Genomic DNA, 57,671 nt, shown 5'->3' on the forward strand with positions numbered 1-57,671 from the left:
GCACAGGAACGCCAAGAAACATTGCAGAAACAACTGTTAGAATTCCAATCGGGTAATTCTTTAATCAAAGAAGAAGTTACCAGAGAAGACATTGCAGAAGTTGTAGCAAAATGGACAGGAATTCCGGTAATGAAAATGCTTCAGACGGAAAGAGAAAAACTATTGCATTTAGAAGATGAATTGCACAAACGCGTAGTGGGTCAGGAAGAAGCTATAGAAGCCGTAAGTGATGCTGTACGCAGAAGCCGTGCCGGTTTGCAGGATATGAAAAAACCTGTTGGATCGTTCTTATTCTTAGGAACAACAGGAGTTGGTAAAACGGAGTTGGCAAAGGCTTTGGCAGAATATCTTTTTGATGACGAAAATGCCATGACGCGTATTGATATGAGTGAGTACCAAGAACGCCACAGTGTGAGCCGTTTGGTTGGTGCACCTCCAGGATATGTAGGTTATGATGAAGGAGGTCAGTTGACCGAAGCCGTTCGCAGAAAACCTTATTCTGTTGTACTTTTAGATGAGATCGAAAAAGCGCATCCAGATACCTTCAATATTTTATTGCAGGTTTTAGATGAAGGACGATTAACAGATAACAAAGGTCGTCTGGCTGATTTCAGAAATACGATTATTATTATGACCTCAAATATGGGAAGTAACATTATTCAGGAGAAATTTGAAAATCTAAAAGGCGGAGTAGAAGCAGCGACAGAAGCCGCTAAAAACGAAGTTCTAGGATTGTTAAAACAAACAGTTCGACCTGAGTTTATCAATCGTATCGACGAAATTGTAATGTTTACACCGCTTACAGTTGAGAATATTTCAAGAATCGTAAGTTTGCAGTTAAAAAGCGTTACCAAAATGCTAGCGTTGCAAGGCATTACAATGGACGCAACTCCAGAAGCTATTGCTTACTTGGCAGACAAAGGTTACGATCCTCATTTTGGAGCAAGACCTGTGAAACGTGTGGTTCAGCGAGAAGTGTTGAATCAATTGTCAAAAGAAATTTTGGCAGGAAATATAACAACAGACAGCATCATTTTATTAGATGCTTTCGATGGCAATTTGGTCTTTAGAAACCAGACAGCTAAATAACTTTTTTATGCTACTCCTAAAAAGGCATCAGTTTTTTACTGATGCCTTTTTTTTTTAGATTTTTGTTTTTTTAATACTATTTTACTGTAGTAAAAATTATATATTTGGAGTAAACTATTAAATCATTTATATGAAAAGAAGCCAAAGAAAATTTTTAAAATTGATTATTGTGACCATTTTATTTACTGCTAATTTATACGCACAAGAAAGTATTGTTGTTGCCGGTGGTAAGGGCACAGGAATTGGTGGAGCCTCAAGTTATTCGGTGGGACAGATTGCTGCTATACAATTAAAAGGTAGTGGTGGGTCTGCTCAAGAAGGTATTCAGCAAGCTTATGAAATCGCGACTTTAGGAAATGATGAGTTCGATGAAATTAGTTTAGTTATGACTGCTTTTCCTAATCCGGTTGTTGATGAACTAAACCTTATTGTACTAAATAATAAATTTGATGACTTGTCTTATGATTTATTTGATATAAACGGAAGAGTAATATCAGAAAACAATAATATAAGCGCATCCGAAACAAAAGTTTCAATGCAGGGATTAGTAAAAGGAGTTTATTTTCTCGCAATAAATAACAATTCGAAAAAGATAAAAACATTTAAAATTATTAAAAAATAAAATCAAAAACAGTAGAAATATATATGAAAAAAATTACTCTCGTATTACTATTATTAAGTTCTTTTACAATTTTATTTGCACAAGCTCCACAAAAAATGAGTTATCAGTCTGTGATTCGTAAAACAGATGGAACATTGCTAGCAAATACTTTAGTTGGCATTAAAACTAGTATTTTATTAGGTTCAGCAACAGGAACCGCTTCTTACACAGAAACTCAAACTACAACAACAAACGCCAATGGATTGGCAACAATAGAAATTGGAGGAGGAACTCCAGTTGTAGGTACATTTTCGGGAATTAACTGGGGGGCAGGATCACATTTTGTAAAAACAGAAATTGATCCAGCCGGAGGAACTAATTACACGATTAGTGGTACAAGCCAGCTCTTAAGTGTCCCTTATGCTTTGTATGCGGGAAGCAGTGCAAGTAAAGGAAAAACAACTATAATCATTACCGGTGATATAACGGATGCTGAGGCCGCTGCACAAATACAATCTGAGTTTGGACCTTACACAGAAAATATTTATATTATGGGTACAACAAATCTGACTACTATTGATTTGAGTATGGCAAAAAAAATTATAGACCTCAATGTAAGTGATAATTTAAAATTGACAACTATAAATTTTAGTAATCTCAGCGAAATTTATAAGGATTTAAAAATAATGGGAAATGAAAAATTAGGTTCAGTTTTGTTTCCTGTTTTGAAAATAAGCTATTCAGGTGATACAAATATTTCAAGAAATTCTTCTTTAACATCTATTTCTTTTCCTTTGCTAGCAAAATCAATAGAACTTTATTTTACAAACAATCCTGTTCTTACTTCTATAGATGTACCTTTATTGACTTTTGTTAATAATAATGAGGGCGTTACTTTTAGAAATAATGCTCTTTCCAGTACTCAAATTAATTTAATTTTAAGCAGATTAAAAAATTTAACTTCTAAAGGAAATTATATCCAATTAGACAGGCAAACTCCGGCAGCTCCTCCTACAGGCCAAGGAATTGCGGATAAAGCATTTTTGATAAACAGGGGAGATATTCTAACAACAGATTAATTTGTAGAAAATATTTTTAGATGTATTGAAACATCAGTCAAAAGGCTGGTGTTTTTTTTACCGTGAATTCTGAAACTTTTAATCTAATTCATATAACATAATATTTTCAAAAAAGATCCAATTTTAAATAAATAAAAAACAGCAAATTATTAATTAAAATTAAAAAATCATGAATAATATTTTTAGAGGATTGTTAGCAGGTTATGGCGCAAAAAAATTAGGCGGAGGCTGTTTCAGTACAATACTAATTTTTGTAATAATTTGGGTTTTATTAGGTCAATGCCATTAGAATTAAATCTAATTTTCAGCTAAGAAATTAAGAGAAAAAGTGTTAGATTCGCACAACTAAAATTTAAAAAGAATAAACAGAATGGCATCAGGTTTCTTTGTACTATTGGATGATATCGCAGCAATTATGGATGATGTTGCAGTAATGAGTAAAGTTGCAGCAAAAAAAACAGCTGGAATTTTAGGAGACGATTTGGCTGTAAATGCCGAAAAAGCTTCTGGATTTGCATCTTCTAGAGAACTTCCTGTACTTTGGGCAATCAGCAAAGGATCGCTTTTGAACAAAATCATTATTTTGCCAATTGCGTTTTTATTAAGTGCTTTTTTGCCAGTAGCTATTATTGTAATTCTGGTTTTGGGTGGACTTTTCTTAGCATATGAAGGTGCTGAAAAAATTTACGAGTTTATTTTCCCTCATTCACACGAAGAATCAGAAGGAATTACAGAAGAAACTTTTACTGAAGAGCAAATTTTAGAAGCCGAAAAAGGCAAAATAAAATCTGCAATTGTAACCGATTTTATTTTATCTGTCGAGATTGTCATCATTGCATTAGGAACTGTCATCGATGAACCATTAACGCAACAAATAATTGTTACTTCAATAATCGCAATAATTGCTACAATAGGAGTTTACGGAATTGTAGCGCTTATTGTTAGAATGGATGAAGCAGGTTATAAGCTCATAAAATATAGTAAAAGCGAAAAAAGTCCATCAAGATTGATTGGGAATTTATTGGTAAAAGCGTTACCGTTAGTTATAAAAGCGTTAACTGTAATTGGTACAATTGCGTTGCTTTTAGTAGCTGGAGGGATATTTGTGCATTATATTCCATTTTTTCACCATTTGTCCGAAGAAATTAAAATTCCTGCAATTATCAAAGAGTTTGTAGTAGGATTAGCTCTTGGATTAATTGTGTTAATTTTTGTAAACCTTTTCAAAAAGCTTTTTAAAAAGAAAACAGCGTAATATAAAATCGAAATAGATATCAAAAAAAACATCAGTTCACGCTGGTGTTTTTTTTGTTTTAGGAGCAGAGGAATTCATTTTCAAAAGAAGTTTAGTCCCGTTATCCGCTGTATCTTTTCCCCGCTAAAGAAGCGGGAAAAAGGATGCCGCTTCTACCGGGGCTATGCGAGAAATTTAAATTTTCATAAGAAATATTGGTATTTTTTAAAAATATTTTCACCGAATAAGCTTTTGATTTACAATTGTTTGAGATTTTAATAAAACTTTTTAACATTTTGCCAAAGCAACCTTTGCAACTATGCCACATCTTCATAGTAATTAACAATTAATTATTATTTTATATGAAAAGGTTTAGATTAAAATCAGTTTTAGTAGTATTATTTTTATCAACTGTATTAATTTCATGCAGCAATGACGATGACAAGGCAGAAACAACAGTCAAAACAAAAACAGCATTTGTAACTGAAATTAAAGGTCCAGCAACTGGAAAAGTAAATGACGAATTGAGTTACGATGTAACTTTTACAGTAGAGAACGCTTGTGGCGAATTTGATAAAATTGCTGAAACTACAATTGGTGAAGCAAAAGGATTGCAAGTAATTGCAAAATACCCATCAGAAGTTTGTACGCAGCAAATTCCAGATCCTAAAAAGACAGTTTACAAATTCAAAGCAACTGCAAAAGGAACTGTTGAAATCAAATTCAGAAAATCAGAAACTGAATTCTTGACTCAAAAGGTAGTAATCGAATAAGCAACCTTTCTTAGTTGATATTTTTTTAGGTTGATAAGCCATTTTGCAAAAGTTTAATTTTAAACTGCTGTGAAATGGTTTTTTAAATTTTGATATTGCAGAGTTTGTGGCATTGTTATATAAAAGTTATAGACTTTGCCATTCCTTTAAAAAGTACTATTTTTGCACTCTAAATTTTATGTCATGCCGAAAAGAAAATATAAAATATCAGTAATTCAGTTAAACTTGAATGATGTTGCTGAAAATAATCTTAAAAAATGCATCAGCTGGGTAAGAGATGCTGCAGGCTTAGGTGCTGAAGTTATCTTGCTTCCTGAATTATATAGCAGTCATTATTTCTGCCAAAGTGAAGATGTAGATAATTTTGCATTAGCAGAACCATTATACAGTACTTCATTTATTGCTTTCAGCGAATTGGCAAAGGAATTAGGAGTTGTAATCATTGTTCCTTTCTTCGAAAAAAGAATGGCTGGAATCTACCATAACAGTGCTTATATCATCGATACAGATGGTACAGAAGCTGGTTTATATCGTAAAATGCACATTCCAGACGATCCGCATTTTTATGAAAAATTCTATTTTACGCCAGGTGATTTAGGTTTTCAGGCAATCGAAACTAAAAAAGGAACTGTTGGAACTTTAATCTGCTGGGATCAATGGTATCCAGAAGCTGCTCGTATTACAGCGCTTAAAGGAGCAGAAGTTTTATTCTATCCAACAGCAATTGGATGGCATCCAAAAGAAAAAGAGCAATACGGAGAAAACCAATATGGAGCGTGGATGAATGTGATGAAAGGTCATGCAGTAGCAAATGGTGTTTTCGTTGCGGCGGCAAACCGAATTGGTCTTGAAAAATATCTTGAAGGAACTGAAGGAATTCAATTTTGGGGAGCTTCATTTATCGCTGGACCACAAGGAGAAATTTTAGCTCAAGCTTCACATGATAAAGAGGAAATCTTAATTGCTGAAGTTGATTTAGATCTTCAGGAAAATGTTCGTCAGAATTGGCCATTCTTTAGAGACAGAAGAATTGATGCTTTTGGAGATATTACAAAAAGAGCAATTGATAAATAATTAAATTTATCTTGATATAAAAAAAGGCGGTTTCAATATTTGAAACCGCCTTTTCTGTTTTTATTTAGAATCCTTATTTCACTTGGAAAGTAACTCTTCTCACGATTTGACGCGCTTCTTTAGAGTTTTTGTTAACCGAAGTATCTTCTCCGTTAGCAATAACATTCAATCTTGAAGCATCGATTCCAGCATTAGTTGCTACTTTTTTCACAGCTTCAGCTCTTTTTCTTGACAATTCAGTGTTGTAGTTTGAACTTCCAATTTCATCAGCATAACCAATAATATCTGCTGATTTTCCAGGATTGTTTTTCAAATATTTCACTAAGAAATCAACTCCAGATAATGATGCATTTGTAGGCTTAGCCGAATTAAAGTCGAAGTAAACATTTACATAACCACCGTTGATTAATTCTTCAACAGTATTGTTTGTAAGAGTTCCACTTCCAGCACCTTTCTTTTCATAAGTTTTATCTAAGTAGCTTTCTAGCTCATCAGGCACACCATTTTGATTAGTATCAATAGATTGACCTTTTGTGTTAACAGCAACACCTGCAATACTATTTGGCTCTAAATCATATAAATCAGCGACACCATCTTTATCAGTATCTAAAAGCCCTGTTTCAACTAAGTCCACTCTTTTTTCCAATTCACTAATTCTATCTTCCTCGCCAACCCAGTCAGCATGTTTTTCATTTTTACCTAAGTAAACCGTCAAACCAACAGAAGCATTAAGTAGAACTCCGTCTAATGAACCGGTAGTTGTGTTTCCCATTCCGTCAAAATTCCAGTTTTGTCTTCCGTTTACAATTCCAGTAAGATCACCTGTTAAAGCAACTCTATTGCTTAACTTGACTTGCCCTGTTAAACCCAAAATTCCGTGGCCCATATAATCCTGGCCTCCTGGACCAGTTTCAGTACTAATTTGCGAAACACCAAAACCTCCGTGTGCTAAAACCCCAATAGTATTTGTCCAAGTTTCAAAATTTAAAGCGCGCCCAATGTTTACTACTCCTTGAACACTCGCTCTAACATATCTGCTTTCAAAATCTGGAGTGTCATCACGCTCTGTAAATTGATCGTAACCAACATCTAATTTTACACCAAACTTTGGACTAAACATATATCGAACACCCAAATCAGCATGAAACGGATTTAATGTTGCAGTAGAATAACCAGGGGTAATTGCTCGCATTGGTTTGTTAACTCCGCCGTTTAGTTCAATAGACCATTTATTGTACTCTTGTTGGTCAACAGCTGGTGCGGTAGTGGTTGTCATATTTTGGGCGCTCACAGAAAACGCGGCTATTAAAAAGGACAGGGAAAATAATTTCTTTTTCATGATATTCAAATTTAGGTTGGTTTTTATTTTAAACTCATGACAAAATTATGCGGTGGGTTTTAGAATGTGTTCTATTTGCTCTTACATAATTCCCACGTTTTGGCTTTTTATTATGTAAAATCGTTAATGAAATCAAAATTATAAGCATAAAAAAAGGACAAAATTTATATTTTGTCCTTTCTTCCTTTTTAAAGTAAAATCTATTTTAAGTCTGGCTGATAGATTTTTATGCTTCCGTCACCTTCGCTGCTTACTACTAATAAACTTCTTTTAGTAGGGCTTTTTGAAGCTGGAATAAATAATACTCCCTCTGGAGCATCACCCGTTTTTACAGTCTGTAAATATTGAGGTGAAGTAGGATTTGTAACATCATAAGTCATAAAAGCATCTGATCTTTCAAGTCCTACAAACAAAATATTTTGATTTCCCATTTTAGCAACTACGACAGCTTCTGGTTCAGAACCTTTGTCATCGCTTCGTTTGTCGTCATAAGTTCCTAATTCGTTTGTTTTTTTGTCAACATCATTTTTGCTGTCAAAAACAATTTTCCCTGTATTTCCGTTCCAAATAGAGAAAGATCTTGCGCCAAAACTCACCATTTCGTCTAAATCGCCGTCACCGTCAGTATCGCCCATATCAGCAACAAGATTTAATCTGCCTAAACTAGGATCTAGTTTTAAAGCTGCAGCATCTGGGAAAATTGTTGCATCAAGTTTAAAGCTTTTCATTCTCTTAATGTCTGTATTAGCTGTATATTCTCTTGCGTCACCTTCATTTGCAGTAACAAAATAAGGAACGTTGTTTGCAGAGAAATGACTGATTGCATCCGGCATATACATTCCTTTCACTTTCCAAGGATTAAAAGCAATTTTGTCATCAAGATCGCTCACATCGATAGCATTTTCTGCAGTGTTGTAATCTTTTAAACCTAAAGGATAAATTGCTGTAATCGTTTTAGAAGTTAAATCTACTTTTGCAACGCCGTTATTTTCCTGTAAAGTTACCCAAGCAGTTTTTGAATCATCAGAAATAGTAATGTATTCTGGTTCAATATCCTGAGCAAAACTTTTAGCTACTTTAGAAATTCTGAATCCGTCTTTGGCTAAAGTTGCTGCTTGACCAGCAAATGAAGCAAAATCTAAAGTTGTAACATTGTATGTGCTAGTTTCAATAATAGAAATTGTCCCGTTTGGATCTTGTGAATAATCGGTATTTGGTTCACCTTCATTAGCAGTCATAATATATTTTCCGTCAGCAGAAAAAGTAATCATATCAGGCAAAGCTCCAACAGTTACTTGTTTTATTAAACTATAATCTGATGTATTGAAAACAACTACTTTTCCGTTTCCTTGTTTGTTAACAGTTGATTCTAAGGCAACAGCTAATTTTCCGTCAAAAACCGAAACGCTATTTGCGGCGCCTTCGTAAGCAACTAAATCAATTTTTCCAATCTTAGTTGGTTTTGTTGGGTCGGTAATATCAATAACATCAATTTGATTTACACCGCTGTTATTTACTGTAAAAAGTCTTTTTGTTTTTTCGCAGTAAGCCGAAATTTCAGCAGCTGCTTCTCCGCCAATAGTAATCGAACCAATTTCTTTAAAAGTTCCTGGATTTTCATTTACAGTAACTTCTGGTTCTCCGTTTGAATTTTCGTCGTTATTACAACTTGTCATGATAAGTAAAGCTGTTAATAACGAGATAGTTAATTTTTTCATTTTAATAGTTTTTAGTTCTGCCAAAAGTAAATAGGAGAACTTTTTTATATATTAAGCCTTCATTATTTAATCTTTAACTTAATTTTTGCAAGATATTTTTTGTGAAATAACAGAGGATTTTCTAGCAGATGTTTCAAAATCCTAACGAATGCTTATCTTTGTACACTTTCAAAATATAGAACGTTTTTATGTCAACAAATAATAGAAGATTTCCAGCAGAATGGGAAAAACAACAAGGAATTGTATTGTGTTTTCCGCATAATGGCAATGATTGGCCAGGAAAATATGAAGCTGTTCAATGGGCTTTTGTAGAATTTATAAAAAAAGTAGCCACTTTTGAAACGGTTTTTTTGGTCGTAGCCGATGAAAAACTAAAAGAAAAAGTTGCGGATATGCTTGAAAGAGCTCGTGTAAATATTAAAAACGTTTCTTATATCATTCACAAAACCAACAGAAGCTGGATGCGTGATTCAGGACCAATTATTGTAAAAAATGGTTCAAAAAGAGAAACTTTAAATTTCAACTTCAACGGTTGGGCAAAATATAAGAACTATCAATTAGATAAATTTGTTCCAGCCAAAGTGGCTGATTTTATTGATGTTCCACTAACTCAGGTTACTTATAAGGGAAAACCAGTAATTGTTGAAGGTGGCGCAATTGACGTAAATGGAAAAGGGACTTTATTGACTTCTGAAGAATGTTTGATGCACCCAACAATTCAGGTTAGAAATCAAGGTTTTACAAAAGAAGATTACGAAGCCGTTTTTAAAGAATATCTTGGAGTTACAAACGTAATTTGGCTTGGAGACGGAATAGAAGGTGATGATACACACGGTCACATCGATGATTTATGCCGATTTGTAAATGAAGATACAATCGTGACCATTGTAGAAACAGATAAAAACGATTCAAATTATAAACCTCTTCAGGATAACTTGAAACGTTTGCAAAACGCAAAATTAGAAAACGGAAAATCGCCTGTTATTGTAGCATTACCAATGCCAAAACGTGTTGATTTTGAAGATTTAAGATTACCCGCAAGTTATGCTAATTTCTTAATTCTGAATAACTGCGTTTTAGTTCCAACATTCAACGATAGCAACGATCGCGTAGCTTTAAATATATTATCAGAATGTTTTCCAGACAGAGAAGTAATTGGAATTAGTTGTATTGATTTCATCTGGGGATTCGGAACTTTGCATTGCTTAAGCCAGCAGATTCCCGCTTAATGAATGAAACCATATAAGTAGTCATATAAGAAAATTTAAGATTATGTTTTAAATGAACTTAAATTACTTATATGGTTAAAAAAACTTTGCGACTCTGCGTCTTTGCGAGATTAAAACATAAACAATAAGCATAAAAAAAAACCTTGGCTCTCACCAAGGTTTTTCTATTTCTATATCTCTTCAGATATTGCATCTGCTCTTCATTGTCTGATAAATGGAGGTAAAAGCTGACTCGAGACTTCTCCAAACCCAATTCTAACTTCTGCATTTTCGCAGAAACCTCTAATGATTACAGTATCGTTATCTTCAATAAATTTACGTTCACTTCCATCTTTTAATTTCAGCGGATTTTTCCCTCCCCAAGTCAATTCTAACATAGAACCAAAACTATCCGGAGTTGGACCTGAAATAGTTCCTGAACCCATCATGTCACCAGAATTTACGCGACATCCGTTTGAAGTATGATGCGCCAATTGCTGCGCCATTGACCAGTATAAATATTTGAAATTTGATTGCGAAACAATAGTTTCTTCAGCCTCTTCAGGTTTTATCGAAACTTCTAAATGAATATCAAAAGCTTTTTTTCCTTTAGTCTGTAAATAAGGAAGCGGTGATGGATCTTGTTTTGGTCCTTTTGTTCTAAAAGGCTCCAAAGCATCCATAGTTACAATCCAAGGAGAAATTGATGTTGCAAAGTTTTTAGCTAAAAATGGTCCAAGAGGCACATATTCCCATTTCTGAATATCGCGCGCGCTCCAGTCATTCAATAAAACCATACCGAAAATATAATCTTCTGCTTCATACGTTGGGATATTTTCTCCCATAATATTTACATCAGTCGTAATAAAAGCGGTTTCAAGTTCAAAATCTACTAAACGAGAAGGTCCAAAAACTGGGTAATCGCCGCCTGCAGGCATTGTTTGTCCCATTGGTCTGTGAACCGGAATTCCAGACGGAACGATTGTGGAACTTCTTCCATGATATCCAACTGGAATATGAAGCCAGTTTGGCAATAAAGCATTTTCTGGATCACGGAACATTTTACCTACGTTTGTAGCGTGTTCTTTGCTTGAATAAAAATCGGTATAATCGCCAATTAAAACAGGCAATTGCATCTCGACATCGTCAATATTAAAAATAACAATATCGCGGTCTTTTGTTGAATCTCTAAGCTGTGGATTGGTTTCGTCGAAAATATCAGCGATACGATTTCGGACTAATCGCCATGTTTTTTTTCCGTCAGAAATAAAATCATTCAGCGTGTCCTGCATAAACATATCATCGGTTAAATCTATTCCCTCAAAATAGTTTAACTGTTGTAAAGCCCCTAAATCTATAGCAAAATCACCAATTCTAGTTCCTACTGTAACGACATTTTCTTTAGTAAGAAATACACCGAAAGGAATATTTTGAATAGGGAAGTCGCTATTTTGTGGCACTTCTAACCATGATTTTCTTTTGGTATCGTTGGCGGTTATCGGCATGTTAGATGTTAATTATTTGTTGAAAAATTACATGTCAAATATATCATAATCTAACTGTATGACAAACGTTTTTTTGTATTTTTGCATCAAATTAACGAAAAACGAAAAAATGCAACGCGACGAACAAATTTTTGATCTTATCCAAGAGGAAAAAGAAAGACAAATTCACGGACTAGAACTTATTGCTTCTGAGAATTTTGTAAGTGACGAAGTAATGGAGGCAGCTGGTTCTGTTTTAACTAATAAATATGCTGAAGGTTATCCTGGCAAAAGATATTACGGAGGCTGCGAAGTAGTTGACGTTATTGAGCAGATTGCAATTGACAGAGCTAAAGAATTATTTGGTGCTGAATACGCAAACGTACAGCCACACTCAGGTTCTCAGGCAAATACTGCTGTTTATCACGCTTGTTTGAATCCTGGTGATACTATTTTAGGTTTCGATTTATCTCACGGTGGTCACTTGACGCACGGTTCTCCTGTAAACTTTTCAGGACGTTTGTACCGTCCAGTTTTTTACGGCGTAGATGCTGAAACTGGCCGTTTAGATTATGATAAAATTCAAGAAATTGCAACTAAAGAACAGCCAAAATTAATCATCGCTGGAGCTTCGGCTTATTCTCGTGATATGGATTTTGCTCGTTTCAGACAAATTGCTGATAGTGTAGGAGCAATCTTATTTGCTGATATTTCTCACCCAGCAGGTCTTATTGCAAAAGGTTTATTAAGTGATCCAATTCCACATTGTCATATTGTTTCTACAACAACTCACAAAACATTAAGAGGGCCACGTGGTGGTTTGATCTTAATGGGGAAAGATTTTGAAAATCCACAAGGGTTGAAAACTCCAAAAGGAGAAATCAGAATGATGTCTTCATTATTAGATCTTGCTGTTTTTCCAGGAAATCAAGGTGGACCTTTAATGCACATTATCGCTGCTAAAGCGGTTGCTTTTGGTGAAGCTCTTAAAGATGAGTTCTTTACTTATGCAATGCAATTACAAAAAAATGCAAATGCAATGGCTGATGCTTTCGTAAAAAGAGGTTACAATATTATCTCTGGCGGAACTGATAACCACATGATGCTTATCGACTTAAGAAATAAAAATATTTCTGGTAAAGAAGCTGAAAATGCATTAGTAAAAGCTGAAATTACAGTAAACAAAAACATGGTTCCTTTTGATGACAAATCTCCATTTATCACGTCTGGAATTCGTGTTGGAACAGCTGCAATCACAACTCGTGGTTTAGTTGAAAAAGATATGGAAACTATCGTAGCTTTAATCGATAAAGTTCTTACTGATCACACAAATGAAGATCTTATCGAAGAAGTTGCTGAAGAAGTAAACGAATTAATGAGCGAAAGACCGATTTTTGCTTACTAAAAAATAGTTTCAAGTTTAAAGTTTCAAGTTTAAAGTTTTGGACCGTTCAAAAGACAGTTTAGAACTTTAAACTTTTTTCGTTCCTAAAAGGACCTGAAACCTGAAACCTGAAACTTGAAACAAAATAAACAAAAGACTATGGGCGTACTAAGATTACAATTGCCAACCGACCCAAGATGGGTAAATATTGTTGAGAAAAATATTGAAGAAATCTTGACGGATCACGCTTGGTGCGAGCAAAAAGCAGCAACAAACGCGATTACAATTATTACAAATAATTCAGAACATCAGGATTTAGTTCAGGATTTATTGGCTTTAGCCAAAGAAGAAATCGATCATTTTGAGCAGGTTCACAATATCATCATTAAACGCGGATTAAAATTAGGACGTGAACGTAAAGATGATTATGTAAATGAACTGTATCAATATATGAAAAGAAGCGGTGACGGAAGCCGAGTTTCTGGTCTTGTAGAAAGATTATTATTTTCGGCTATGATTGAAGCTAGAAGCTGTGAACGTTTTAAAGTTCTTTCAGAAAATATAAAAGACGAAGAATTAGCTGTTTTCTATAGAGAATTAATGGAAAGCGAAGCTGGACATTACACGACGTTTATTACGTATGCTAGAAAATACGGGAAAGGAATCGATGTTGAAAAACGCTGGAGAGAATGGTTAGAGTTTGAAGAATCAATCATAACCAATTACGGAAAAGGAGAAACTATTCACGGATAGTTTTTTAGTGTTCAGTGTTCAGGTTTTTTTAGTGTTCAGTCACGGTCGCAGTGGCAGTTTTCAGTTTTTGCGTTTGTCACGTTGAGCGAAGTCGAAACGCGCTCCAATTGGAAACTTTGTCAATCTCCGTGATATCTTTGTGAATCTCTGCGAAACTAAAAAAAGCACTTTTGATCAGCGCTTTCGCGAAAGCAAATTAGTATCAGAATTGTTCAAAAGTTCAAGTTTTTGTTAATCTAATATCTGAAATCTAAAATCAGAAATTCTTACATTTGAGAGTAACCAAAATCTCGAACTATGAGAATAGAAATGGACCTAAAATTAGGGTTTAAAGATGTAATGTTTAGACCAAAACGATCAACACTTAAAAGCAGATCGGAAGTTTCTCTAGAACAAAACTTTAAATTTTTACATAGCACAGCATCTTGGACAGGAATCCCAATTATGGGTGCCAATATGGATACGGTTGGGACTTTTGAAATGGCTCAGGTTTTGGCAAAAGAAAAGCTTTTTACAGCCATCCATAAACATTATTCTGTGGAAGAATGGAATGATTTTCTGCAAAATGCAACTCCTGATTTTTACGATTATATTGCCGTAAGCACAGGAACTGGAAAAGAAGATTTTGAAAAGATTGGAAAAATAATCGATGCAAATCCTTTATTGAAGTTTATTTGTATTGATGTTGCAAATGGTTATTCAGAACACTTTGTTCAGTTTTTAAAGAAAACACGCAAACAATATCCTGATAAAATCATTATTGCCGGAAACGTAGTTACTGGAGAAATGACCGAAGAACTTTTATTAGCTGGCGCTGATATTGTGAAAGTTGGAATCGGACCGGGTTCTGTATGTACAACGCGCGTTAAAACAGGCGTTGGTTATCCACAATTATCTGCCATTATAGAATGTGCCGATGCAGCACACGGTTTAGGCGGGCATATTATCAGTGATGGTGGCTGTACAACTCCAGGCGATGTTGCCAAAGCTTTTGGAGCTGGAGCTGATTTTGTTATGCTCGGCGGAATGCTTGCAGGTCACACAGAAAGTGGTGGTGAACTAATCGAAGTAAAAGGCGAAAAATTCAAACAATTTTACGGAATGAGTTCTAAAACAGCCATGGATAAACACGCTGGAGGCGTTGCTGATTACAGAGCAAGCGAAGGAAAAACAGTTCAAGTTCCGTTTAAAGGAGACGTAATTTATACAGTTTTAGATATTTTAGGCGGCATTAGAAGTACCTGCACTTATGTTGGAGCTTCAAGATTAAAAGAATTGACTAAACGAACAACTTTCATCCGTGTAAGCGAGCAGGAAAATCAAGTTTTTAAAAAATAAATATGATTAAGATTACCGAAGCATTTGTTGAAGATATTGCTAAAATTCAAGAAATCGCACATATAACTTGGCCAATAACATATGGCGAAATTTTGACTACAGAACAATTAGATTATATGTTGGATCTAATTTATTCTAATGAAGCTTTATCAAAACAAATTCAGAATAAAGAGCAATTGTTTTATTTAATCTCAGATTTAGATTCAGTAATTGGTTTTATCGGAATTGAGTACAATTATAAAAATGAAGCTGTAACCAAAATCCATAAAATTTACCTTTTGCCTGAAAGCCAAGGAAAAGGTTATGGCAAAATAGTTTTTGAATCAATTGAAAAAATGGCTTCAGAAAATAACTCAAAAGAACTTTTATTAAATGTAAACCGATTTAATAGCGCTTTGAATTTCTATAAAAAACTTGGTTTTGAAATTCAAGAAACTGTTGATATTGAAATTGGGAATGGTTATTTAATGGAGGATTATGTGATGGGAAAAAGTATTAAAAAGTAGTTTTTATCTTGTTAAAATAATTTACTTTTGCTTTTTAATTTGGATAAAAGCATGGTAGAGGTATTTTTCGGCATAATAATCAGTATTGTTACAGGTGTGATTTCATCGTATCTATTTTTAATGTATTTTTTAAATAGAAAAAGAGTCAAAATAGGAATTTCTTCATATATAAGTAAAGTTACTTTCGAAGAACAGACGAATTACTTTTTTAAATTAGTTAATAAAACAAATTCTGAAATATTCGATATTCGAATTGAGCCTACTTTTTATAAGCAAGTTGGAGGTGTTGGAGGAATGAATATTCAAGGGAAAGATATTCTCTTAAAAGATAATTTCATTTCCTACATACCATGTAAGAGAAAGAGTGATACTAACAGTTTGCATGCAATGCGGGTTAGAACGGTGGAAGATATTGAAATGAATTGGAGTGATGCTTCATCTTATATAAGACTTACAGTTATTGCAAAGCATTCATTGTCTGGTTTTACGGATATTTTTGTAAAAGATTTTTATTCTAAAGATGCCATTACAACCAAGAAATTCAAATCAGGGGATGACTTGGGAGTTGTATAATATTTAACTTTAATAAGTTGCAAACCGTATTAATATTCTGTAATATTGTTATATAATTAATTTTTAAATTATTTATTATGAAAAGAGATGTAATAGTTGGATAGTTTCCAAAGCAAGAATATAATAAGAGCCAGTTTTTGACTGGCTTTTTTATTTCATTTAATTCACAACTACATCATGCTTAAACAATAACCCTTTTACTTCCTTCAAAGAAAAAATTGCTTTCTTCAATTTAGTTTTAGACGGATCAATAGTATAATTATAACTCGTTTTAAAATCGGCTTTATTGGCGATGGCTTTGTCGAATTCAGATCGGTATAAATCGCAGTTGTCAAAAATAACATTTGTTAGATCTGCAGCCATAAAATCTACAGCGATTAAACTGCAATTAGTAAACGGCGTTCCTTTTATTTTTAAAGTATAAAATTTGGAGAAATCAAGAACGCAATCGTTAAAACGAACGTCAAAAATCAGTTTGTCACACATCGCGAAATTCACTTCTTTAATTTCGCAATTATTAAACGTTACGGTTCTAAAGGCGACATAATTAATCTTTGCTTCGCTGAAAATGCAATTGTTAAAAACGCAATCTATAAAGGAAACGGCCAAAAAAGTACAGGCTGAAAAATTACAATTATTAAAAACGCAACATTCAAAATCCTTAAAATTGAGATCGTCTTTGGCGTAAATAATTGTATTGTATTCTTTATCAAGAAAATATTCGCTTTCCTTTTTCAACTTAATTTTGATAATTGTTTGAGGCTGAAAAGGTAATAATTTGTGACAAAATATTGGATCTAAATCATAAAACATTTTAAAAACCTATGGGCTTTCGTATAAAAATAATGTAGCTTTACTGTTATTTTTTTAGCTAAAAACATATCAATTTTATTATATGGAATCAACAAGGAAAGAGCATGATTTTTTAGGAGAATTAGAAATTCCCAATCATTTATACTACGGAATCCAGACTTTTAGGGCGGTAGAAAACTTTAATATTACAGGAATTCCAATTTCAAAAGAACCTTTGTTTATAAAAGCTTTAGGTTATGTAAAAAAAGCGGCCGCTTTGGCCAACAAAGATTGCAATGCAATCGATCCTAAAATTGCCGACGCGATTTGCTACGGAAGTGATCAGGTTATTTCTGGCAAATTTGATAAGGAATTTGTTAGTGATTTAATTCAAGGTGGAGCAGGAACTTCTGTAAACATGAATGCCAATGAAGTAATCGCAAATATCGGACTTGAATATCTTGGACACAAAAAAGGCGAATACAATTTTCTTCATCCAAATAACCATGTAAATTGTTCCCAGTCAACAAATGATGCATATCCATCGGCATTTAGAATTGCATTGTATCTAAAAATGGAAAGCTTTATTAAAACCTTTGCAGGCTTAGAGGTTGCTTTTGCTAAAAAAGGCGAGGAATTCAAAGAAGTTCTAAAAATGGGAAGAACCCAGCTTCAAGATGCTGTACCAATGACTTTAGGGCAAGAATTTAAAGCGTATGCCACAACAATTGGTGAAGATATTCAGCGTTTGAAAAATGCTCAGGAATTACTTTTGGAAATTAATATGGGCGCAACTGCCATTGGAACAAAAGTAAATGCTCCTGAAGGTTATCCTGAAATTTGCGTAGCTTATTTAGCAAAGGAAGTCGGAATTCCTTTGACGCTTTCACCTGATTTAATTGAAGCAACAGTTGATACAGGTGCATATGTTCAGATTATGGGAACTTTAAAACGTTCGGCAGTTAAAATTTCTAAAATTTGCAACGATTTACGTTTGTTGAGTTCTGGGCCAAGAACAGGTTTAAACGAAATCAATCTTCCAGCACGTCAGCCCGGTTCATCGATTATGCCGGGGAAAGTAAATCCGGTAATTCCAGAAGTAGTGAATCAAACATGTTTTTATGTTATTGGTCAGGATTTGACGGTTACAATGGCGGCAGAAGCGGGACAATTACAATTGAATGTTATGGAACCAGTTATTGCTTTTGCCATGTTTACTTCACTGGATTATCTTTCAAATGCAATTCAGACATTAATCGATAAATGTATTAACGGAATCACGGCAAATGTAGATCATTGCTATAATATGGTGATGAACAGCATTGGAATCGTAACGCAGTTAAACCCAATTATTGGTTACGAAGAAAGCGCAAGTATTGCGGGAGAAGCTTTGAAAACAAATAAAAGTGTGCATCAAATTGCCGTTTTAGAAAGAAAGCTAATTACTCAAGAAAAATGGGATGAAATCTATTCGTTAGAAAATTTGATCCATCCAAAATTTATCACAAAATAGGTTTCTTGTAAAAAAATATTATCACAAGCCGTCGTTTATTTGACGGCTTTTTTTTATTTCAATTTTATTGATGTGTAAGTCTAAAATGTTGAAAATAAGCTATATATTTACATATGAATTGATTATTGCTTCAAAAAATTAAAACTTTCACATGGTAAGATTTTTAAAAAATAATTATTTTCAGAATACAATTAAAATCTTTGGGTTGCTCTTTTTTATTCAATTTAATTTGAATGCTCAAACCGAAATCGATAGTTCCAAAATTTGTCCTCCTAAAACAATATTAGAAATCTTCAAAAAAAAAGATTCTATTTATGTTGTAAAACCTATAAAAAACAGCTTTTTTTTAATTATTCCGGCAATAGGTTCTCAGCCAGCAACGGGTTTCTTTTATGGCGCGGTTGCACAATATACTTTTAAAGGAAAAGAAAAAGCAGATAAATATTCCATTGCAAATGTTGGGATTACATACACTACAAAAAAACAATGGCTTGTAAACATCAAGAATAATATTTTGCTCAAAAACAATAAAATATTCTTGAGCGGTGATTATCGTTTGTATATATTTTCACAGCCCAATTATGGCTTAGGAACAAATATTATTCCACCGCGACGCAATCAGGAACCTGGTTTCAGCATTGATTCTATTGCAGAACCTATGGATTATAATTATTTTAAATTTCATCAATCGGTCTCGTTTCAAGTCCGTCCAAATTTTTATGTGGGAGGTGGTGTCAATATCGATTGGTATTCTAGTATAGTTGATAAAAATCTTGATGTTGCCAATGGAAATTTCACTTACCATTATAATTACAATCAGAAATATGGATTTGATGAAACGGAATATTTTTTAAATGGTGTAAGTCTTAATTTGGTTTACGATTCTAGGGATAATCAAGTAAATGCAACGCATGGATGGTTTGCAAATATAAATTATCGTTTTAATCCGGAAATATTTGATAATCAAGAAGTAAGTAATGTTTTGTATGCCGAGTATCGAAATTTTATTCCGGTTTCTCAAAAAGATAAACGATACATTCTGGCGCTTTGGACTTTCGGGCAATTTGTAACCAAAGGAAAAGTTCCTTATTTGAATTTACCTGCAATTGGCTGGGATCAGCGCAGTCGAAGCGGGGAGGGATATACGCAGGGATTGTTTAGAGGAACAAATTTGGTTTATCTCGCAACCGAATTTAGATTTCCGCTTACTTGCAATCAAATGTTCAGCGGAACCGTTTTTACAAACTTTGTAACTACAAGTAATCCAGATACCAATACAAAGCTCTTTCAATATGTTCAGCCTGCTTTTGGTTTCGGACTTCGTATTTTAATCGATAAAGCAACAAGAACCAATCTTATTGCCGATTTGGCTTGGGGAAATAATTCAAAAGGCTTTTATTTGAATGCGGGCGAAACTTTCTAAATAGTTTCAAACTGTTATTTTAATGGCAAAAAGTTGTTGTTTACAACAGGTTTCGTGCAATTCTTTTTTTTCAACACATAGATTTTTCAACACATAGAAACATAGGTTTTAATTTTAAAAAAAAAAGAGTTTGGAAAAAATCTAGATTTTCACACATAGCTCTATGTTTGTTAATGTAAGTGAAACGCCTTTATGACGTTTTAAAAACTATGTTTCTATGTGTTTAAATAAATTGCGCCCAACGAGTTGTTCATAATTAAATCATAATTTTTAACTATTCTGATTTACATTTTTAATGTCAATCCTTATTTTTGTTGTATATCCAAATTTAAATGAAGTTACTAATAGTCGAAGACGAACCAAATCTTTTGTCGATTTTACGCAAGGGATTTGCTGAAAACAACAACGAAGTAAGTGTAGCACTCGATGGCAAAACAGCTATTGAAATGATTCATAATTACCATTTTGATGTTGTAGTTTTAGATGTAATGCTTCCGGATATCAACGGAATCGAAATTTGCCGAAGACTGCGCGCTAGCAAAAACTTCGTGCCTATTTTGCTTCTAACCGCTTTAGGTACTTCAGAAAATATTGTTACTGGACTAAATGCAGGCGCAGATGATTATTTGGTCAAACCTTTCAAATTTGGCGAACTTGATGCCAGAGTAAATGCTTTACATAGAAGAGCCAATCAGGATACCGAAAAAATCGATAAAATTATTATTGGTGACTTAGAAATTGACGGAAAAGCCAAAGCAGTAAAGAGAGACGGAGAACAGATCGTGCTAACAGCTAAAGAATTTAAATTACTCTATTATTTAGCCAGAAATGCCGGCAGAATTGTTTCTCGTGACCAAATTCTAGATAATGTCTGGGATATTAATTTTGATATGAATACTAATGTTGTAGACGTTTATATCAATTATTTGCGAAAGAAAATTGATAAACCTTATAAAACCAAACTAATTCATACGATGAAAGGTTTAGGTTATGTTATACAGCTATAAAATGGATATAAGAAAAAAAATTACGTTCAATTATGTAGCTTTATCGACCTTTAGTACGTTATTGTTATGCATTATTGTTTTTGTTTTATTTAGAGAAAATAACCGTTATCACTTTTTAAAAAGGTTAGAAGATCGTGCTAAAATCGTGGCTTCGATTCATTTTCAAAAAGATCCTGAAAAAATAAAATACTACAGCAATCTTAAAAAAAATGGACTGGAAGAACTTATTGAAGAAGAAGAATATGTTCTAAAAATAAACAGTGCCAACAGTTTTGATTATAATACAAAGCTGAATCTGCCTAATGAGTTTTATTCCAATATTCTAAGCACTGGAAAAGATTATTTTGAAGTCAACAGCAAGTATTATTTAGGTCAGGTTTTTACAGAAAGCAACCAAAAATATATTGTTATTGTTGGTGCCAGAGATCGAAGAGGAAAAACAACAAGTATTTATATTATAAAAATATTGCTTTTTGGCGGTATTGGATTTGTGCTTTTGGCTTTCTTTTTAGGCCGATTTTTAGCTAAGCGAGTTATTGATCCTGTCGCAAGAATTACTAAGGAAGTGAACCGAATAAGTGCATCAAATCTTCATAACAGATTGCCTGAAGTCAAAAATTCAGATGAAATTTCAGATCTAACGCATACTTTTAATGATATGTTAGACCGATTGGAAACTTCGTTTGAAATTCAGGCCAATTTCATTAATAACGCTTCGCACGAATTAAAAACACCAATCACGACAATTATTGCCGAGTCGGAAATTATGCTTTTAAAAGAGCGTCAGGTTTCGGAATATATTGAATCGTTGCAGAATATTTATAGTCAAGCATCAAGATTAGGAAATTTGACCGAAAGCCTGTTGAAATTGACTCAAACTGGTTACGACGGAAAAAAACAAGTTTTGGATATCGCAAGAATTGATGAACTTTTACTGGATGTAAAATCCGATTTGGATAAAATTTATCCAGACAATCGTGTGAGCATCAAACTTAATTTTGCGCCAAAAGACTCGAATTTGCTTTTAATTCCGTGTAATAAACCGCTTCTAGAATTGGCAATAAACAATATTATTACAAACGGAGTAAAATATTCAGATAATAATGAGGTGTTTGTAACGCTTTCTGCTAATAAGGAATCAATTAAAATTGCTATCAATGATATCGGGATCGGAATTCCTCCAGAAGATATTCCGCATCTGTATGAACCTTTCTTCCGAGGAAAAATTGCAACCAAATATATTGGTTATGGTTTAGGGCTTCCTTTGGCTTCTAAAATCATTCGCATGCACGACGGAGAAATTCAAGTGCAGTCAGAACAAAATAAAGGAACAATTGTAACCATTGTTTTCAACAAATCAAACATCAAGAAAAACAACATTAAAAATTCTAATATTGAATCTTAGAAAATTCTAATTTTAGATTAAGACCCGTCTAATTTTCAGGAAGTTATTTTGCATGTATAAACTAAACGATTATACATATGAAAAATATCCTTATACCCACCACTTTAAAAGACGATACAATTTGCGCAGTAAAAGCAGCAGTGAATCAAGCTAAAGATTCGGCTTGTGAAATTATTTTGCTGATGGCGGCCGAAACTCCAGATTCGTTTTCTTCTTCGTTTTATTTGCGCGAAATGAAAACAGGACTTACAATAAGCCAAGAAGAAGTTCTGGAAACTTGCCGATATATTGTAGAACACACGCCAAACTGCAAAATAAAAGTGCATAATCAATACGGACTTTCATCTCCAATTTTCAAACGTGTTATTGATCATTTCTCTGTAAAATTGGTTATTCTGACTAATTCTTATAAAAACGAAACCAAACGTATTTATCAATATTTAATTCAATTGGCTGGAAATCAAAAATGTCCAATTCTGCATTTAGGAAATGAGAATTTAAAAGAAGATTTCACAAAAGCGCTTTATATTGAAAATGGCAGAGCCAATATGCATGTTAAAGATGTACAGCAATTTTTGAATGAAAATTTTTCATACGAAATTGTAAGTCAGACTTCTAAAATTGATGACGATTACGATAATCTTGCTCCTTATTTATCTGAAGCGATTTCTAAATATGACATTGATTTGTTAGTAGAAACCAGAAAAGGAGAAAAAATCAAATTCAAAAAAAATAAAAAAGAAAACATCAATGAAAAACTAGGACTTCCAATCCTTTCATTGTATGAAGAAATGGCGTAAAAAAGTGATTAGTTCTTAGTAATTAGTGAATAGTGATAAAACATGACTTTAAATATTATTTATTCAACCTACAAGACTAATCACTGAGGACTAATTACCAGTCACCAGAAAATAGAAAATATTTATTTAATTAAAACCGAAAATATGTTATTAAAGAAAAGAATACCAATGAAGTACGTTCTCGGGAAAATTAAAGTAGAAATTGTACTTGTGTTAGCTTACACGATTTTATTTGAGATTTTTCACTATTATTTCATCAACTTGCCGGTCGATATTCCTATAGCAATCCCAACAATGATTGGAACAATTATATCACTATTGTTGGCTTTTAAGTCAAATCAGGCATATGACAGATGGTGGGAAGCACGAATTGTTTGGGGTGGAATTGTAAACGATTCCAGAACATTGATTCGTCAGGTTTTGACTTTTTATAAAGATCCAGATTTCTCAGTTGAAGCAAGCGAATTCAAAGAAAATTTTGCAAAAAGACAAATTGCTTGGTGTTATAGTTTAGGTCAATCACTTAGAAATAGAGATGCCATAAAACCAATAGAAGGCTTTATGAGTGAGGAAGAAATTAGATACATTAAAAATCATCAAAACATTCCGAATGCGATTTTAATGTTGCATGGGCGCGACTTGCGAAACGCTAAAAACGACAAGCGATTTAATATGTATCAGCAAGTTGAAATAGACAATACTGTAACGCGATTATGTGATGGAATGGGTAAATGTGAAAGAATTAAAAATACCATTTTCCCAACGACTTACAGTATGTACATCAGATTGATGTTGTGGTTGTTTATTATGTTATTGCCATTTGGATTGACAAGTGTATTAAGCTGGTTTGCAATTCCGTTGATTACGGCAATTGGTGCAGTGTTCTTTTTAATTGAAAGAATGGCGATTCATTTGCAGGATCCGTTCGAAAACAGGGCTACAGATACTCCAGTTACAGCAATTGCAAATACGATTGAAAAAAATATCAAGCAAATGCTGAATGAATACCAAAGCGAATTTGATATTCTGAAAGAATTTGATTTAAACGAAGAACCTAAAAAGGCGGAAAAAGATGCCTACTATGTTTTATAAAGAATAATTGACTTGGTTTCTCAATTTGTTGCCAGGCAGCGCTTTAATTAGTGGCGCTGTCTGGTTTTTTTTATGATTTAAAAGAAAATACTTGCATGGTTTTGTCATTCCTCGTTCCTCGGAATGACAAACTAAATACTAAGTTTTGCTAATCTTCCCAAAGTCTGAATAGCAGTTCTTAATTCATTTGTCCAAGGAAGCCCAAAACTCAAACGCATACAATTTGAAAATTGATCCTGAAAAGAGAAAATCCTTCCCGGCGCTATGCTGATATTGTGTTTCATAGCCAAATGATAAAAAGCAGCAGTATCAATTTTTTTATCCAATTCAACCCAAAGAAAAAAACCACCTTGAGGCTGACTTACTTTTGTTCCCGCCGGAAAAGATTCTAAAACAGTATTGATATAGTTATTGCAATTCTGATTTAATATCTGACGAATTTTTCTGAGATGATTTTCATATCGGCCGTTTTTCAAAAAATCTCCCACAACTTCATGCGTAATTGTAGTCGTTGAAATGGTATGATACAATTTTGTACGCAGAATTTCTTTTTTGAATTTTCCGGGAGAAACCCAACCCACGCGATAACCAGGCGCTAGACTTTTAGAAACCGAACTACAACAAAGTACAATACCGCTTTCGTCATAGGTTTTACAATTTGTTGGTCGGCTTGCGCCAAAGTATAAATCGCCGTGAATATCATCTTCAATTAATGGAACATTATAAAAATCCATTAAACGTACAATTTCTTTTTTATGTTCGGCTGGCATCATACTTCCAGACGGATTGCTGAAGTTGCTCATTAAAACACAAGCTTTTACTTTGTTAGTTTTAAGTGTTTTTTTGACTGCTTCTAACTCAATTCCTGTCGTCATATTGGTCGGCAATTCCATAACATACAAACCTAAAGATCTTGCCAGCTGTAAAATCCCAAAATAAATCGGACTTTCAGTAATAATAGTATCTCCCGGTTTTGTCAAAGTCAGCAAACAATCAGAAATCGCAGAAATACAGCCCGGAGTCGTAATAATATCATCTTCAGTCAATGAACCACCCCAAGTAAAAGACCAGCGCGCAATTTCTTTTCGTAAGTTGCTGTTGCCCTGAATTTCCTCATAACTTGTACCGCTATTAGGTAATTGACGCATCGCCTGAACCATTCCTTTATTCAATTTAGCGATTGGAAGAAGCTCATTAGACGGAAAACCAAGTGAAAGCATCGTAACATCTTTCACGCTCATATCGCCATAAACCAAATCAACTAAATCTTCGCGATCGATATTTTCTACTTTTAAAATGGGTTTACTTGCAGAAGGCTCCGCTATAACTCTGGCAGAAATATTACTCACATAATACCCAGATTGCGGACGCGATTCGATAAGTGATCTGCTCTCTACTTCATAATATGCTTTGCTCACAGTGCTCATGCTATAACCCGTTTCGGCACAGACTTCTCTTATCGACGGCAATTTGTCGCCAACGTTTAAGAGTCCAGATTTTATCTGTTTTTCAATAACATCTGCAAACTGTAAATACAAGTAATTGGAACTTTTCATAAAATAAACTGTTATGGTGCAATTTACAAAAACTGTATCTGTATTGCTGTATTATTTTTAAGAAATTTGTCTCAGTTAAAAGAACAAAACAAAATCATGAAAACTACAAAATATTATACTGCCGCTATTACCGCTTATACTGTATGGGGATTTTTTAGTTTGGTTTTAAGGCCAATTCATGATTATCAATCAATAGATATATTATTTTTCAGAGTTTTCAGTTGCAGTATTTTGATGCTTCTGATTGCTTTTCTTTTTAGAAGAAGTAAAATCAAAGAAACTGTGGGGGTTTTTAAAGCATTGTCTTCTTCTGAAAAGAAAAAAGCAATTCTGCTGAACATTGGCGGAAGCTTTTTTTTAATGGCAAACTGGTTCACTTTTATTTATGTAATGAATCATGTGAGTGTAAAAGCGACTTCGCTGGCTTATTTGGTTTGTCCAATTTTAACGACTTTGCTTGCCTATTTTTTATTGAAAGAAAAACTGGCTAAAACACAATGGCTTGCAGTTGGTTTAAGCATTTTAGGTTGTCTCCTTTTGTCTTATGCTGATATTATGGATATGTTTTTCAGCATCATCATCGGACTTACATATGCTTCTTACTTGGTGAGTCAGCGTATCAATAAAGGGTTTGATAAGTTTATCGTGCTTACGTTTCATATTACATTGGCTGCATTGGTTTTATTGCCTTTTTATCCCGCATACAGCGGACCAGTACCAACAGAATTTAAGTTTTATTTCTGTATTGAAACCATTGCGATAGCGTTTACTATAATTCCGCTATTTCTAAATTTATATGCACTTTCTGGACTTCCTTCTTCAACCGTTGGAATGCTTTTAAATATAAACCCTATGATTGCTTTTATGCTTGCCGCTTTTGTTTTTAACGAGCAAATCAGCACTTTGCAAATTGCAGCTTACAGCATCATTTTTATAGCGGTGTTAGTTTTTAATTCACATCATATTTTTGCGATAAAACAAAAATATATCCTGTCATCTAAAGATTCTCAATAAAGTGATTTTACATTTTTTATTGGTTTAGAAAGTAAAATTACGAGAATCTTAACAGGGTTTTAAAACAGGAATGATTATTTTTCATTCCTGTTTTTTTTATGAAAAAAATAGGCCACAGATTACACAGATTGAACGGATTAATTTCTTAATGCTGAAAAAAGCCACGAATTCAGGAATTTTTTTATAATTAATTTGTGAATTTGTAATTATAAAAAATCCTGTCAATCCTTTTAATCTGTGGCAAAAAGCTAAACAAACCGAATCGCATAATTTTATGAAAGCAGCCAAACTTCAAGCCTTTACTCCGTTATTTTATTTAGTGTGGTCTGATGATCTTCTGACGCAGAAAGAATTTTCGACACTAAAAGAATTTATAAATTCCTTAAATGTTTTATCTGAAGAAGAAAAAGAATTTCTTCTTTCAAAAGTGGATATTTCAAATCCGCCTTCGCGAAATGAACTCACACAATGGAAATTGGATATTGAAAAAAGTATTCAGGATAAATCGTCAATAAAATCCATTTTTGATATTGCGCTGGCACTTTCTGGAAAAGATCTTGACATTTCAGTTTTAGAATCTGATTTCAAAAAACTGGAAAATGATCTTGGAATTTTAGGTGAAGAAGCACTTCAAAACTTCAAAACAAAAGCCGATTCGTTTACTGCAAATTCACAAACGACAAGCAATTTTGATATTCAGAAAATAACAGAATTTCTGGACGGAAAAGAAGCGCCAATCATCAAAAGAGTAAAATCAATTATTTCCCGACCTGAATTTGCCTATGAAACTTCAACGGATATTAATGTTTTTCGCCAGACTGTTTACAATTGGTGTAAAATTTTAGCCGAAGAAAATTTAGGAAATATGGCCTATCCGAAGGAATATGGCGGAGGAGGAAATGTAGAAGATTATTTTGCAATTATGGAAACACTGAGTTATCACGATTTGAGTTTAGTGATAAAATTCGGCGTTCAATTTGGACTTTGGGGAATGAGCGTTCAGTCTCTTGGAACCGAAAAACATTATGCTAAATATTTAAAAGATATTGGTTCACTAAAACTTCCGGGCTGTTTTGCGATGACCGAAACACATCACGGATCAAATGTAAAAGGTTTAGAAACAACGGCAACTTATAATCATAACGATAAGACTTTTACAATTCATACACCAAATAAAAATGCTCAGAAAGAATATATTGGCAACGCAGCAGTTCACGGTCAAAAGGCAACTGTTTTCGCTAAACTAATTATAGACGATCACGATTATGGCGTAAATGCTTTTGTTGTCCCGTTGCGTGATACAAATGGAAATAATGTAAAAGGTGTTACAATTGGAGATTGTGGCCATAAAATGGGTTTAAACGGTGTTGATAACGGAACAATAAGTTTTGATAATGTCGTAATTCCGAAGGATGATATGTTGGATCGTTTTGCTTCTGTAAATGAAAAAGGCGAATTCGAAAGTCCAATTCCGAGTGATAATCGCCGATTTTTTACGATGTTGGGGACTTTGGTAGGAGGAAGAATCGGGATTCCGAGATCAGCTTTGGCAGCAGCCAAATCAGGATTGACGATTGCCATTCGTTACAGCGATCAAAGAAGACAATTTGGACCAGAAGGAGGCTCAGAAGTTCCGATTTTGAATTACAGAATGCATCAGCGAAGATTATTGCCGAATTTAGCTAAAACATACGCAGTTCATTTTGCGCTTCAATATCTTACCAATCGATTTTTGAAAAGAACAGAAGCAGAAATGCAAGAAATTGAAGCTTTAGCCGCCGGATTAAAATCATATTCGACTTGGAGCACTAGAGATATTTTACAAGAGTGCCGTGAAGCTTGTGGTGGAAAAGGATATTTGTCTGAAAACCGAATCGACGCTTTAAAAAATGATACCGAAATTTACACCACTTTTGAAGGCGATAATACCGTTTTAATGCAGTTAGTAGCTAAAAATCGTTTGTCAGAATTCAGAAAATCGTTTGGCGAAATGGGTTCACTTGGAATCATAAATTACGTTTATGAAAACGCAAAAACAGCCATTACAGAAAAAAATCCAATTGCAACACGAAGAGCCGATGACGAACATTTACTGGACAGCGAATTTTATCTGCAAGCTTTTATACACAGAGAAAAAACAATATTAGCTTCGGCCGCAAGACGTATCAAGAAATTAGTAGACGGAGGATTAGAAGCTTACGATGCTTTTAATGTCGTGCAACATCAAATGATCGATGTGGCTCAGGCGTATTTAGAACGTATTGTTTTAGAGCAATTTCAAGAAGCCTTAAAAGCGATTTCAGATGAAAATTCAAAACAAATATTAACCAAATTATATCAGTTATTTGCGCTTTCGCAGATAGAAAAAAACAAAGCGTGGTATCTTGAAGACGGTTACATGGAAGCGGTTAAAACAAAAGCGATCCGTAAAATAGTCAATCAGTTATGCTGGGATATTCGCCCAGATGCTGTGGCGTTGGTTAATGCTTTTGATATTCCAGAAAGTTGTTTGGGAGCAACAATTGCAACATTATAATTTTTTTTGCCACGAATTACACGAATTTCCACGAATTATAATTATTTAAGATAGCGCAGAAATTAATGAAAATTCGTGTAATTCGTGGCAAATAAAAAAAAACTTAGAACCTTAGCACCTTAGAATCTTAGTATCTCATTATATTTGCTTTTCTAAAAACTATCGACCACCAAATTGAAAAACCTTTTACTGCTTTGCGCTTTTTTGCTTAGCCTTCCAACATTTGCTATGGATGGCGAGGATGTTATTTTGGATAAATTAAATGATGCGTTAAAAAACAAACAGCATTATGTTAAGCTAAAAGAAGAACGAATTTTAAACTTCAAGAAAATAAAATCGGAGAGCTTAACGCTGGAACAGGAATACAACTACAATAAAACTTTATATTTAGAATATCAGAAATTCAATTCAGATTCGGCTATTCGTTATGTAAAGAAGAATATTAAAATTGCCGAACAGCTTGAGGATAAAGAACTTTTAAATCTGGCACAGCTGGAATTGGTTACACTTTATTCATCTTCAGGAAAATACCGCGAATCTGAAGCTATTATTAAAAGCATCAACAAAAATAAACTAGCTGTAGGTTTATTGCCAAATTACTATATCGCTTATCGTGAATTTTTTGAACATTATGCTGCAAACAGTTATAATGAAGAATACCGCCAGCAAATTGGAAAATACCGTGATTCACTTTTATTGGTTTTAAAGCCAAATACTTTAGATTATAAAATAACGAAGTTTACGCAGGATATTTTTCATCAGAAATATGAAAATACACAGAAAAAGTTAGAGAATTTGCTCCAAACCACGACAGAAGATAATCCGCAATATGCCATTATTACGTATTTGTTGGGGAAGATTAATGAAGCAACTCATAATCTAGAACTTCGAAAAAAATATTACGCACTTTCAGCCACATCAGATCTTAAAAATGCCAATAAAGACAATGCTTCTCTACAAGAATTGGCTTCAGTTTTTTATGAAATCGGAGATGTTGATATGGCTTATAAACTTACACAATCAGCAATTGAAGACGCATTGTATTGCAATATTCAGTTCAGAACGCTTTTAATGTCTGAAGTATATTCAATTATCAATACCGTTTATTTAGAAAAAGAAGCCAAGCGAAAAACAGAATTACAGGTTTACTTGCTCTGCATCAGTTTGTTGTCGGTATTTTTAATAGTGGCAATAATTTACGTTTACAAACAAATGAAAAAGGTTTCAAGAATTCGTGGAGAACTCTATGAAACGAGTCAAAAGTTAGCCGAATTAAACAGAGATATTACAGAAACGAACGAACAATTGCAGGAAACAAACTCGCAATTATCTGAATCTAATCACGTTAAAGAGGAATATATTGCTCATTTTTTCAGTCTTTGTTCGACTTATATCAACAAATTAGAGAATTACCGCATTATTTTAAATAAAAAAGCTGCTGCCAAACAGTTTGATGAGATTTATAAAATTCTGAAATCAACAACTTTAGTTGATAACGAATTGGAAGAATTATATAAAAACTTCGATATTATCTTTTTGAATTTATATCCAACCTTCGTTAAAGACTTTAATGCGTTGTTAATTCCTGAAGAACAAATTGTTTTAAAACAAGGAGAATTACTGAATACTGAGTTAAGAATTTTTGCTTTAATCCGACTTGGAATTACAGATAGTGTCAAGATTGCGGCTTTTCTTCGTTACTCATTAAGCACAATTTACAATTACAGAACCAGAGCTCGTAATAAAGCTGCAGTTTCGAGAAATGATTTTGAAGAAATGGTAATGAAAATTGGTTCAATGGCCTTGAAATCATAAAGAAATATTTCAAAATCACTACTTTTTTTGTTGTATTTTTTTTGTTATTAATCTGTAAATCAATAATTTAATTTTTTAATTCACTACTTTTTTCCGTTTAAAATTATAACTTGTACGATAACGTTTTAGTTTTACAATATTATTAAAAGGTACAAATGACTACTAGAAGTATCTTTACTAAAATTGAATGCTAAATAATTAATAGTTATGTTTAAAAACGTTAAAACAATCGTTGTTTTAGTTTTATTGAGTTCATTCGGATTGAATGCACAAAATAAAGTTCCGGTTTATCTTGATGATAAAAAGCCAATTAATGAGCGTGTAGAAGATGCGCTTAAAAGAATGACAACCGATGAGAAAATTGCCATCATTCATGCGCAATCTAAATTTAGTTCTCCAGGTGTAAAACGTCTTGGAATTCCAGAAAACTGGATGACCGATGGACCACACGGAATTCGTACCGAAGTTAAATGGGACGAATGGGATCAGGCAGGTTGGACAAATGACTCTTGTATTGCTTTCCCGGCGCTTACGGCACTTTCTGCAACTTGGAACAAAGAATTGGCTTCTTTATATGGTAAATCTATTGGAGAAGAAGCACGTTTTCGTAATAAAAATGTACTATTAGGACCTGGTGTAAACATTTACAGAAGCCCATTAAACGGAAGAAACTTCGAATATATGGGAGAAGATCCGTTTTTAACTTCAAAAATGGTTGTTCCTTATATTAAAGGAGTTCAGGCAAATGGCGTTGCAGCTTGTGTGAAACACTTCGCATTAAACAATCAAGAAACAAACCGAAATACTGTAAACGTAGTAGTTGACGACCGTGCTTTGTACGAAATCTATCTTCCGGCTTTTAAAGCAGCGGTGCAAGATGGTGATGCATGGGCAATTATGGGATCTTACAACAAATACAAAGGACAGCAATGTTGTCACAATGAGTTTTTGTTAAACGATATTCTTCGTAAAGAATGGGGTTTCAAAGGCGTTGTAGTTTCAGATTGGGGAGGAGTTCACGATACTAAACAAGCTATTTACAATGGTTTAGATATGGAATTCGGTTCTTGGACAAACGGACTTTCTTGGGGAACAAGCAATGCTTATGATAATTATTATTTAGCAAAACCTTATTCTGAAATGATTAAGAAAGGTGAAGTTGGAACTAAAGAATTAGATGAAAAAGTACGTCGTATTCTTCGTTTGTCTTTCTTGACAACAATGGATAGAAACCGTCCTTTCGGATCATTTGGAACGCAAGAACACGCTGATGCTGGCCGAAAAATTGCAGAAGAAGGAATTGTATTATTGCAAAACAACAATAATATTTTGCCAATCAACCTTTCTAAAACTAAGAAAATTGCGGTTATTGGAGAAAATGCAATCAAAATGATGACAGTAGGAGGAGGAAGTTCTTCTCTTAAAGCAAGATACGAAATTACACCTCTTGAAGGTTTAAAGAAAAGAATTGGAAATCAGGCTGAAATCGTTTATGCTCGTGGTTATGTTGGAGATCCAACAAGCAATTATAACGGAGTTGTAGCAAAAGTAAGTTTAGAGGAAAAACGTTCGCCAGCTGAATTGACTGCTGAGGCTTTAAAAGTAGCAAAAGATGCAGATATTGTTCTTTTTATTGGAGGTTTAAATAAAAGTCCAAATCAAGATGACGAAGGACACGATCGTAAAGGATTGGAGCTTTCTTATGGACAGAATGAATTAATCAGCCAATTAGCGAAAGTAAATAAAAACATTGTTTTCGTAAATATTTCTGGGAACGCTATTGCAATGCCGTGGGTTAAGGAAGTACCTGGAATTGTTCAAGGATGGTTTTTAGGAACTGAAGCAGGAACGGCTTTGGCAAATGTTTTGGTTGGAGATGTGAATCCGTCAGGAAAATTGACTTTCACTTTCCCAGTAAAATTAACTGACAACGGAGCACACGCTTTAGGTCAGTTTCCTGGAGGAGACGAGGTTGTTTACAACGAAGGAATTTTTGTTGGATACCGTTGGGCAGACAAACAAAAAATCAAACCATTATTCTCTTTTGGACACGGCTTAAGCTATACCACTTTTGCTTACGGAAAAGTTACTGCTGACAAAAAACAAATGACTTCAGGTGATAAAATCACATTCTCTGTTACTGTAAAAAATACAGGAAGCCGTGAAGGATCTGAAACGGTACAGCTTTATATCAGCGATTTAAAATCTTCTTTGCCTCGTCCAATTAAGGAATTAAAAGGTTTTGAGAAAGTTTCGCTTAAAGCAGGAGAAGAAAAAACAGTAACTTTTACAGTTGATAAAACAGCTTTAAGTTTCTTTGACGATAAAAAACACGACTGGGTTGCTGAGCCAGGAGCTTTTGAAGCTTTAATTGGAGCATCTTCAACAGATATTAAATCTAAAGTGGGCTTCTCACTTCAATAATTTCATTATTTCTAAATTGGTTGGTTTGTAAAGCTGCAAGTGTAAAAATTTGCAGCTTTGCTTTTAGTAATTTTACCATTAAGACATTAAGATTCATTAAGAATGCTTTATTTTCTTACTGTTTTAGATACTAAGATTCATTAAGTCAAACTTAATTTTCTTAATATCTTTATGGTTGAAAAAAATAAATGACATGAAAAAAATTATACTTCTAGTATTCGCTTCATTTTTAATTCAAAATTTATCGGCACAAAGTTTAAATAAAATGCAATGGTTTAATGAACCTGAAAAATGGGAAATTAAAAACAATGCGTTAATTATGAATGTAACACCAAACAGTGATTACTGGCGAATTTCACACTACGGTTTTACAGTCGACGACGCGCCTTTTTACTATGCAACTTATGGCGGAGAGTTTGAAGCCAAAGTAAAAATTACAGGAAATTATATTGCCCGCTTTGACCAAATGGGATTAATGATTCGAATTGATGAAAAAAACTACATTAAAACCGGAGTCGAATTTGTTGACGGAAAATTCAACATCAGTACTGTAGTGACGCATGAAAAAAGCGATTGGAGCGTAACTACACTTGAAAAAGCGCCGCCGTTTATCTGGATAAAAGCCGTTAGAAGGTTAGATGCTGTTGAAGTTTTTTATTCTTTTGATGATAAAAACTACATCATGACGAGAAATGCGCCATTACAAGATAATACGCCAGTAATGGTTGGTTTAATGGCTGCTTCGCCAGACGGAAATGGTTTTGAAGCTAAATTCGAAAACTTTACTGTAAAACATCTTCCAGATCAAAGAAGGTTAGAATGGCTGAAAAACCACCAATAATAATTATCAATTATCAATTGTAAATTATCAATTAAATTCACCATTAACAATTTATAATTAACCATTAATATGACCGATATTAAACCAAAAAAGCATTATGAAATTCTTGACGGATTACGTGGCGTTGCCGCTATTTTAGTCGTTACATTTCACATTTTTGAAACCTTCAATGGAGGAAACCGTTTTAAACAAATTATCAATCACGGTTATTTGGCGGTAGATTTCTTTTTCCTTTTATCCGGATTTGTTGTTGCTTATGCATACGACGATCGTTGGGAAAAAATGACACAATGGGAATTTTACAAACGCCGCTTAATCCGTTTACAGCCCATGGTAGTTATGGGAATGATTATTGGCGCTCTATTTTATTATTTTCAAGCTTCAGATATATTATTTCCTCAGATTGCAGGAATGGAGGTTTGGAAAGTAATTGTAACAATGGTAATTGGCTTCACCTTATTGCCAATTCCGCCTTCATTAGAAATTAGAGGCTGGGGCGAAATGCATCCCTTAAATGGTCCGGCATGGTCGCTTTTCTTCGAATATATTGCGAATATTTTGTACGCCTTGTTTTTTCGCAAATTTTCCAACAAAGTACTATCAGTTTTCGTACTGATATTTGCCGGACTTTTAATTAATTATACTGTTTTTGGTTCAAAAGGTGATGTAATAGGTGGCTGGTCTTTAAATTTGGAACAAATGAATGTTGGATTTACGCGTTTGTTGTATCCATTTTTTGCTGGAGTTTTACTTTGCCGTTTAGGGAAATTAATTCATTTAAAAGGCGCTTTCTGGATTTGCAGTATTTTGATCACTATTGTTTTGGCCTTGCCAAGATTTGGAGACGAAAACTCTTTATGGATGAACGGTTTGTATGAATCATTCTGTATTATTTTAGTTTTCCCGTTGATTGTTGCTATCGGTGCCGGAGGACAAATTAAAAGCGCTTTTTCGGCTAAAATTTGCAAACTTTTAGGCGATATTTCATATCCAATCTACATCACGCATTATCCGCTTATTTATTGGTACACAGCTTGGGTTGTAAACAATAAAGTTTCTCTTGAAGACGGATTCCTTCCTGGAATTGCGCTTTTGGTAGCGAGTATTGTTTTGGCTTTTGTATGTTTGAAATTATACGATGAACCGGTTAGAAATTGGCTTCAAAAGAAGTTTCAGAAAAAAGGTTCTGAGGTTCTAAGGAACTAAGGTTCTGAGGAGTATAGTTGCAAAAGAAAAAAACTTTGTCACTTTGTTCCTCTGAATCTTTGAAACTCTTTAAAAATATTGAATTTCTAATTTTGTTAGTTATAGATATTCAAAAAAAGGGATGAAACTTTATGGTTTCATCCCTTTTGTATTTATAATTAATTTTAAGAATCTATATAAGAATAAAGAAAAAAAAACTTAGCGCCTCAGAATCTTAGCACCTTAGCACCTTAAAAAATTACTCTAAAACCAAAGCTCCCAAAGCTTCTTTGCTAAAACCTTTCAATTGATCTGTTTGTCCAGCTTTAATTTTAGCAACCCAGTTTGGATCAGATAAGAGAGGTCTTCCTACAGCAACCAAATCAAAATCACCTCTGTCGAAACGTCTGTTTAATTCTTCTAATGAAGTCGGCTCAGAACTTTCTCCGGCAAAAGCACCAAAGAAATCACTAGAAAGACCAACAGAACCAACCGTAATAGTTGGAGCTCCAGTAACTTTTTTAGCCCATCCTGCAAAGTTCAAATCAGAACCTTCAAACTCAGGTTCCCAGAATCTGCGTTGTGAAGCATGTATAATATCAACTCCTGCATCAACAAGAGGAGTAAGCCAAGCTTCTAATTCCTGTGGATTTTTAGCCAGTTTATAATTGTAATCAGAAGGTTTGAATTGAGAAAAACGCATGATAACTGCGAAATCATTTCCAACTTGTTTTCTAATTTCTTTTACCACTTCAATTGCAAAACGATTACGTTCTGGCAATGTTTTTCCGCCATAAATATCTTCACGTAAGTTTGTTTCGGCTCTAAAAAATTGGTCAATTAAATAACCGTGTGCGCCATGAATTTCGATAGTATCAAATCCTAATCTTTTAGCATCAGCAGCAGCTTTTCCAAAAGCAAGAATAGTGTTTTCAATATCTTTTTCGCTCATGGCGATACCATTTCTAAAATCAGGACGATTTAATCCAGACGGACCTTCAAATGGAACAGGAGGAACCCATCCCGAGTGATGATTATCCATAATTCCCATATGCCAAATCTGCGGGCCCATTTTTCCGCCAGCAGCATGAACTTCGTCAATAACTTTTTTCCATCCATTTAAAGACGATTCGCCATAAAAATGAGGAACGTTTGCATCGTTTGATGATGAAGGTCTGTCAATAACAGTTCCTTCAGATAAAATTAAACCAACTTCGCCTTCAGCTCTTTTTTGATAGTAAGCTGCTACTTCATCAGTTGGAACTCCGTTTGGAGAGAATGAGCGCGTCATTGGCGCCATTACGATTCGGTTTTTCAGGTTTAACGATTTTAAGTTAAACGGTGAAAATAGGTTGTTTGTACTCATAGTAATTTTACAAATTAGATTGAATTAATTTACTGAGTGCTTCAAAGGCACCTTCGTTGCGTTTATAATAAGTCCATTGCCCAACACGTTTGGCTTCGATAAAACCTGCGCGTTGTAAAATAGACAAGTATTCTGATACTGTAGATTGTGTCAAACCAGCTTTCGCCTGAATTTGTCCCACGCAAACTCCGTGTTCAAATCCGCCATGTTCAAGTTGGCCGGGAAAGTTAATTTCGGGTTCTTTCAGCCATTCCAGCATTTGCAGTCTGGCTTTGTTCGAAAGGGCTTTAAAAATTTCTATGTTTTCCATGGCACAAATATATCGACTTTTCCCGATATATCAATTTAAAAAAAAATATTTAGCATTTTTTTATGATGGAGAAGCGGAAATGATGAGGATTTTAATAAAGAAAATTTATATTTGCTGATAGGTTAATCTCGCAAAGACGCAGAGTCGCAAAGTTATTTTGCCATTTTATGTCATTTCGACGAAGGAGAAATCTCCGCGAGAAGCTCGACAAAGATTGGATTTTCGTTGCGGAGCTACTCGTGGAGATTTCTCCTTCGTCGAAATGACAAACAGTGCGGTAATAGCAAGATTAAAAAGTTCCCCAAAACAAAATAAACTTAATCCATTATGAAAAAAACAGTACTCATTTTAGGCTTCTTATGTTGTGTAATAACCAGTTCAAAAGCACAAGTTGTAGGTGTTGACGTTGGTGATATTGCTCCAGAAATTGAACTTCCAGATACAAAAGGAAACGTTGTGTCACTTTCCTCATTTAGAGGCTCTTTGGTTTTAGTTGATTTTTGGGCTTCTTGGTGCGGACCATGTATTAAGGAACAGCCTACATTATTAAAACTGCATAATGCTTATCCTGATAAATTATCGATTTACAGCGTTTCGATGGATACAAAAAAGCCATTGTGGACCGCTGCAATCGCAAAAGGAAAATTACCTTGGACTCAGGTTAGTGACTTAAAATATTGGAGTTCGCCAGTTGTAAGCGCCTATATGCTGCAATCTGTTCCGCTGAATTTTTTAATCGATAAAAACGGAATTATTTTAGCTAAAAATATTCACGGAAAAGCTTTAGAAGATATGGTTAACGGCTTGTTGACTAAGTAGTTTTTGTTTCAAGTTTAACCGCAAAGAGCGCAATCCCGATAGCTATCGGGATACGCAAAGCACGCAAAGAAAATCAAACTTTGCGACTCTGCGAGATTATTTCGTCAGCTTAAAAAAATTTTGCGTTCATTGCGTATCCCGATAGCTATCGGGATTGCGCTCTTTGCGGTTAAATTCACAAAGTAAAGCAACCTGAAACCTGAAACAAAGAAAACCTGAAACAAAAAAAAAGTCCATTATTAATGGACTTTTTTTAATTATTCGTTTTCTGTATTTGCCTTTTTAACACCTCCAAAACTCGATTTCATCATTTCTCTAATTTGGAATTGTGTTTTATTTCGTGTCACATTTTTCCATTCCTCAAAATCGTAAATATGTATCTTGTCGGCATACGGATTGGTCACAAAAAATAATCTTGATATCGAGAATTTATAATATTTTAATTCATGCGAAATATGTCGGTCAGGTACGACAATAAGAATCGTTTCCCAATCCAGAAAATTCTTTGGGACGTCTTCTCTTTCAGTTAATCCAAGAGATTCAAAAAAGGCAAGAATCTTTTGGTCATTATTCTTATCGATCTTCTCATCGATACGTTTAATGGCGCTCAGAAGCTTTTTTTCATCTTTAATAACACTCATAATAGTCTTTGTTTTTTTTATTTTAGTATAAAATTACACCAAAAGAAAATTATTTCAGAAAGTATAGCCAATAGAATGATTCTAAATTTTAGTAGCCATTTTTTATGGGGTGTGCAAGGATAATAGTTTATGTTTTTGATAAAATACTATTAAATTACAAGCCTTCAAAAGCGTAATTTTATATTTTCTAACTACTACCAAACCATTTTTCATGAGAAATTCTTTTCTTAAAAAACTTTTTCCGGTTTTTATTTTTGCAATTTCAGGTCTGGCTTTCGCCCAAAGCAAATCAGATCGAGAATCGATTTTGATGGATAAAGACTGGCGTTTTTCATTCGGACATTTGTTTGATACTGAAAAAGATTTTGGGCATGCAACAGGATATTTCTCCTATTTGACTAAAACAGGTTTTGGAGACGGCCCGGCGGCAAAAGATTTTGACGATCGTGCCTGGCGAAAACTTGATTTGCCTCACGATTGGGCAGTTGAGCAAGAGTTTAGCGAAAAAGGCAGTTTCAGTCACGGATTTAAAACAGCTGGAAAAGGTTTTCCGGAGAAAAGTATTGGCTGGTACCGAAAGAAAATCAACATTCCGGAAACGGATAAAGGAAAAATTATCAGCTTAAAATTTGATGGCGTTTTTAGAAATTCAAAAGTGTTTTTTAACGGATATTATCTCGGAACAGAAGAAAGCGGTTACAACGGATTTGAATACGATATTACAGCGTACGTGAATTATGGCGGAGAAAATACAATCGTTGTTCGTGCCGATGCATCAATTGAAGAAGGCTGGTTTTACGAAGGCGCCGGAATTTACAGACATGTTTATCTGCAGAAAACAAACCCGATTCACATTAAGACAAATGGAACTTATATTACTTCGGAAACAAAAAATAATGATGCAACAATTACTGCCGAAGTTTCAATTGAAAACAAAGGAAATTATAAAGGTTCGATTGAAATTATTCAGACAATTTTTGATGCTTCGGGAAAACAAATTGCAAGTGTTTTGGAATATGGGAATGCTCCTGAATTTTATAAAACCAATAGTTATACTTCAAAATTAAATGTCAAAAATCCGCTTCTGTGGGATATTGATTCTCCAAATTTATATCGATTGGAAACTCAAATCAAACAAAACGGAAAAGTAATTGACGGTTATGAAACTACTTTCGGAATTAGAACAATAAAATTTGATGCTGAAAAAGGCTTTTTTCTGAATGGCAAAGCTTTAAAATTAAAAGGAACCAATAATCATCAGGATCATGCTGGAATTGGAACGGCTTTGCCTGATGAAATTCAGTATTACCGAATCAAAAAACTGAAAGAAATAGGTTCCAATGCTTATCGCTGTTCGCATCATCCGCCAACGCCCGAGCTTTTGGATGCGTGCGATAAACTCGGAATGTTAGTAATTGACGAAACCCGACTAATGGGAATTAACGATTATCACTTGAATGATTTAGAAAGAATGATGAAACGCGACCGTAATCATCCAAGTATTTTTTGCTGGTCGGTTGGAAATGAAGAATGGAATATTGAAGGAAATATTGTGGGTGAACGCATTACAAATGTGATGCAGGATTTTGCCAAAAGTATCGATCCAACAAGGCCGGTTACAGTTGGAATCAGCAGCGGGTTTAGAAGCGGCATTTCGTCTGTAGTTGAAATTATGGGTTATAATTATCTTGGAAACGGAGATATCGACGCGCACAGAAATGAGTTCAAAAATCAGCCCGGAATGGGAACGGAAGAAGGTTCTACTTTTGCAACCCGAGGTGTTTATTTTACTGATGATGCAAAACATTACCAAAGCGCTTATGATAAAAAACCGCGCCCAACATTTTACAGCATTGAAGAAGGCTGGAAATTCTATGCCGAAAGACCTTATTTAGCCGGAATGTTTATCTGGACAGGTTTTGATTATCGCGGTGAACCAACGCCTTATGGCTGGCCATCAGTAACTTCGTATTTTGGAATGATGGATGTTTGCGGTTTTCCAAAAGACAATGTATTTTATCTGAAAGCTTGGTGGGGAAAAGAACCTGTTTTGCATTTATTGCCACATTGGAATTGGAGCGGAATGGAAGGTGCAGCAATTGATGTTTGGGCCTATTCAAACTGTGATGAAGTGGAACTTTTTCTCAATAAAAAAAGTCTCGGAAAAAAGAAAATACAACAAAATGGACATTTAGAATGGAAAGTAAATTATACGCCCGGAACCTTAGAAGCTATTGGGTATAAAAACGGAAAAAAAATATTGACTGAAACTCAGAAAACGACTGGAAAATCGGAAAATATTAAACTTTCTGTTGACAAAGAAAATCTTCCAAATTCTAAAGTAAACGTTGTTACAGTTGAATTAATAGATAAAAATGGCTTGCACGTCCCAACTTCAAATGATGAAATTGCATTTTCAATAGAAGGCGGAAAGATTTTAGGCGTAGGAAACGGCAATCCAACTTCATTAGAAAAAGATCAGTTTATCGATGATGTTTCTTTAGTTGCAATAACCAATTTTAAAGAACAAAAAGGCGTAACAGCTAATTTGTCTCAAGAATTACAAAATTATGCTGAAAACGACTGGAAAACAGCCTTTAAAGACCGTGATTATAAAAATCAGGCGCCGTTTTATATTTACAAAGGCGAATTTGATTTGAAGAACAATTTGGCGTCAAATATCGTAAGTTTCTTTTACAAGAAAATTGGAGTAGAAACAGTAGTTTTCATCAACGGAAACAAAGTAAATCCAAGTGTTGAAGATTCTCAAAAGTACACTTTGAATTCCAGTATTTTAGAAGAAGGAAAAAATACAATTCATATTATTGCAACGCCATTGCAAAAAATAAAAGACTGGGACGTGATGAATACAGACCCCGGAATTATTCAGGTCATAAAACCTGCGGAACAATGGAAAAGAAAGCTTTTTAATGGCTACGCCCAAATCATAATCCAAAAAGAAGAGAATGTAAAAGAAGTTATACTATCTGCTTCAGCGAAAGGGCTGCGATCTGCAAGCTTGAAGAATTAAAAAATTTAACCGCAAAGACGCTAAGATTTACGCAAGGTTCGCTAAGTTTTTTAGCTGAACGAAAGAATCTCGCAAAGTCGCAGAGTCGCAAAGTTTTATTTTCTTTTCGTGCTTTGCGTAAATCTTTGCGCCTTTGCGGTTAAACATGAAACCTAAAACATGAAACCTGAAACAAAAAAATAAAATATTGTTTGATTTTCATAACTTTGCAAAATGAATAATCAAACAGAAACTCAGAATTGCGATTTTACTTCAGATTTAAAACTGAAAGGATTTAAAGTTTACCCAATTAATGGGGATTTAAGTAAAGTCCCAGTTTACAGTCGTAGAGATTTTTATAAAATTTGCATCAATACTAGCAAAAGTATTATACAATATGCTGACCGCGGGATAGAAACCGACGGAACAATTCTGTTTTTCGGTAATCCCATTATTCCTTATTCTTGGGAAACTGTTTCTGGCGAATATGAAGGTTATGCTTGTGTTTTTACAGAAGAATTTCTGAAAACAAATGACCGTTCGGAAACACTTCATGAATCACCATTGTTTAAAATAGGAGGAACGCCAATTTTTTCTTTAAACGCTGAACAAAAGGTTTTTATAGATTCGTTATTTCAAAAAATGATCGAAGAATATGAAACCGATTATGCTTTTAAAGATGATTTAATGCGCAATTACATCAATTTAATTTTGCATGAATCAATGAAGATGCAACCTTCAGAAAACTTCTTTAAACCTAAAAATGCTTCATCAAGAATTACCTCATTGTTCTTGGAGTTATTAGAACGTCAATTCCCTATTGAAACTAAAGATCAGCCACTTGTATTAAAAACACCACAAGATTACGCACAAAGTCTTGCAGTGCATGTAAATCATTTGAACCGCTCGGTTAAAGAAGTTACAGGAAAACCTACGACTTCACATATCACGGAACGAGTTATCAGCGAAGCAAAGGCACTTTTGCAACATACGGACTGGAGTATTTCAGACATTGGTTATTCGCTTGGATTTGAATATCCAAGTTATTTCAATAATTATTTTAAAAGACTTACAGGAACGGTTCCAAAATCGTTGAGAATGTAAATTGTTTCAATTTCTTAATTTTTTGTTTGAATATTGTTATTTGCGACACGCAGAGTTGACCTAATTTTGCCTTGAAATTACAATGCTGAAATAACTTATCAGTTTTGGACAAACTAAATTACTACTTCATAAAGCGGCCTCTAGCTTTCTAAAATTTAGTTTATAATTCTGATAATGAATTAGATAAGTGATTTTAAATAAAGTCAATCTCAAAAAAATAAGTAAATTTATGTCAACAAATTATTCAACAGTTATTGAAGAAGGAAAAGTCCCGAATACATTTATGACAGGCGACGTTTCTTATAAAAAACAAACGAGCGATATTCATCCTGAAAACACTGTAATCAAAGAAGTTACATTTGAGCCTTGCGCAAGAAGCAACTGGCATATTAATGCGAGTCTGCACATGCTTATTGCAAAAGACGGAGTTGGTTATTATCAGGAAAGAGGAAATGCGGTTAGAATGCTTCAGAAAGATGAAGTAGTTACGATTTTACCAGGAGTAGAGCATTGGTACGGAGCAACTCCATTTGACAAGTTCTCTTATATTGCTATTATAACAGAAGTTGATAAAGGCCACGGAATCTGGCTTGATAAAGTAACCGATGGAGAATATTTTCTTTTAAGTAGTCTTTAGAAACAAGATGCTATCCCGAAGCCTCGGGACTGAGATGCTAAGATGCTAAGTTTTTTGGCTGATGAAAGAATCTCGCAATCCCGATAGCTATTGGGAGCCAAGGCGCAAAGTTTTATTTTCTTTGCGTGCTTTGCGTAAACCTCTGCGCTCTTTGCGGTTAAACCTGAAACTTGAAACTTGAAACCTGAAACAAAAAACAAAACTAAAAAACAACAAATAAAATTATGGAAACAAAAAACATAAAAGCCTTTGGTACAGAAGCTGCCGAAGCACCATTGAAAACATTAGATATTCAACGTAGAGCTGTTCAAGCGCATGATGTAGAAATCGAAATTCTGTACTGCGGAATTTGTCATTCTGATTTGCATTCGGCTAGAAATGAATGGCATGGTACAATGTACCCAATTGTTCCGGGGCATGAAATCGTTGGAAGAGTTGTAAAAGTTGGTGATCACGTAAAAAACTTTAAAGTAGGACAATTAGCAGGAGTAGGCTGTATGGTTGATTCTTGCAGAGAATGTGAGCATTGCAAAAGCGATTTAGAACAATATTGCGACGAAGGAAGTATTTTGACATTCAATTCTCCTGACAAACATTTGGGCGGACATACATTTGGAGGTTATTCTCAAAGTATTGTTGTCGATGAAAATTATGTTTTACATATTTCAGACAAACTGGATCTTGCCGGAGTTGCACCATTACTTTGTGCTGGAATTACAACGTATTCCCCTTTAAAACACTGGAAAGTTGGCCCTGGTCAAAAAGTTGGAATTGTTGGTATTGGTGGTTTAGGACATATGGGAATCAAATTAGCAAAAGCTATGGACGCTCATGTGGTCGTTTTCACAACATCGGTATCTAAATTCGACGCGGCAAAAAGCCTTGGAGCAGACGAAGTTGTTTTGTCTACAGATCCTGAACAAATGGCTAAACATGCAAAAAGTCTGAACTTTATTTTAGATTGCGTTTCAGCTGAACATAACATCGATTCGTATTTAAACTTATTAAAAGTAGATGGAACTTTAACGCTTGTTGGTGCGCCAATGGAACCACTTCCTGTAACCTCTTTCAGTCTTTTGTTAGGAAGAAGAAGTTTCGCTGGTTCAGCTATTGGAGGAATTGCTGAAACTCAGGAAATGTTAGATTTCTGTGCCGAACATAATATCACTGCAGATATTGAATTAATTGGTGTAAACGAAGTAAATGATGCCTACGAAAGATTATTAAAAGGAGATATTAAATATCGATTTGTAATTGATATGGCTTCTTTAAAATAAGATGCTAAGTTGCTAAGGTTCTAAGATGCTAAGAAATTGGAATCTTTAAATTTTGGCAAATTTAAAAATTTAAATAAAAATAGGTATTGAGATGCGTCGTACTAAGAAAAAAACTTAGAATCTTAGCATCTCAGAACCTTAGAACCTTAAGATGAAAACACGTAAACTAGGAAATAGCGGTCTTGAAGTCTCAGCATTGGGGCTTGGCTGCATGGGAATGAGTTTTGGATATGGTCCTGCTCATGACAAAAATGAAATGATACGTCTTTTGCGTTCTGCGTATGAAAAGGGAATTACTCTTTTTGATACGGCAGAATGTTACGGACCATTTTTAAACGAAGAACTTTTGGGAGAAGCTCTGGCGCCTTTTCGCGATAAAGTTGTAATTGCAACTAAATTTGGGTTTCTAGAAGGCGATTCTAAAAAAGGATTAGACAGCCGTCCCGAATGGATTAGAAAAAGCATTGAAGGTTCATTAAAAAGATTAAATACAGATGTGATTGATTTATACTATCAGCATCGTGTGGATCCAAATGTTCCTATCGAAGATGTTGCAGGAACTATAAAAGATTTGATTCAGGAAGGGAAAGTGAAGCATTTTGGACTTTCTGAAGCTGGAGTAGAAAGCATTCGTCGTGCGCATGCAGTTCAACCTGTTACAGCTTTGCAAAGCGAATATTCACTTTGGTGGAGAACTCCAGAAGAAGAGATTTTTCCAACTTTAGAAGAACTCGGAATCGGATTTGTGCCTTTCAGTCCGTTAGGAAGAGGTTTTCTTACTGCAAAAATTGATGAAAACACACAATTTGACATTACCGATTTTAGAAATTCATTACCTCGTTTTGCTCCCGAAGCCAGAAAAACAAACCAAGCTTTTGTTGAATTATTATCAAAAATGGCAGCTGAAAGAGGCGTAACAAATGCGCAAATAGCATTGGCGTGGAATGTAGCTCAAAAACCTTGGATTGTACCAATTCCAGGAACAACTAAACTGCATCGTTTAGAAGAAAACCTTGGCGCTTTAGATTTAAAACTTTCTGCCACTGATCTTTCAGAAATTAATGAAGCCGCTTCAAAAATAACAATTGAAGGATCTAGATATCCAGAACATTTGCAGAAGATAGCTGGAAAATAGGTTCAAAGTTACAAAGTTACAAAGGGACAAAGGTTTTAAAGTTACTTTCAAAGAAACAAAGTATAACCTTTGTCCCTTTATCTCTTTGTCCCTCTGTCCCTAAAAAAAAGAAAACCCCTCAAGCAATTCAACTCTTGAGGGGTTTTTAGCAAAGATTTGGGGTTCTTAGATGCTCAATAGTATCTTAGAACCTCAGAATCTTAGCGTCTAAAATAAAATTTTACTTTTTGTCCAAGTTTTGTTTCAGCAATTTAGCGTGTTCCAAATGTGCTGTTAAACCGGCAATATTGTTTGAAGCCCATACTTTTATGTCTTCATCTTTTGCATCTTTAGTTGCGTCTTGTAGTTTTTTAATCGCTTTTTCGTGACCGTCGATCATCATATCGGCGAATTTTTTGTCAAAATCAAGACCTGTTTTTTTGTTTAGTTTTTTGTATTCCTCTTGACCTTCTTCAGTTAAAGAAGTTGGAAGCGTAAAGTTTTTAGCTTTCGCCAAAGCACTTACTTCTGAAGCCGATTTAGTATGCTCATCAACAAGCATTTTACCAAATTTTTTCACTTCAGGATTGGTACTTTTAGTTTGTGCCAATTTTCCAATTTCGATTTCAGCTAAATTGATTTCTGCCTGATCAACTAAAAATTCCGAATCATCTTCTTTACTGTCAATGGAGTCAAATTTTGCTTCGTTGGCATCTTCTGCAACCTCTTTTGGATCTTCTTGTTTTGTTTCGTTTTTACAAGACTGAAGGAATAGAATGATAAGTCCCGCTCCTAAAATTGCTTTACCGGCTAATAGTATCTTTTTCATGATTTTTAATAGTTTGAATGTTATGATGTAAAATTATTCAGGAAGTAGGAGGAATGTATTACAGGATTTTTGGAGATTGTTATATGATTTAGATATGATGCCGTTATTGTAAGTTATTTTGTAATAGAAATAGTTTTATATTAGCTGAGAAAATTTCATAAAAATAATTTCTTCAATTACTATTTATTACGAATGTCAAAATCATTTCAACTAATTTTTCTGTCAACTTTATTGTTGTTTGTGAGTTGCAACAAAAAGATCAGTGATATAGATTTCGAAAAAAATGTAATGACCCAAATTTTTCCAGATTTGATTGATTCCCTTTGTATTGATTATAGGACATTTCCAAGTCCGCCACCTATTTATGGAGAAGTTATTTATGATAAAGAAGGCAATTATATAAGTACCGATTCAACAAAAGGTACCGAAAAGCAAAAAAAAGAAATAGCAGATTGGAAGCGCAATCAGGACTCCATTTATAAAGCAATTGAAGAAGATACTTCAAAATTAATTGTAGCATTCAATCCTAAAATAGGGAAAAGCAATGAGGATTTAAAAGAATATTTGGAAGAGCATTTTAAATGCGCTAAAATATTTAATCCAAAAAAAGAAATAGATTCTACCTACACAATTGATTATAAAAATATCCCACTTAAAGGTAAATTTGTAATAAGAAACATGTCAGAGTTTCCAAAAGATAGATATGAATTTTGGAGAAAAAAATATGATTTTGTTTTTGCTGGTGCAATTTATTTTACAAGAATCCAATTTGATAAAGAGCGAAAATATGGCGTTTTAGATGGAGGTTTTTCTTGTGGAAGACATTGCGGAATTGGTGTAAGGATTTATATCAAAAAAGTAAACAACAAATGGACAATTGATAAAATTGATAATACTTCGGTGTCATGATCGTACTTAAAAAAATTATAGGTTTGTTTTTGCTTCTTATTTCAGGGCTTCTATTGTTTGTGTCGTATGGCACTTTATTCACAGCAATAAAAAACTTTATAAAAGCATCGACAGATAAAGACTTCTGGTATTTAATAATTTTTGCAGTGATAGTTGTTTTTCTTACTATAGGAACAATTTACATGATAAGATTTGGTTTGAAGTTATTAAAACCGAAAGCGATTCCAGAAGAAACAATTGATGATATTGGATTGGGTAATTAACAATCTCAAAATGAGGTTTCCCGTAAAATAAATCTGTTTTTAATTGTAATATTTGTTTTGAATAATAAATTCATTATTTATTGAAGAAAAACCAAAAACCTCCTGATAAATGAAAACAACCTCAAAAAACAAATCATTCACATCGACACTTCGTGTTTTATTATTATCTGCTTTAATTTTCTTCGGTGCTATATCTCAAGCAACAGCCCAAAAATTGACCTATAATCCGAAGAAAACAGATAACGGATTAATTTTCGGTTCACTTACTTTTCCAAAAGAAAAAGCAAGATTTAATGGTTATTATATGCTAATAAGTTATAAGTCAACTGATCCTAAATTGGTTAGAAAGTATTCAAAAGAAGTACATTTTATTCCTGCTCAGATTACAAGAATGAGACATAAAGGAGATTTAGATGGTGGATTGACTTATCTTTTTGCAGTTGAAAAACCGGAAGGTGAATATGTTATAACAAATATTAGGCTTTTTTCAAATAGCGGTTTTCAAGTTCTTCAAAAAACGAGTAATATAAATGGTTTCTCCATTCCTTTTAATGTCAATAAAGGAGAGATTAAATATATTGGAAACATATTATTTAATGAATATGCCGAAAATGGTGAAGCTGTTGTTAGCTACCAGAATAATTTTGAAAAAGACCTTGCCGGAATTAGAATAGAAGAGCCTTATGTTTTTTGGGACGCTGCAAAAAACGATGATACCATAAAACTTTCTTTTGAGAAAGCATTGTAAAGCGATTTTTCTTTTTCCAGAAAGCTTTAATTTAATATACAGAATCTCAATTCCAAAAGAATTGGGATTTTTTTTATCTACTACTCTAGGACTTTCGACTTTATAACTTTTGACTTTACGACTCACAATTGACTCAAATTATGAAAGTTATAACAAAAATTATATAACAGAAAAATCCTTCTTTTTGATGAATTTTGGAATACCATATAACACAAATCAATAATCTAATATTAGAAGTCATGCCTAATCCAAGAATTAAAAACGAAAAGCAGTATCAGGCTCTTGTTGAGAAAGGATACAGCAAAGAAAAATCAGCACGGATTGCCAATACACCAGATGCCGGAGAAAAGGGCGGAAAAGCAAAACCGTATGAAGAATGGACAAAAGAGGAATTGCTGAAACAAGCTATTAGAGTTGGAATAAAAGGTCGTTCCTATATGAACAAAAAAGCACTAATAAATTCTTTGCGAAACAATTAAAATTGAAACCATGCCATTAAAAATCGCACAGCAAAAAATGATGAATCAGTTAATCAAGTCACCACATTTGGTACTTGATAAATTAGATTTGGTTTATGTAAGCAATCAAAAATTGCCAATTGAAAGATGCGAAGGCGAAGATGGTTTCATTTATAAAAAGAACGGTCGATGCATCAAGCAAAAAAGCGAATTAAAGCGCTTTAGCAGTTTGGTTTTACCGCCAGCGTGGGTTAATGTTCATATTTCTGATTTATCAAACGGACATTTACAAGCGGTTGGTTTGGATGATAAAAACAGAAAACAATATCGTTATCATCCAAAATGGAATCAGATTAGAAACCAAACGAAGTTTTACAAAATAGCCGAATTTGGACAAAAACTTCCAGCAATTCGTAAACAAGTTGATCATGATTTGGAGCAAAAAGAATGGTCAAAAGATAAAGTTGTTGCACTTGTGATTCGGTTAATGGAAGAAACGCACATTAGAATTGGAAATGAGAAATACGCGAAGGACAATAAATCTTACGGACTTTCGACTTTACGCAAACGACACATCAACATCAATAAAAATTCCCTCCGATTTGAATTCATCGGAAAAAAAGGAAAACAGCATACGATTACAACCAGAAATAAACAATTGATAAAATTGGTTAGCCGTTGCGAGGAAATTCCGGGTTGGGAAGTTTTTAAATATTATGATAAAAACGGCGAACGCAAGGTTTTAGACAGTCACATGGTCAACGAATATTTACATGAAATTTCGGGAGAATATTTCAGTGCTAAAGATTTCAGAACTTGGGCAGCTTCAATAATATTTTTTGAAAATTTAATGGAAATCGGAATTACATCTGACGAAAAAGAAATCAAAAAAAATATCCTAACTGCTTATGACGCTACCGCAGAAGCACTCGGAAATACAAGAAATGTTTGCAAAAATTATTACGTTCATCCGCTGTTGGTTTCGACTTATGAAGACGGATCGATTCAGCCTTATTTTGACAAAGTAAAAAAGAGCAGAAGCACAAAAAAATACTTTTCACGCTCTGAAACGGCATTTGCAGAATTGATTGAAAATTATCAAGTCAATTTATTGTAAATCGTCATTTATAGAGCTATAAATAAAATGTTTAGAGTTAATGCATCTCCTTTAAAAGCATGAAATTTGAGTAACAAACAAAATCGTTATTAACTAAAAATCAATTATTATGTTACGTTGGACAGTCATATTTATTATTTTGGCAATAGTTGCCGGAATATTTGGTTTTGGTGGCATTGCCGCTGGAGCAGCTAGTATAGCAAAAGTTTTATTTTTTATATTCCTGGTTTTATTTATCATTTCGCTTATTAGTGGCCGAAGAAGTGTGTAAACCAAGAATCTCAGTAAATAATATCGAATAAAAACGACACAATTATATCTTGGTATTTTGTGTCGTTTATCTTTTAAAAAAATATCAAATTATGGGAACAAAAAGCGGTGCTTATCAAGATGTTTATGTAAAAAGAGAAGACGAAATGGTAAGCTTAAAAAATGATGTAACAGATTTTTGCGAAAAGTACATAAAACCTGTGCATCCTAAAAACTGGGATTGGTCGATTCGTGACTTTGAAAATCCTAAAAATGACCCCACAACTGCCGAAGCACGAGCCATTGCAAATGTAGTGTACAAAGATTTGTTGGATAGCAAAAACACAGAAGTCGATCTTTCGACAATGAACAATGTTGAAGCAATTAAAGCCTATTTAAATCCGAAGAGCAAGCATGAAGAGTTTAATATGGAAGAATTTGCATTTGCTTTGAAAGTAGAGTTGGAGCACGGTAAAATTAAAGATGTAAATGTAACCAATAATCATCCGTTTTTGACGGCGATGATTGCACTGGCGCACATGACTGAAAGCCTCACGTATTACAAACGCTTGAAAGTGATGGAAGCTGAAGGCGAGATTTATGAGATTATGCGTAAAATCGAAAATGCTTCAACAGGAAAAGAAGAATGGTACAAAGAATTAGGCAAAGCCGAACAAGAATTAAGCGAAGCAAGGGAAGGACTAACAGAACGTCTTCAAAAAATGGATGATATTCCGACACTTGAAAAAATTGGCGATTAAAAATCGTTGCGTAGACGCACTGCTGTACGCCTCTACAGAATATTCGAGTACATATTTGAAATTATATCAACTCTAATTCACACCTAAAAAACATAAAAAAACCGTTAAGGATTTATATTCTTAACGGTTTTTACATTTTTAATAATTTCAATTTTATCTTCTTAAATCATCGTCTGAGTACGAGTCATCATCTTCTTGTACATCGTCCTCAACATAAGTATTATCATCATCGTTATCATCGTCTTCGTCATTAAAATCGTCGTCATCTTCATCTAAGTCTTCTAAATCATCTTCCGTTTCATTAAAGTCGTTTTCAAAAGTGTCGGCGGGATTATCAAATTCATCATTTTCCTCTTCTTCGTCAAGGTCTTCGTCTATATAATCATCATCGTCATCATTTTCTAGATCCACTACATAAACATCATCGTTATTATCTTCTAAGTCGCGGTCGTTGTGAAAATCATCGTCTAGATCATCTAAATCATCATCGCTATAATTAGGAACGTTTTCATCGGGATTTGGTTTATCCGGATTATGTCCGTTTCTTACTGTGTAACCGCGATTTGCAGTTTCTTCAATACTGTTATCGGTGTCTTTTTGATCGTTCAAATCATAAAGTTCTTCATTCATTACCGTATTTCTGTTGGCTGCGTTAGGGTTTCTGTTAAGAATGCTGTTGTTTTTATTTATAGTATTCATGATATCAGTTTTTATAATTTCTATAAAACAAATCTAAGTCTAAATGAAAGAGAATTCTTTATAGAATTGCCTAGTGTAATTGTATAATTATCAGATGTGTAGAATGGAATTTAAATAAAAAATCCTATAACCGTGCCCGAATTTCGAATGGTAATTTTATCATCTATTAATCATAAAAAAAATTACCATGAAAACTGCGAATAACAAAAACGAAACTGCAACCAAGCAAGAAGTAAAAAGAGGCGTTACAAAACCTAAATCAAATGCTGCTGCCGGCTTAACCGAATTATTTGAGGACAGTCTTAAAGATTTATACTGGGCAGAGAAAGCTTTGGTTAAAGCGCTTCCAGTAATGGCAAGAAATGCAACATCAGAAGATTTGATTTCAGCTATAAATAATCATTTGGTTGAAACAGAAGAGCATGTAACACGCTTGGAGAAAGTTTTTGATTTGATTGGAAAAAAAGCGACGGCTAAAAAATGCGATGCAATGGAAGGTTTGATTGAAGAAGGAAAAGGAATTCTTGGAGAAACTGAAATTGGCGTGGTTAGAGATGCCGGAATTATCGCTGCAAGCCAGAAAATCGAGCATTACGAAATTGCGACTTACGGAACTCTAAGACAATTTGCTGAAACCTTAGGTCTAGAAGAAGCAGCTTCGATATTAGAATTAACGCTCGATGAAGAAAAAGGAGCCGATAAATTATTGACAGAAGTTGCTGTAAATGCCGTAAATCTTGAAGCTGCAGAAGCAGAGTAAGATTAGAGATTAAAGTACAAAAGTGCAGTCTCAAAACTGCACTTTTTTTTAATGAATTTAAATAGAAAGTTATGCCCGAAGGTCCGTCTATATTGATTTTAAAAGAAGAAGTGAATCAGTTTTCCGGTCAAACAATAATTGAAGTTTCTGGAAATAGCAATATTGATATACAGCGTTTAAAGGACAAAAAAATCTTGTCATGCAAGACTTGGGGAAAGCATTTTTTGATTTGCTTTGACGATTTTACTGTAAAGATTCATATGCTGATGTTTGGAACTTACAGAGTAAACGAACAAAAGGAAACCGAACCGAGACTGCACTTGCAATTTTCTAGCGGCGAAATTAATTTTTATACCTGTTCGATTAAAATATTAGAAGGCGATGTCAATCGATATTATGATTGGAGTGAGGATGTTTTGAACGAAAACTGGAATCCGAAGAAAGCAAAAGAAAGTCTCGATAAAATTCCTAACGAAATGATCTGCGATGCGATTTTAGACCAAAACATATTTTCGGGAGTAGGGAATATAATAAAAAATGAAGTTTTGTACCGATGTTTTGTTCATCCAGAATCATTGGTAGGGAAAATTCCGTCTGATAAAATCACTGAAATTATCTCTGAATGCTCTATTTACAGTTTTGAATTTTTGTATTGGAAAAAGAAATTCGAACTAAAGAAACATTGGCTTGCTTACACAAAAAGCACTTGTCTGCGCTGTAATTTGCCAATCATTAAAAAAACAACTGGAAAAAAGAATCGTCGAAGTTTTTTCTGTACCAATTGTCAACAGCTTCACATATGAAAACAGATCTTTTAATAGGATGCTCGAGTTTTAATAACCGATTTTGGAAAGGTGTTTTTTATCCTGAAAACCTGCCATCCTCAAAGTGGTTTGATTATTATTGCCAGCATTTTAATACATACGAATTTAACGGAAGCTTTTATAAATTCCCGACTTTAAGAGTCTTAGGAAATTGGTACAATAAAACGCCAGCTGATTTTAAATTTTCAGTAAAAGCGCCTAAAGAAATTACACATTTAAAAAGATTTATAAGCTGTGAAGTTTTATTAAAGGACTTTTATGATTGCTGTAATGAAGGTTTAAAAGAAAAATTAGGCTGTATTTTGTTTCAATTTCCGCCGAGTTATTCTTTTACTTCAGAAAGATTAATGCTGATTGTTCAAAACCTCGATTTGAACTTCAAAAATGTAATTGAATTTCGTCATGAAAGCTGGTGGAATCAAGAAGTGTGGAATGTCTTTTTGCAAAATAATATAACATTTTGCAGTGTCAGTTATCCAAAATTACCACAAACTATTTTTACTGATTTTCCGCTTATTTATATTCGTTTGCATGGAGTTCCAAAGCTATTTTATTCTAGTTATTCTTCTGATGAATTACTAGATATTAAAACTAAAATCGAATCTAAATCTGGATTTGTATATTTTAATAATACCGCAAGCGAAGCAGGAATTTTGAATGCTTTAGAGATGAAAAGGATTGTTTTTTAATCGCAAAGTCCGCAAAGAAAAAAACGCAAAGCACGCAAAGAAATTATTCCTGCGAACCTTGCGTAAATCTTTGCGAACTTTGCGGTTAAACAAGCATTATTGCAATTGCAAATTCCCTTCAATTCCATCATCCATTGTTTTTCCTGTCACAAGCGCAGCAGTCATTTTAGCAATGGCAACCAGTTTACCGTTTTTGTTGTTCCAATAATAACCGTCTTCTGGAACCACTTTTATGACACTTAAATTTGGATCATCGATACCGCCAGGCATCCAGACTTTCACAATAGGATCGTATAATTCTTCAATAATTTCTCTTTTGTATGAAATCGTCGCTGATCCATGCAGTGTAAGGAATTTATCGTGCGGTTCAGAAAAGAATATTTCTACAGTAGGATTTAGTGTAATTTCAGCATTTTGACTGCTGTTTCGGTCAGATAAGAACCAAAGATTGCCTAAATCATCAATTTTTTGAACAGACATTGGTCTTGATTGCAAACGGTTCTCGTTATACGTACAGAACATGCAGGTTTTTATATTTTCTGCTAATTCTTTTATTTTGTTTACCGCTAATTCTTCGGTAAGGTTTTTATGATCTCCCATGGCTTTTAATTTAAAAATTAAGTTAAATCGTTGAATTTGTTTTGTTTAAAAACTGTCAAACAAAGTTGGGATTTTTACAATGGAAAGATTTATAGAATTATCTTTTTAAATTATCAGATTTCAATTTGCGGATTTTGTCAGAATAATTTAACATTTGAGTAATAGTGAATTTATTTTGAGTATCTTTACGAAAAACAGTTTAACCCTTTCTACATGAACGATTTGTTAATTTTCTACACAGATGATGACGAAGACGATTTAAGTATTTTTGCTGATGCTGTCGATTCATTATCTAAAGATATTGTATTGCAAACCTATTCGGGTGGAGAAAAGCTGCTAAACGCAATAGCACACTCGCCTCCAAAACCAGATGTTATCTTTTTAGACCTCAATATGCCCGGAAAAAATGGTTTTGACGTTTTAACTGAACTTAAAGGTTCAAATGAAAATAGTGATATTCCAATTATCATTTTTTCGACTTCAAATGAACCTAGCATTATTGAAAAAAGTCTCGCATTAGGAGCAAATTTTTTTATTACAAAGCCGGTTTTGATGAAAGATATTATAAAATCTATTGAACATTCCTTAACCATAAATTGGAAGGAATTTGTCCCAGATCATAAAACTTTTGTCTACAAATTATAATCTCAGCAGATTACAGAAAAAAAAGAAATACCAGATTTATTTATTAAAATGAATCTGGTATTTTTTTATAATTCAGGTAGGAAAATTTTAAATGTAGCTCCATGATCTTTTTCACTGCTCGCTTTAATAATTCCTTTATGGTTTTCGACAATTTTTTTCACGATTGCCAGTCCAATTCCAGTTCCTAAAAATTCACTTTCGGTATTTAGGCGCTGGAAAACTTCAAAAATGCGCTCTTTGTAAGCATCATCAAATCCAATTCCATTATCAGAGATTATTAGGCATAAATAACTTTTATCGGGATAATCAACTTTAAAATTTAATTTTTTTCCGATTACTCTTTTTGCTTTCACCTGAATGTGAGGCGGAACATCTTTACGAGAAAATTTCAGAGCATTTCCAATTAAATTATGCAAAAGTTGTCTGAATTGAAAAGGCATTACAGTTCCTTCACCAAGAGGTTGGAGTTCGATAACAGCATTTTTTTCTTCAATACGATCCGAAAAATCCATTAAAACTTCTTCTGCAATTTCATCTAAATTGGTTTTTACAAAAGTTCTGTCGGCCGAATTGGTTCTGGAATATGTCAGCAAATCTTGTATAAGCGCCTGCATTCTTTTTGCCGAAAATTCAATACGCTCTAAATACGTTTTGGCTCTTGGTGAAATATTCTGTTCATCCAAATCAGTTAAACGGCTGGCAAAAGTTTGGATTTTTCTGAGTGGTTCCTGCAAATCGTGACTTGAAATATAAGCAAAAGACTGAAGTTCAATATTCATATTGATCAAATCTTTGTTTTTGCTTTCCAATTCTTCGGTACGTTGTAAAACTTGCTTTTCCAGCAAAGTGGTCGAATCCTTCTGATCTTGAATATCTGTACTTGTACCTACCCACATCTGAATTTTTCCCTCAGCATCTTTTTGGGCAATCGCGTGACTAGAATACCATCTGTATTTTCCATCATGCCGAAGAAAGCGATGTTCAAATAAAAAGTCATTACCGGTTTTTATGGCTTCTGTCCAGCGATTAATGTTTTCCTCACGATCATCGGGATGAACAATTTGAAGCCATCCATTCTGATTAATATTGATTTTTGAAAGGCCAGAGAAATTATAAACCGACTGATTAAAGTAATTCATATTTCCCATCGCATCACTGGTCCAAACAAGTTGCTGAATAGAGTCGGCGAGGAGTCTGAACCTTTGCTCACTTTTCATTAAAATTTCCTGATTGTTTTTCTCGTCAGTAATATCCATTACGATTCCGAGCATTTTAGCAGGATTTTTTAAATCATCAAAAAACATTTTTCCATGAACTCTAATCCACGCAATAGAATTGTCGGGCTTTAAAATTCGGGCTTCGTATCTGTAAATAGTAGTTTTTAATGCTTTCGCGTATGCTTTTTCGATTACAGGAATATCCTCAGGAATAATTTGGCTTAAAATCTGTGCACGAGTTACTTTCTTGTTTTTTTCAAGACCAAAAAGCATCAACATATTATCAGAATAAATTAATTCCTGCGTTGCTACATTTAAATCCCAAGTTACGACTTCGGCAATTTGCGAAGCCAAACGAACACGCTCTTCAGCTTCTTCTACTTTTTTTCGGGCTTCAACTTTGTCAGTGACATTGTTGACAGTCACCATTACACCTGATATTTCGCCGTTAGTTTCATACAACGGTGTGTATTGATAATCCAGATAAAATTTTTCCAGTTTGCCATTAACATCAATCATGGCAACAGATTCATTTTCGCGTATTATTTTTCCTTTATCTAAAACCTCATTTAATAGTTGAGGATATTTTTGATCTAATAATTCGGGAAAAACTTCTAAAGCAGGTTTCCCAATCGTTTCGCTTTCTTTTTTCTGCCAAATATCATTTAGCATTGTTGTATTGGCCAATTCAATAATGTAATCTTTTCCCTTTACCATTGTCATAGCAATTGGCGACTGCATTACTAGATTTCTAAAAGCTTTTTCTTGTTCAGCCAAAAGATATTTTGAACGCACTGATTGCGTTACTTCATAACCCACAACGATAACGCCAGTTACTTTGTTGTTTTCTTCTCTTAAAGGATGAAAAACGATATTAAAATAACATTCTTCTTGTCGGCCATATCGATTAATGGTGACTGGCAATTCATCAGTAAAAAACGGAATTCCTTCTTCATAAACTTTCGAAATCAGTGGATGAACAGCATCTTTAGTTTCAGGCACCGATTCAAAAACGGGTTTGTTAAGCGTTTCTTCTTCGGTCTTATCTACAATTTGATAATACGTGTCA

Annotated in this window: 53 protein-coding genes (2 of these 53 cut by a window edge); 41 read left to right on the plus strand and 12 right to left on the minus strand. The window is 33.9% G+C overall.

What is annotated here, in order from left to right; all coding sequences use genetic code 11:
• From clpB to RB619_RS03280, 6 genes are all read left to right on the plus strand, one after another.
• Window positions 1-1,089, plus strand: partial view of an ATP-dependent chaperone ClpB gene (gene clpB / locus RB619_RS03255; protein WP_308094140.1) — the final stretch only. It extends 1,509 nt beyond the left edge of the window; only the last 1,089 of its 2,598 coding nucleotides appear in the window; its start codon lies beyond the left edge, outside the window; the stop codon is at window positions 1,087-1,089.
• A gap of 130 nt (window positions 1,090-1,219) precedes the next feature.
• Entirely contained in the window at window positions 1,220-1,711 is a 492-nt protein-coding gene (locus tag RB619_RS03260; protein ID WP_308094142.1) for a T9SS type A sorting domain-containing protein, read from the plus strand.
• Window positions 1,712-1,734: 23 nt separating this feature from the next.
• Window positions 1,735-2,769 carry a hypothetical protein gene (locus RB619_RS03265; RefSeq protein WP_308094144.1) on the plus strand — a complete coding sequence of 345 codons (1,035 nt, stop codon included), beginning with the start codon at window positions 1,735-1,737 and terminating at the stop codon, window positions 2,767-2,769.
• Window positions 2,770-3,139: 370 nt separating this feature from the next.
• Window positions 3,140-4,024, plus strand: coding sequence for a DUF808 domain-containing protein (locus RB619_RS03270; protein WP_308094146.1), 885 nt, complete (start codon window positions 3,140-3,142; stop codon window positions 4,022-4,024).
• A 341-nt stretch (window positions 4,025-4,365) separates the two neighbouring features.
• Complete coding sequence (locus RB619_RS03275; RefSeq protein WP_308094148.1) at window positions 4,366-4,776, plus strand: hypothetical protein; 411 nt, start codon at window positions 4,366-4,368, stop codon at window positions 4,774-4,776.
• 183 nt (window positions 4,777-4,959) lie between these two features.
• The gene (locus tag RB619_RS03280; RefSeq protein ID WP_308094150.1) at window positions 4,960-5,850 is read left to right on the plus strand and encodes a carbon-nitrogen hydrolase; all 891 of its coding nucleotides are present in this window, start codon (window positions 4,960-4,962) and stop codon (window positions 5,848-5,850) included.
• 73 nt (window positions 5,851-5,923) lie between these two features.
• Here the strand turns inward: RB619_RS03280 and RB619_RS03285 are convergent, their stop codons facing one another.
• Both RB619_RS03285 and RB619_RS03290 read right to left on the minus strand, forming a co-directional pair.
• Window positions 5,924-7,189 (minus strand): OmpA family protein, encoded by a 1,266-nt coding sequence (locus tag RB619_RS03285; protein WP_308094152.1) that lies wholly within the window; start codon window positions 7,187-7,189, stop codon window positions 5,924-5,926.
• Window positions 7,190-7,389: 200 nt separating this feature from the next.
• Entirely contained in the window at window positions 7,390-8,907 is a 1,518-nt protein-coding gene (locus RB619_RS03290; protein ID WP_308094154.1) for a choice-of-anchor I family protein, read from the minus strand.
• A gap of 188 nt (window positions 8,908-9,095) precedes the next feature.
• Here RB619_RS03290 and RB619_RS03295 point away from each other — a divergent pair, with 188 nt between their 5' ends.
• A complete protein-coding gene (locus RB619_RS03295; protein WP_308094155.1) occupies window positions 9,096-10,136 on the plus strand; it encodes an agmatine deiminase family protein in 1,041 nt (346 codons plus the stop codon).
• Between the two features lie 200 nt (window positions 10,137-10,336).
• Here the strand turns inward: RB619_RS03295 and fahA are convergent, their stop codons facing one another.
• Entirely contained in the window at window positions 10,337-11,620 is a 1,284-nt protein-coding gene (gene fahA, locus RB619_RS03300) for a fumarylacetoacetase (protein WP_308094157.1), read from the minus strand.
• A 109-nt stretch (window positions 11,621-11,729) separates the two neighbouring features.
• Here fahA and glyA point away from each other — a divergent pair, with 109 nt between their 5' ends.
• From glyA to RB619_RS03325, 5 genes are all read left to right on the plus strand, one after another.
• Window positions 11,730-13,004, plus strand: a complete 1,275-nt coding sequence (gene glyA / locus RB619_RS03305) for a serine hydroxymethyltransferase (protein ID WP_308094159.1) — start codon at window positions 11,730-11,732, stop codon at window positions 13,002-13,004.
• A 138-nt stretch (window positions 13,005-13,142) separates the two neighbouring features.
• A complete protein-coding gene (locus RB619_RS03310) occupies window positions 13,143-13,736 on the plus strand; it encodes a tRNA-(ms[2]io[6]A)-hydroxylase (RefSeq protein WP_113678404.1) in 594 nt (197 codons plus the stop codon).
• Window positions 13,737-14,033: 297 nt separating this feature from the next.
• Window positions 14,034-15,074: a GMP reductase gene (locus RB619_RS03315; RefSeq protein WP_308094163.1), complete on the plus strand. Its 1,041-nt coding sequence runs from the start codon at window positions 14,034-14,036 to the stop codon at window positions 15,072-15,074.
• A 2-nt stretch (window positions 15,075-15,076) separates the two neighbouring features.
• Entirely contained in the window at window positions 15,077-15,580 is a 504-nt protein-coding gene (locus RB619_RS03320) for a GNAT family N-acetyltransferase (protein WP_308094165.1), read from the plus strand.
• 51 nt (window positions 15,581-15,631) lie between these two features.
• Window positions 15,632-16,153: a hypothetical protein gene (locus RB619_RS03325; protein ID WP_308094167.1), complete on the plus strand. Its 522-nt coding sequence runs from the start codon at window positions 15,632-15,634 to the stop codon at window positions 16,151-16,153.
• Window positions 16,154-16,312: 159 nt separating this feature from the next.
• Here the strand turns inward: RB619_RS03325 and RB619_RS03330 are convergent, their stop codons facing one another.
• Complete coding sequence (locus tag RB619_RS03330) at window positions 16,313-16,891, minus strand: pentapeptide repeat-containing protein (RefSeq protein ID WP_308094169.1); 579 nt, start codon at window positions 16,889-16,891, stop codon at window positions 16,313-16,315.
• Between the two features lie 157 nt (window positions 16,892-17,048).
• Between RB619_RS03330 and aspA the strand changes: the two genes are divergently transcribed.
• The 6 genes from aspA (at window position 17,049) to RB619_RS03360 (ending at window position 24,185) form a co-directional block, all read left to right on the plus strand.
• On the plus strand, window positions 17,049-18,458 hold the full coding sequence (gene aspA, locus RB619_RS03335; RefSeq protein ID WP_308094171.1) for an aspartate ammonia-lyase: 1,410 nt from the start codon (window positions 17,049-17,051) through the stop codon (window positions 18,456-18,458).
• Window positions 18,459-18,609: 151 nt separating this feature from the next.
• Window positions 18,610-19,881: a BamA/TamA family outer membrane protein gene (locus tag RB619_RS03340; RefSeq protein WP_308094173.1), complete on the plus strand. Its 1,272-nt coding sequence runs from the start codon at window positions 18,610-18,612 to the stop codon at window positions 19,879-19,881.
• Window positions 19,882-20,213: 332 nt separating this feature from the next.
• The gene (locus RB619_RS03345) at window positions 20,214-20,888 is read left to right on the plus strand and encodes a response regulator transcription factor (RefSeq protein ID WP_308094175.1); all 675 of its coding nucleotides are present in this window, start codon (window positions 20,214-20,216) and stop codon (window positions 20,886-20,888) included.
• 1 nt (window position 20,889) lies between these two features.
• Window positions 20,890-22,293, plus strand: coding sequence for a HAMP domain-containing sensor histidine kinase (locus tag RB619_RS03350; protein WP_308094177.1), 1,404 nt, complete (start codon window positions 20,890-20,892; stop codon window positions 22,291-22,293).
• A gap of 77 nt (window positions 22,294-22,370) precedes the next feature.
• A complete protein-coding gene (locus tag RB619_RS03355) occupies window positions 22,371-23,093 on the plus strand; it encodes a hypothetical protein (RefSeq protein ID WP_308094179.1) in 723 nt (240 codons plus the stop codon).
• 144 nt (window positions 23,094-23,237) lie between these two features.
• Complete coding sequence (locus RB619_RS03360; RefSeq protein ID WP_308094181.1) at window positions 23,238-24,185, plus strand: bestrophin family ion channel; 948 nt, start codon at window positions 23,238-23,240, stop codon at window positions 24,183-24,185.
• 131 nt (window positions 24,186-24,316) lie between these two features.
• Here the strand turns inward: RB619_RS03360 and RB619_RS03365 are convergent, their stop codons facing one another.
• Window positions 24,317-25,741, minus strand: a complete 1,425-nt coding sequence (locus tag RB619_RS03365) for a PLP-dependent aminotransferase family protein (protein ID WP_308094183.1) — start codon at window positions 25,739-25,741, stop codon at window positions 24,317-24,319.
• A 96-nt stretch (window positions 25,742-25,837) separates the two neighbouring features.
• Here RB619_RS03365 and RB619_RS03370 point away from each other — a divergent pair, with 96 nt between their 5' ends.
• From RB619_RS03370 to RB619_RS03395, 6 genes are all read left to right on the plus strand, one after another.
• Complete coding sequence (locus RB619_RS03370; protein WP_308094185.1) at window positions 25,838-26,755, plus strand: EamA family transporter; 918 nt, start codon at window positions 25,838-25,840, stop codon at window positions 26,753-26,755.
• 274 nt (window positions 26,756-27,029) lie between these two features.
• A complete protein-coding gene (locus RB619_RS03375; protein ID WP_308094187.1) occupies window positions 27,030-29,291 on the plus strand; it encodes an acyl-CoA dehydrogenase in 2,262 nt (753 codons plus the stop codon).
• 174 nt (window positions 29,292-29,465) lie between these two features.
• Complete coding sequence (locus RB619_RS03380) at window positions 29,466-31,106, plus strand: DUF6377 domain-containing protein (RefSeq protein WP_308094189.1); 1,641 nt, start codon at window positions 29,466-29,468, stop codon at window positions 31,104-31,106.
• Between the two features lie 207 nt (window positions 31,107-31,313).
• Window positions 31,314-33,530 (plus strand): glycoside hydrolase family 3 C-terminal domain-containing protein, encoded by a 2,217-nt coding sequence (locus tag RB619_RS03385; RefSeq protein ID WP_308094190.1) that lies wholly within the window; start codon window positions 31,314-31,316, stop codon window positions 33,528-33,530.
• 193 nt (window positions 33,531-33,723) lie between these two features.
• The gene (locus RB619_RS03390; RefSeq protein ID WP_308094193.1) at window positions 33,724-34,371 is read left to right on the plus strand and encodes a DUF1349 domain-containing protein; all 648 of its coding nucleotides are present in this window, start codon (window positions 33,724-33,726) and stop codon (window positions 34,369-34,371) included.
• Between the two features lie 69 nt (window positions 34,372-34,440).
• Entirely contained in the window at window positions 34,441-35,577 is a 1,137-nt protein-coding gene (locus RB619_RS03395) for an acyltransferase (protein WP_308094199.1), read from the plus strand.
• A 238-nt stretch (window positions 35,578-35,815) separates the two neighbouring features.
• On the opposite strand, the gene RB619_RS03400 is transcribed toward RB619_RS03395, so the two are convergent.
• Window positions 35,816-36,922 carry an NADH:flavin oxidoreductase gene (locus RB619_RS03400; RefSeq protein ID WP_308094201.1) on the minus strand — a complete coding sequence of 369 codons (1,107 nt, stop codon included), beginning with the start codon at window positions 36,920-36,922 and terminating at the stop codon, window positions 35,816-35,818.
• A gap of 7 nt (window positions 36,923-36,929) precedes the next feature.
• Window positions 36,930-37,232, minus strand: coding sequence for a metalloregulator ArsR/SmtB family transcription factor (locus RB619_RS03405; protein ID WP_308094203.1), 303 nt, complete (start codon window positions 37,230-37,232; stop codon window positions 36,930-36,932).
• A 327-nt stretch (window positions 37,233-37,559) separates the two neighbouring features.
• On the opposite strand from RB619_RS03405, the gene RB619_RS03410 reads away from it, so the two are divergent.
• Window positions 37,560-38,051 carry a TlpA disulfide reductase family protein gene (locus RB619_RS03410; protein WP_308094205.1) on the plus strand — a complete coding sequence of 164 codons (492 nt, stop codon included), beginning with the start codon at window positions 37,560-37,562 and terminating at the stop codon, window positions 38,049-38,051.
• A gap of 257 nt (window positions 38,052-38,308) precedes the next feature.
• On the opposite strand, the gene RB619_RS03415 is transcribed toward RB619_RS03410, so the two are convergent.
• Window positions 38,309-38,692, minus strand: a complete 384-nt coding sequence (locus tag RB619_RS03415) for a hypothetical protein (protein WP_308094207.1) — start codon at window positions 38,690-38,692, stop codon at window positions 38,309-38,311.
• A gap of 211 nt (window positions 38,693-38,903) precedes the next feature.
• Here RB619_RS03415 and galA point away from each other — a divergent pair, with 211 nt between their 5' ends.
• The 5 genes from galA (at window position 38,904) to RB619_RS03440 (ending at window position 45,855) form a co-directional block, all read left to right on the plus strand.
• Window positions 38,904-41,723: a beta-galactosidase GalA gene (galA, locus tag RB619_RS03420; RefSeq protein ID WP_308094210.1), complete on the plus strand. Its 2,820-nt coding sequence runs from the start codon at window positions 38,904-38,906 to the stop codon at window positions 41,721-41,723.
• 213 nt (window positions 41,724-41,936) lie between these two features.
• Window positions 41,937-42,806 carry a helix-turn-helix transcriptional regulator gene (locus RB619_RS03425; RefSeq protein ID WP_308094212.1) on the plus strand — a complete coding sequence of 290 codons (870 nt, stop codon included), beginning with the start codon at window positions 41,937-41,939 and terminating at the stop codon, window positions 42,804-42,806.
• 229 nt (window positions 42,807-43,035) lie between these two features.
• Window positions 43,036-43,443 carry a cupin domain-containing protein gene (locus RB619_RS03430; RefSeq protein ID WP_308094214.1) on the plus strand — a complete coding sequence of 136 codons (408 nt, stop codon included), beginning with the start codon at window positions 43,036-43,038 and terminating at the stop codon, window positions 43,441-43,443.
• Between the two features lie 224 nt (window positions 43,444-43,667).
• Complete coding sequence (locus tag RB619_RS03435; RefSeq protein ID WP_308094217.1) at window positions 43,668-44,720, plus strand: NAD(P)-dependent alcohol dehydrogenase; 1,053 nt, start codon at window positions 43,668-43,670, stop codon at window positions 44,718-44,720.
• Window positions 44,721-44,871: 151 nt separating this feature from the next.
• A complete protein-coding gene (locus RB619_RS03440) occupies window positions 44,872-45,855 on the plus strand; it encodes an aldo/keto reductase (protein ID WP_308094219.1) in 984 nt (327 codons plus the stop codon).
• 220 nt (window positions 45,856-46,075) lie between these two features.
• Here the strand turns inward: RB619_RS03440 and RB619_RS03445 are convergent, their stop codons facing one another.
• Window positions 46,076-46,663 (minus strand): DUF4142 domain-containing protein, encoded by a 588-nt coding sequence (locus RB619_RS03445; protein WP_308094221.1) that lies wholly within the window; start codon window positions 46,661-46,663, stop codon window positions 46,076-46,078.
• 288 nt (window positions 46,664-46,951) lie between these two features.
• On the opposite strand from RB619_RS03445, the gene RB619_RS03450 reads away from it, so the two are divergent.
• From RB619_RS03450 to RB619_RS03480, 7 genes are all read left to right on the plus strand, one after another.
• Window positions 46,952-47,572, plus strand: a complete 621-nt coding sequence (locus RB619_RS03450; RefSeq protein ID WP_308094223.1) for a hypothetical protein — start codon at window positions 46,952-46,954, stop codon at window positions 47,570-47,572.
• Window positions 47,569-47,835, plus strand: a complete 267-nt coding sequence (locus RB619_RS03455) for a hypothetical protein (RefSeq protein WP_308094226.1) — start codon at window positions 47,569-47,571, stop codon at window positions 47,833-47,835. The genes RB619_RS03450 and RB619_RS03455 overlap by 4 nt, the downstream gene beginning before the upstream one ends.
• Before the next feature lie 109 nt (window positions 47,836-47,944).
• Window positions 47,945-48,583, plus strand: coding sequence for a hypothetical protein (locus RB619_RS03460; RefSeq protein WP_308094228.1), 639 nt, complete (start codon window positions 47,945-47,947; stop codon window positions 48,581-48,583).
• A 239-nt stretch (window positions 48,584-48,822) separates the two neighbouring features.
• Window positions 48,823-49,062 (plus strand): Rho termination factor, encoded by a 240-nt coding sequence (locus tag RB619_RS03465; RefSeq protein ID WP_308094230.1) that lies wholly within the window; start codon window positions 48,823-48,825, stop codon window positions 49,060-49,062.
• Window positions 49,063-49,072: 10 nt separating this feature from the next.
• Window positions 49,073-50,158, plus strand: coding sequence for a DNA topoisomerase IB (locus tag RB619_RS03470; RefSeq protein ID WP_308094233.1), 1,086 nt, complete (start codon window positions 49,073-49,075; stop codon window positions 50,156-50,158).
• Window positions 50,159-50,267: 109 nt separating this feature from the next.
• Complete coding sequence (locus RB619_RS03475) at window positions 50,268-50,429, plus strand: DUF1328 domain-containing protein (protein ID WP_084157389.1); 162 nt, start codon at window positions 50,268-50,270, stop codon at window positions 50,427-50,429.
• 91 nt (window positions 50,430-50,520) lie between these two features.
• Window positions 50,521-51,168, plus strand: coding sequence for a DUF5661 family protein (locus tag RB619_RS03480; protein ID WP_308094238.1), 648 nt, complete (start codon window positions 50,521-50,523; stop codon window positions 51,166-51,168).
• Between the two features lie 153 nt (window positions 51,169-51,321).
• Here the strand turns inward: RB619_RS03480 and RB619_RS03485 are convergent, their stop codons facing one another.
• Window positions 51,322-51,867, minus strand: coding sequence for a hypothetical protein (locus RB619_RS03485; protein WP_308094241.1), 546 nt, complete (start codon window positions 51,865-51,867; stop codon window positions 51,322-51,324).
• Window positions 51,868-52,054: 187 nt separating this feature from the next.
• Between RB619_RS03485 and RB619_RS03490 the strand changes: the two genes are divergently transcribed.
• From RB619_RS03490 to RB619_RS03500, 3 genes are all read left to right on the plus strand, one after another.
• Complete coding sequence (locus RB619_RS03490; protein ID WP_308094243.1) at window positions 52,055-52,627, plus strand: ferritin-like domain-containing protein; 573 nt, start codon at window positions 52,055-52,057, stop codon at window positions 52,625-52,627.
• A 71-nt stretch (window positions 52,628-52,698) separates the two neighbouring features.
• Complete coding sequence (locus RB619_RS03495) at window positions 52,699-53,430, plus strand: DNA-formamidopyrimidine glycosylase family protein (protein ID WP_308094246.1); 732 nt, start codon at window positions 52,699-52,701, stop codon at window positions 53,428-53,430.
• Complete coding sequence (locus tag RB619_RS03500; RefSeq protein WP_308094249.1) at window positions 53,427-54,140, plus strand: DUF72 domain-containing protein; 714 nt, start codon at window positions 53,427-53,429, stop codon at window positions 54,138-54,140. The genes RB619_RS03495 and RB619_RS03500 overlap by 4 nt, the downstream gene beginning before the upstream one ends.
• Window positions 54,141-54,236: 96 nt before the next feature.
• Here RB619_RS03500 and RB619_RS03505 read toward each other — a convergent pair whose 3' ends face one another.
• The gene (locus RB619_RS03505) at window positions 54,237-54,740 is read right to left on the minus strand and encodes a pyridoxamine 5'-phosphate oxidase family protein (protein WP_308094251.1); all 504 of its coding nucleotides are present in this window, start codon (window positions 54,738-54,740) and stop codon (window positions 54,237-54,239) included.
• Between the two features lie 213 nt (window positions 54,741-54,953).
• Here RB619_RS03505 and RB619_RS03510 point away from each other — a divergent pair, with 213 nt between their 5' ends.
• Window positions 54,954-55,385 carry a response regulator gene (locus RB619_RS03510; RefSeq protein ID WP_308094254.1) on the plus strand — a complete coding sequence of 144 codons (432 nt, stop codon included), beginning with the start codon at window positions 54,954-54,956 and terminating at the stop codon, window positions 55,383-55,385.
• A 65-nt stretch (window positions 55,386-55,450) separates the two neighbouring features.
• Here the strand turns inward: RB619_RS03510 and RB619_RS03515 are convergent, their stop codons facing one another.
• On the minus strand, window positions 55,451-57,671 hold the 3' portion of the coding sequence (locus RB619_RS03515) for a PAS domain-containing protein (RefSeq protein WP_308094257.1). The gene runs 986 nt beyond the window's last position; the window shows 2,221 of its 3,207 coding nt (coding positions 987-3,207); its start codon lies beyond the right edge, outside the window — the gene reads right to left on this strand; its stop codon occupies window positions 55,451-55,453.

Source organism: Flavobacterium sp. LHD-80 (assembly GCF_030929605.1).
GTDB lineage: Bacteria > Bacteroidota > Bacteroidia > Flavobacteriales > Flavobacteriaceae > Flavobacterium.

What these genes read in the sequence shown, in the direction of transcription:
- RB619_RS03475 (WP_084157389.1), top strand. Translation starts at nt 50,268, where the DNA reads ATGTTACGTTGGACAGTCATATTTATTATTTTGGCAATAGTTGCCGGA.
- fahA (WP_308094157.1), bottom strand. Translation starts at nt 11,620, where the DNA reads ATGCCGATAACCGCCAACGATACCAAAAGAAAATCATGGTTAGAAGTG.
- RB619_RS03260 (WP_308094142.1), top strand. Translation starts at nt 1,220, where the DNA reads ATGAAAAGAAGCCAAAGAAAATTTTTAAAATTGATTATTGTGACCATT.
- RB619_RS03430 (WP_308094214.1), top strand. Translation starts at nt 43,036, where the DNA reads ATGTCAACAAATTATTCAACAGTTATTGAAGAAGGAAAAGTCCCGAAT.
- RB619_RS03340 (WP_308094173.1), top strand. Translation starts at nt 18,610, where the DNA reads ATGGTAAGATTTTTAAAAAATAATTATTTTCAGAATACAATTAAAATC.
- RB619_RS03365 (WP_308094183.1), bottom strand. Translation starts at nt 25,741, where the DNA reads ATGAAAAGTTCCAATTACTTGTATTTACAGTTTGCAGATGTTATTGAA.
- RB619_RS03445 (WP_308094221.1), bottom strand. Translation starts at nt 46,663, where the DNA reads ATGAAAAAGATACTATTAGCCGGTAAAGCAATTTTAGGAGCGGGACTT.
- RB619_RS03400 (WP_308094201.1), bottom strand. Translation starts at nt 36,922, where the DNA reads ATGAGTACAAACAACCTATTTTCACCGTTTAACTTAAAATCGTTAAAC.
- RB619_RS03345 (WP_308094175.1), top strand. Translation starts at nt 20,214, where the DNA reads ATGAAGTTACTAATAGTCGAAGACGAACCAAATCTTTTGTCGATTTTA.
- RB619_RS03375 (WP_308094187.1), top strand. Translation starts at nt 27,030, where the DNA reads ATGAAAGCAGCCAAACTTCAAGCCTTTACTCCGTTATTTTATTTAGTG.
- RB619_RS03320 (WP_308094165.1), top strand. Translation starts at nt 15,077, where the DNA reads ATGATTAAGATTACCGAAGCATTTGTTGAAGATATTGCTAAAATTCAA.
- RB619_RS03290 (WP_308094154.1), bottom strand. Translation starts at nt 8,907, where the DNA reads ATGAAAAAATTAACTATCTCGTTATTAACAGCTTTACTTATCATGACA.
- RB619_RS03415 (WP_308094207.1), bottom strand. Translation starts at nt 38,692, where the DNA reads ATGAGTGTTATTAAAGATGAAAAAAAGCTTCTGAGCGCCATTAAACGT.
- RB619_RS03350 (WP_308094177.1), top strand. Translation starts at nt 20,890, where the DNA reads ATGGATATAAGAAAAAAAATTACGTTCAATTATGTAGCTTTATCGACC.
- RB619_RS03450 (WP_308094223.1), top strand. Translation starts at nt 46,952, where the DNA reads ATGACCCAAATTTTTCCAGATTTGATTGATTCCCTTTGTATTGATTAT.
- RB619_RS03390 (WP_308094193.1), top strand. Translation starts at nt 33,724, where the DNA reads ATGAAAAAAATTATACTTCTAGTATTCGCTTCATTTTTAATTCAAAAT.
- glyA (WP_308094159.1), top strand. Translation starts at nt 11,730, where the DNA reads ATGCAACGCGACGAACAAATTTTTGATCTTATCCAAGAGGAAAAAGAA.
- RB619_RS03385 (WP_308094190.1), top strand. Translation starts at nt 31,314, where the DNA reads ATGTTTAAAAACGTTAAAACAATCGTTGTTTTAGTTTTATTGAGTTCA.
- RB619_RS03270 (WP_308094146.1), top strand. Translation starts at nt 3,140, where the DNA reads ATGGCATCAGGTTTCTTTGTACTATTGGATGATATCGCAGCAATTATG.
- RB619_RS03325 (WP_308094167.1), top strand. Translation starts at nt 15,632, where the DNA reads ATGGTAGAGGTATTTTTCGGCATAATAATCAGTATTGTTACAGGTGTG.
- RB619_RS03495 (WP_308094246.1), top strand. Translation starts at nt 52,699, where the DNA reads ATGCCCGAAGGTCCGTCTATATTGATTTTAAAAGAAGAAGTGAATCAG.
- RB619_RS03505 (WP_308094251.1), bottom strand. Translation starts at nt 54,740, where the DNA reads ATGGGAGATCATAAAAACCTTACCGAAGAATTAGCGGTAAACAAAATA.
- RB619_RS03455 (WP_308094226.1), top strand. Translation starts at nt 47,569, where the DNA reads ATGATCGTACTTAAAAAAATTATAGGTTTGTTTTTGCTTCTTATTTCA.
- RB619_RS03425 (WP_308094212.1), top strand. Translation starts at nt 41,937, where the DNA reads ATGAATAATCAAACAGAAACTCAGAATTGCGATTTTACTTCAGATTTA.
- RB619_RS03480 (WP_308094238.1), top strand. Translation starts at nt 50,521, where the DNA reads ATGGGAACAAAAAGCGGTGCTTATCAAGATGTTTATGTAAAAAGAGAA.
- galA (WP_308094210.1), top strand. Translation starts at nt 38,904, where the DNA reads ATGAGAAATTCTTTTCTTAAAAAACTTTTTCCGGTTTTTATTTTTGCA.
- RB619_RS03370 (WP_308094185.1), top strand. Translation starts at nt 25,838, where the DNA reads ATGAAAACTACAAAATATTATACTGCCGCTATTACCGCTTATACTGTA.
- RB619_RS03280 (WP_308094150.1), top strand. Translation starts at nt 4,960, where the DNA reads ATGCCGAAAAGAAAATATAAAATATCAGTAATTCAGTTAAACTTGAAT.
- RB619_RS03310 (WP_113678404.1), top strand. Translation starts at nt 13,143, where the DNA reads ATGGGCGTACTAAGATTACAATTGCCAACCGACCCAAGATGGGTAAAT.
- RB619_RS03485 (WP_308094241.1), bottom strand. Translation starts at nt 51,867, where the DNA reads ATGAATACTATAAATAAAAACAACAGCATTCTTAACAGAAACCCTAAC.
- RB619_RS03355 (WP_308094179.1), top strand. Translation starts at nt 22,371, where the DNA reads ATGAAAAATATCCTTATACCCACCACTTTAAAAGACGATACAATTTGC.
- RB619_RS03410 (WP_308094205.1), top strand. Translation starts at nt 37,560, where the DNA reads ATGAAAAAAACAGTACTCATTTTAGGCTTCTTATGTTGTGTAATAACC.
- RB619_RS03405 (WP_308094203.1), bottom strand. Translation starts at nt 37,232, where the DNA reads ATGGAAAACATAGAAATTTTTAAAGCCCTTTCGAACAAAGCCAGACTG.
- RB619_RS03490 (WP_308094243.1), top strand. Translation starts at nt 52,055, where the DNA reads ATGAAAACTGCGAATAACAAAAACGAAACTGCAACCAAGCAAGAAGTA.
- RB619_RS03510 (WP_308094254.1), top strand. Translation starts at nt 54,954, where the DNA reads ATGAACGATTTGTTAATTTTCTACACAGATGATGACGAAGACGATTTA.
- RB619_RS03440 (WP_308094219.1), top strand. Translation starts at nt 44,872, where the DNA reads ATGAAAACACGTAAACTAGGAAATAGCGGTCTTGAAGTCTCAGCATTG.
- RB619_RS03360 (WP_308094181.1), top strand. Translation starts at nt 23,238, where the DNA reads ATGTTATTAAAGAAAAGAATACCAATGAAGTACGTTCTCGGGAAAATT.
- RB619_RS03470 (WP_308094233.1), top strand. Translation starts at nt 49,073, where the DNA reads ATGCCATTAAAAATCGCACAGCAAAAAATGATGAATCAGTTAATCAAG.
- RB619_RS03460 (WP_308094228.1), top strand. Translation starts at nt 47,945, where the DNA reads ATGAAAACAACCTCAAAAAACAAATCATTCACATCGACACTTCGTGTT.
- RB619_RS03435 (WP_308094217.1), top strand. Translation starts at nt 43,668, where the DNA reads ATGGAAACAAAAAACATAAAAGCCTTTGGTACAGAAGCTGCCGAAGCA.
- RB619_RS03275 (WP_308094148.1), top strand. Translation starts at nt 4,366, where the DNA reads ATGAAAAGGTTTAGATTAAAATCAGTTTTAGTAGTATTATTTTTATCA.
- RB619_RS03285 (WP_308094152.1), bottom strand. Translation starts at nt 7,189, where the DNA reads ATGAAAAAGAAATTATTTTCCCTGTCCTTTTTAATAGCCGCGTTTTCT.
- RB619_RS03265 (WP_308094144.1), top strand. Translation starts at nt 1,735, where the DNA reads ATGAAAAAAATTACTCTCGTATTACTATTATTAAGTTCTTTTACAATT.
- RB619_RS03465 (WP_308094230.1), top strand. Translation starts at nt 48,823, where the DNA reads ATGCCTAATCCAAGAATTAAAAACGAAAAGCAGTATCAGGCTCTTGTT.
- aspA (WP_308094171.1), top strand. Translation starts at nt 17,049, where the DNA reads ATGGAATCAACAAGGAAAGAGCATGATTTTTTAGGAGAATTAGAAATT.
- RB619_RS03395 (WP_308094199.1), top strand. Translation starts at nt 34,441, where the DNA reads ATGACCGATATTAAACCAAAAAAGCATTATGAAATTCTTGACGGATTA.
- RB619_RS03295 (WP_308094155.1), top strand. Translation starts at nt 9,096, where the DNA reads ATGTCAACAAATAATAGAAGATTTCCAGCAGAATGGGAAAAACAACAA.
- RB619_RS03500 (WP_308094249.1), top strand. Translation starts at nt 53,427, where the DNA reads ATGAAAACAGATCTTTTAATAGGATGCTCGAGTTTTAATAACCGATTT.
- RB619_RS03315 (WP_308094163.1), top strand. Translation starts at nt 14,034, where the DNA reads ATGAGAATAGAAATGGACCTAAAATTAGGGTTTAAAGATGTAATGTTT.